General features: G+C 35.7%; 78 protein-coding genes and 2 pseudogenes (1 of these 80 running past the window's edge). 63 read left to right on the top strand and 17 right to left on the bottom strand.

Going from position 1 to position 55,580, the window contains the following annotated elements; translation table 11 throughout:
• The 3 genes from FHR85_RS09855 to FHR85_RS09845 form a co-directional block, all read left to right on the top strand.
• Positions 1–1,344 carry the 3' portion of a TrkH family potassium uptake protein gene (locus FHR85_RS09855; protein ID WP_243864219.1) on the top strand. The gene continues 18 nt to the left of window position 1, outside the view, so 1,344 of the gene's 1,362 nt are visible here — the last part of the coding sequence; its start codon lies off the left edge, out of view; the stop codon is at positions 1,342–1,344.
• 46 nt (positions 1,345–1,390) lie between these two features.
• Positions 1,391–1,633: an ATP-binding cassette domain-containing protein gene (locus tag FHR85_RS09850; protein ID WP_208379655.1), complete on the top strand. Its 243-nt coding sequence runs from the start codon at positions 1,391–1,393 to the stop codon at positions 1,631–1,633.
• 282 nt (positions 1,634–1,915) lie between these two features.
• The gene (locus tag FHR85_RS09845) at positions 1,916–2,188 is read left to right on the top strand and encodes a hypothetical protein (RefSeq protein WP_167262731.1); all 273 of its coding nucleotides are present in this window, start codon (positions 1,916–1,918) and stop codon (positions 2,186–2,188) included.
• Between the two features lie 64 nt (positions 2,189–2,252).
• Here the strand turns inward: FHR85_RS09845 and FHR85_RS09840 are convergent, their stop codons facing one another.
• Entirely contained in the window at positions 2,253–2,567 is a 315-nt protein-coding gene (locus tag FHR85_RS09840) for a hypothetical protein (protein ID WP_167262729.1), read from the bottom strand.
• 62 nt (positions 2,568–2,629) lie between these two features.
• Between FHR85_RS09840 and FHR85_RS09835 the strand changes: the two genes are divergently transcribed.
• Both FHR85_RS09835 and FHR85_RS09830 read left to right on the top strand, forming a co-directional pair.
• Positions 2,630–3,031 carry a hypothetical protein gene (locus FHR85_RS09835; RefSeq protein WP_167262727.1) on the top strand — a complete coding sequence of 134 codons (402 nt, stop codon included), beginning with the start codon at positions 2,630–2,632 and terminating at the stop codon, positions 3,029–3,031.
• A 130-nt stretch (positions 3,032–3,161) separates the two neighbouring features.
• Positions 3,162–3,404 carry a hypothetical protein gene (locus FHR85_RS09830; protein ID WP_167262725.1) on the top strand — a complete coding sequence of 81 codons (243 nt, stop codon included), beginning with the start codon at positions 3,162–3,164 and terminating at the stop codon, positions 3,402–3,404.
• A gap of 56 nt (positions 3,405–3,460) precedes the next feature.
• Here FHR85_RS09830 and FHR85_RS09825 read toward each other — a convergent pair whose 3' ends face one another.
• From FHR85_RS09825 to FHR85_RS09800, 6 genes are all read right to left on the bottom strand, one after another.
• The gene (locus FHR85_RS09825) at positions 3,461–4,015 is read right to left on the bottom strand and encodes a redoxin domain-containing protein (RefSeq protein WP_167262723.1); all 555 of its coding nucleotides are present in this window, start codon (positions 4,013–4,015) and stop codon (positions 3,461–3,463) included.
• Between the two features lie 609 nt (positions 4,016–4,624).
• Complete coding sequence (locus FHR85_RS09820; RefSeq protein WP_167262721.1) at positions 4,625–5,125, bottom strand: GNAT family N-acetyltransferase; 501 nt, start codon at positions 5,123–5,125, stop codon at positions 4,625–4,627.
• Positions 5,126–5,137: 12 nt separating this feature from the next.
• Positions 5,138–5,443 carry a hypothetical protein gene (locus FHR85_RS09815; RefSeq protein WP_167262719.1) on the bottom strand — a complete coding sequence of 102 codons (306 nt, stop codon included), beginning with the start codon at positions 5,441–5,443 and terminating at the stop codon, positions 5,138–5,140.
• A 100-nt stretch (positions 5,444–5,543) separates the two neighbouring features.
• Positions 5,544–5,795, bottom strand: coding sequence for a hypothetical protein (locus FHR85_RS09810; RefSeq protein ID WP_167262717.1), 252 nt, complete (start codon positions 5,793–5,795; stop codon positions 5,544–5,546).
• A 258-nt stretch (positions 5,796–6,053) separates the two neighbouring features.
• A complete protein-coding gene (locus tag FHR85_RS09805) occupies positions 6,054–6,266 on the bottom strand; it encodes a DUF6366 family protein (protein WP_167262715.1) in 213 nt (70 codons plus the stop codon).
• A gap of 52 nt (positions 6,267–6,318) precedes the next feature.
• Positions 6,319–6,696, bottom strand: a complete 378-nt coding sequence (locus tag FHR85_RS09800) for a hypothetical protein (RefSeq protein WP_167262713.1) — start codon at positions 6,694–6,696, stop codon at positions 6,319–6,321.
• A gap of 160 nt (positions 6,697–6,856) precedes the next feature.
• On the opposite strand from FHR85_RS09800, the gene FHR85_RS09795 reads away from it, so the two are divergent.
• The 5 genes from FHR85_RS09795 to FHR85_RS09775 all read left to right on the top strand — a co-directional run bounded on the left by FHR85_RS09795 (position 6,857) and on the right by FHR85_RS09775 (position 12,337).
• Positions 6,857–7,180, top strand: a complete 324-nt coding sequence (locus FHR85_RS09795; protein ID WP_167262712.1) for a thioredoxin family protein — start codon at positions 6,857–6,859, stop codon at positions 7,178–7,180.
• A gap of 60 nt (positions 7,181–7,240) precedes the next feature.
• Positions 7,241–7,543 (top strand): metal-sensing transcriptional repressor, encoded by a 303-nt coding sequence (locus tag FHR85_RS09790; RefSeq protein WP_167262711.1) that lies wholly within the window; start codon positions 7,241–7,243, stop codon positions 7,541–7,543.
• Between the two features lie 12 nt (positions 7,544–7,555).
• Positions 7,556–9,940 carry a heavy metal translocating P-type ATPase gene (locus FHR85_RS09785; protein WP_167262710.1) on the top strand — a complete coding sequence of 795 codons (2,385 nt, stop codon included), beginning with the start codon at positions 7,556–7,558 and terminating at the stop codon, positions 9,938–9,940.
• A 219-nt stretch (positions 9,941–10,159) separates the two neighbouring features.
• Positions 10,160–11,557, top strand: a complete 1,398-nt coding sequence (locus tag FHR85_RS09780; protein ID WP_167262709.1) for a M20 family metallopeptidase — start codon at positions 10,160–10,162, stop codon at positions 11,555–11,557.
• A 300-nt stretch (positions 11,558–11,857) separates the two neighbouring features.
• The gene (locus FHR85_RS09775) at positions 11,858–12,337 is read left to right on the top strand and encodes a competence protein ComK (protein WP_167262708.1); all 480 of its coding nucleotides are present in this window, start codon (positions 11,858–11,860) and stop codon (positions 12,335–12,337) included.
• 62 nt (positions 12,338–12,399) lie between these two features.
• Here the strand turns inward: FHR85_RS09775 and FHR85_RS09770 are convergent, their stop codons facing one another.
• Positions 12,400–13,002 (bottom strand): TetR/AcrR family transcriptional regulator, encoded by a 603-nt coding sequence (locus FHR85_RS09770; RefSeq protein ID WP_167262707.1) that lies wholly within the window; start codon positions 13,000–13,002, stop codon positions 12,400–12,402.
• A gap of 82 nt (positions 13,003–13,084) precedes the next feature.
• Here FHR85_RS09770 and FHR85_RS09765 point away from each other — a divergent pair, with 82 nt between their 5' ends.
• Together FHR85_RS09765 and FHR85_RS09760 are read left to right on the top strand one after the other, a co-directional pair.
• Positions 13,085–13,564, top strand: a complete 480-nt coding sequence (locus FHR85_RS09765) for a small multi-drug export protein (protein ID WP_167262706.1) — start codon at positions 13,085–13,087, stop codon at positions 13,562–13,564.
• 241 nt (positions 13,565–13,805) lie between these two features.
• Positions 13,806–14,051 carry a hypothetical protein gene (locus tag FHR85_RS09760; RefSeq protein ID WP_167262705.1) on the top strand — a complete coding sequence of 82 codons (246 nt, stop codon included), beginning with the start codon at positions 13,806–13,808 and terminating at the stop codon, positions 14,049–14,051.
• 212 nt (positions 14,052–14,263) lie between these two features.
• Here FHR85_RS09760 and FHR85_RS09755 read toward each other — a convergent pair.
• Positions 14,264–14,650, bottom strand: a pseudogene (locus tag FHR85_RS09755) (zinc-binding dehydrogenase); the annotation flags it as partial.
• A 234-nt stretch (positions 14,651–14,884) separates the two neighbouring features.
• On the bottom strand, positions 14,885–15,424 hold the full coding sequence (locus FHR85_RS09750; protein WP_167262703.1) for a DUF1572 family protein: 540 nt from the start codon (positions 15,422–15,424) through the stop codon (positions 14,885–14,887).
• 379 nt (positions 15,425–15,803) lie between these two features.
• Between FHR85_RS09750 and FHR85_RS09745 the strand changes: the two genes are divergently transcribed.
• From FHR85_RS09745 to FHR85_RS09600, 30 genes and pseudogenes are all read left to right on the top strand, one after another.
• On the top strand, positions 15,804–16,550 hold the full coding sequence (locus FHR85_RS09745) for a GNAT family N-acetyltransferase (protein WP_167262702.1): 747 nt from the start codon (positions 15,804–15,806) through the stop codon (positions 16,548–16,550).
• Positions 16,550–16,738 (top strand): DUF6366 family protein, encoded by a 189-nt coding sequence (locus FHR85_RS09740; RefSeq protein WP_167262701.1) that lies wholly within the window; start codon positions 16,550–16,552, stop codon positions 16,736–16,738. The genes FHR85_RS09745 and FHR85_RS09740 overlap by 1 nt, the downstream gene beginning before the upstream one ends.
• 56 nt (positions 16,739–16,794) lie before the next feature.
• The gene (locus FHR85_RS09735) at positions 16,795–17,034 is read left to right on the top strand and encodes a hypothetical protein (RefSeq protein WP_167262700.1); all 240 of its coding nucleotides are present in this window, start codon (positions 16,795–16,797) and stop codon (positions 17,032–17,034) included.
• 17 nt (positions 17,035–17,051) lie between these two features.
• Positions 17,052–17,525, top strand: coding sequence for a GNAT family N-acetyltransferase (locus FHR85_RS09730; RefSeq protein ID WP_243864218.1), 474 nt, complete (start codon positions 17,052–17,054; stop codon positions 17,523–17,525).
• A 22-nt stretch (positions 17,526–17,547) separates the two neighbouring features.
• Positions 17,548–18,036 (top strand): GNAT family N-acetyltransferase, encoded by a 489-nt coding sequence (locus FHR85_RS09725; RefSeq protein ID WP_167262699.1) that lies wholly within the window; start codon positions 17,548–17,550, stop codon positions 18,034–18,036.
• 61 nt (positions 18,037–18,097) lie between these two features.
• The gene (locus FHR85_RS09720; protein ID WP_167262698.1) at positions 18,098–18,622 is read left to right on the top strand and encodes a GNAT family N-acetyltransferase; all 525 of its coding nucleotides are present in this window, start codon (positions 18,098–18,100) and stop codon (positions 18,620–18,622) included.
• Between the two features lie 54 nt (positions 18,623–18,676).
• Positions 18,677–19,093, top strand: coding sequence for a hypothetical protein (locus FHR85_RS09715; RefSeq protein WP_167262697.1), 417 nt, complete (start codon positions 18,677–18,679; stop codon positions 19,091–19,093).
• 29 nt (positions 19,094–19,122) lie between these two features.
• Positions 19,123–19,785, top strand: a pseudogene (locus tag FHR85_RS09710) (HAD hydrolase-like protein); the annotation flags it as partial.
• 54 nt (positions 19,786–19,839) lie between these two features.
• Positions 19,840–20,466: a class I SAM-dependent methyltransferase gene (locus FHR85_RS09705; RefSeq protein ID WP_341770956.1), complete on the top strand. Its 627-nt coding sequence runs from the start codon at positions 19,840–19,842 to the stop codon at positions 20,464–20,466.
• A 107-nt stretch (positions 20,467–20,573) separates the two neighbouring features.
• Complete coding sequence (locus FHR85_RS09700; protein ID WP_167262694.1) at positions 20,574–21,452, top strand: GNAT family N-acetyltransferase; 879 nt, start codon at positions 20,574–20,576, stop codon at positions 21,450–21,452.
• A 73-nt stretch (positions 21,453–21,525) separates the two neighbouring features.
• Complete coding sequence (locus FHR85_RS09695; protein ID WP_167262693.1) at positions 21,526–21,987, top strand: GNAT family N-acetyltransferase; 462 nt, start codon at positions 21,526–21,528, stop codon at positions 21,985–21,987.
• A 27-nt stretch (positions 21,988–22,014) separates the two neighbouring features.
• Positions 22,015–23,025 carry a C45 family autoproteolytic acyltransferase/hydrolase gene (locus tag FHR85_RS09690; protein ID WP_167262692.1) on the top strand — a complete coding sequence of 337 codons (1,011 nt, stop codon included), beginning with the start codon at positions 22,015–22,017 and terminating at the stop codon, positions 23,023–23,025.
• Between the two features lie 37 nt (positions 23,026–23,062).
• Positions 23,063–23,605 (top strand): isochorismatase family protein, encoded by a 543-nt coding sequence (locus tag FHR85_RS09685; protein WP_167262691.1) that lies wholly within the window; start codon positions 23,063–23,065, stop codon positions 23,603–23,605.
• Between the two features lie 13 nt (positions 23,606–23,618).
• Positions 23,619–24,365 carry a DUF5694 domain-containing protein gene (locus tag FHR85_RS09680; protein ID WP_167262690.1) on the top strand — a complete coding sequence of 249 codons (747 nt, stop codon included), beginning with the start codon at positions 23,619–23,621 and terminating at the stop codon, positions 24,363–24,365.
• A gap of 46 nt (positions 24,366–24,411) precedes the next feature.
• Positions 24,412–24,690 (top strand): hypothetical protein, encoded by a 279-nt coding sequence (locus FHR85_RS09675; RefSeq protein WP_167262689.1) that lies wholly within the window; start codon positions 24,412–24,414, stop codon positions 24,688–24,690.
• A gap of 54 nt (positions 24,691–24,744) precedes the next feature.
• Positions 24,745–25,242, top strand: a complete 498-nt coding sequence (locus FHR85_RS09670) for a GNAT family N-acetyltransferase (protein WP_167262688.1) — start codon at positions 24,745–24,747, stop codon at positions 25,240–25,242.
• Between the two features lie 119 nt (positions 25,243–25,361).
• Positions 25,362–25,757: an HIT family protein gene (locus FHR85_RS09665; RefSeq protein WP_167262687.1), complete on the top strand. Its 396-nt coding sequence runs from the start codon at positions 25,362–25,364 to the stop codon at positions 25,755–25,757.
• A 107-nt stretch (positions 25,758–25,864) separates the two neighbouring features.
• Positions 25,865–26,227, top strand: a complete 363-nt coding sequence (locus FHR85_RS09660) for a hypothetical protein (RefSeq protein ID WP_167262686.1) — start codon at positions 25,865–25,867, stop codon at positions 26,225–26,227.
• A gap of 86 nt (positions 26,228–26,313) precedes the next feature.
• Positions 26,314–26,586: a hypothetical protein gene (locus FHR85_RS09655; protein WP_167262685.1), complete on the top strand. Its 273-nt coding sequence runs from the start codon at positions 26,314–26,316 to the stop codon at positions 26,584–26,586.
• 27 nt (positions 26,587–26,613) lie between these two features.
• Entirely contained in the window at positions 26,614–27,453 is an 840-nt protein-coding gene (locus FHR85_RS09650; protein ID WP_167262684.1) for a hypothetical protein, read from the top strand.
• A gap of 32 nt (positions 27,454–27,485) precedes the next feature.
• On the top strand, positions 27,486–27,914 hold the full coding sequence (locus FHR85_RS09645) for a DUF4181 domain-containing protein (RefSeq protein ID WP_167262683.1): 429 nt from the start codon (positions 27,486–27,488) through the stop codon (positions 27,912–27,914).
• A 33-nt stretch (positions 27,915–27,947) separates the two neighbouring features.
• Positions 27,948–28,247, top strand: coding sequence for a hypothetical protein (locus FHR85_RS09640; RefSeq protein ID WP_167262682.1), 300 nt, complete (start codon positions 27,948–27,950; stop codon positions 28,245–28,247).
• A 392-nt stretch (positions 28,248–28,639) separates the two neighbouring features.
• A complete protein-coding gene (locus tag FHR85_RS09635; RefSeq protein WP_243864217.1) occupies positions 28,640–29,041 on the top strand; it encodes an RDD family protein in 402 nt (133 codons plus the stop codon).
• Between the two features lie 208 nt (positions 29,042–29,249).
• Positions 29,250–29,750 carry a hypothetical protein gene (locus FHR85_RS09630; RefSeq protein WP_167262680.1) on the top strand — a complete coding sequence of 167 codons (501 nt, stop codon included), beginning with the start codon at positions 29,250–29,252 and terminating at the stop codon, positions 29,748–29,750.
• A gap of 153 nt (positions 29,751–29,903) precedes the next feature.
• Positions 29,904–30,170, top strand: a complete 267-nt coding sequence (locus tag FHR85_RS09625) for a hypothetical protein (RefSeq protein ID WP_167262679.1) — start codon at positions 29,904–29,906, stop codon at positions 30,168–30,170.
• 1,394 nt (positions 30,171–31,564) lie between these two features.
• Entirely contained in the window at positions 31,565–31,903 is a 339-nt protein-coding gene (locus FHR85_RS09620; RefSeq protein WP_167262678.1) for an NIPSNAP family protein, read from the top strand.
• Positions 31,904–32,015: 112 nt separating this feature from the next.
• Positions 32,016–32,471, top strand: a complete 456-nt coding sequence (locus FHR85_RS09615; RefSeq protein ID WP_167262677.1) for a VOC family protein — start codon at positions 32,016–32,018, stop codon at positions 32,469–32,471.
• A 75-nt stretch (positions 32,472–32,546) separates the two neighbouring features.
• Positions 32,547–33,563 (top strand): S66 family peptidase, encoded by a 1,017-nt coding sequence (locus FHR85_RS09610; protein WP_167262676.1) that lies wholly within the window; start codon positions 32,547–32,549, stop codon positions 33,561–33,563.
• Positions 33,564–33,600: 37 nt separating this feature from the next.
• Entirely contained in the window at positions 33,601–33,951 is a 351-nt protein-coding gene (locus tag FHR85_RS09605) for a hypothetical protein (RefSeq protein ID WP_167262675.1), read from the top strand.
• A 67-nt stretch (positions 33,952–34,018) separates the two neighbouring features.
• Complete coding sequence (locus FHR85_RS09600) at positions 34,019–34,264, top strand: hypothetical protein (protein ID WP_167262674.1); 246 nt, start codon at positions 34,019–34,021, stop codon at positions 34,262–34,264.
• Between the two features lie 450 nt (positions 34,265–34,714).
• On the opposite strand, the gene FHR85_RS09595 is transcribed toward FHR85_RS09600, so the two are convergent.
• Positions 34,715–34,933, bottom strand: a complete 219-nt coding sequence (locus FHR85_RS09595; RefSeq protein WP_167262673.1) for a hypothetical protein — start codon at positions 34,931–34,933, stop codon at positions 34,715–34,717.
• A gap of 192 nt (positions 34,934–35,125) precedes the next feature.
• Positions 35,126–35,737 (bottom strand): hypothetical protein, encoded by a 612-nt coding sequence (locus FHR85_RS09590; protein ID WP_167262672.1) that lies wholly within the window; start codon positions 35,735–35,737, stop codon positions 35,126–35,128.
• A 334-nt stretch (positions 35,738–36,071) separates the two neighbouring features.
• Between FHR85_RS09590 and FHR85_RS09585 the strand changes: the two genes are divergently transcribed.
• The gene (locus tag FHR85_RS09585) at positions 36,072–36,236 is read left to right on the top strand and encodes a hypothetical protein (RefSeq protein ID WP_167262671.1); all 165 of its coding nucleotides are present in this window, start codon (positions 36,072–36,074) and stop codon (positions 36,234–36,236) included.
• Between the two features lie 217 nt (positions 36,237–36,453).
• Here FHR85_RS09585 and FHR85_RS09580 read toward each other — a convergent pair whose 3' ends face one another.
• From FHR85_RS09580 to FHR85_RS09565, 4 genes are all read right to left on the bottom strand, one after another.
• Positions 36,454–37,137: an ABC transporter ATP-binding protein gene (locus FHR85_RS09580; protein WP_167262670.1), complete on the bottom strand. Its 684-nt coding sequence runs from the start codon at positions 37,135–37,137 to the stop codon at positions 36,454–36,456.
• Positions 37,138–37,139: 2 nt separating this feature from the next.
• Entirely contained in the window at positions 37,140–38,168 is a 1,029-nt protein-coding gene (locus FHR85_RS09575) for an FtsX-like permease family protein (protein ID WP_167262669.1), read from the bottom strand.
• Between the two features lie 84 nt (positions 38,169–38,252).
• A complete protein-coding gene (locus FHR85_RS09570) occupies positions 38,253–39,626 on the bottom strand; it encodes a sensor histidine kinase (RefSeq protein ID WP_167262668.1) in 1,374 nt (457 codons plus the stop codon).
• Positions 39,626–40,300, bottom strand: a complete 675-nt coding sequence (locus FHR85_RS09565; protein ID WP_167262667.1) for a response regulator transcription factor — start codon at positions 40,298–40,300, stop codon at positions 39,626–39,628. Before FHR85_RS09565 ends, FHR85_RS09570 begins: the two co-directional genes overlap by 1 nt.
• Before the next feature lie 292 nt (positions 40,301–40,592).
• Here FHR85_RS09565 and FHR85_RS09560 point away from each other — a divergent pair, with 292 nt between their 5' ends.
• From FHR85_RS09560 to FHR85_RS09525, 8 genes are all read left to right on the top strand, one after another.
• Positions 40,593–41,156, top strand: coding sequence for a putative glycolipid-binding domain-containing protein (locus tag FHR85_RS09560; RefSeq protein WP_167262666.1), 564 nt, complete (start codon positions 40,593–40,595; stop codon positions 41,154–41,156).
• Between the two features lie 146 nt (positions 41,157–41,302).
• A complete protein-coding gene (locus FHR85_RS09555) occupies positions 41,303–41,725 on the top strand; it encodes a MarR family winged helix-turn-helix transcriptional regulator (protein ID WP_167262665.1) in 423 nt (140 codons plus the stop codon).
• Positions 41,710–42,054 (top strand): DUF3147 family protein, encoded by a 345-nt coding sequence (locus tag FHR85_RS09550; protein WP_167262664.1) that lies wholly within the window; start codon positions 41,710–41,712, stop codon positions 42,052–42,054. The genes FHR85_RS09555 and FHR85_RS09550 overlap by 16 nt, the downstream gene beginning before the upstream one ends.
• Positions 42,055–42,193: 139 nt before the next feature.
• The gene (locus tag FHR85_RS09545; protein ID WP_167262663.1) at positions 42,194–42,736 is read left to right on the top strand and encodes a ribonuclease FAU-1 family protein; all 543 of its coding nucleotides are present in this window, start codon (positions 42,194–42,196) and stop codon (positions 42,734–42,736) included.
• Positions 42,737–43,017: 281 nt separating this feature from the next.
• The gene (locus tag FHR85_RS09540; RefSeq protein WP_167262825.1) at positions 43,018–43,503 is read left to right on the top strand and encodes a hypothetical protein; all 486 of its coding nucleotides are present in this window, start codon (positions 43,018–43,020) and stop codon (positions 43,501–43,503) included.
• Between the two features lie 108 nt (positions 43,504–43,611).
• A complete protein-coding gene (locus FHR85_RS09535) occupies positions 43,612–43,779 on the top strand; it encodes a hypothetical protein (RefSeq protein WP_167262662.1) in 168 nt (55 codons plus the stop codon).
• Between the two features lie 184 nt (positions 43,780–43,963).
• Positions 43,964–44,464 carry a GNAT family N-acetyltransferase gene (locus FHR85_RS09530; protein ID WP_167262661.1) on the top strand — a complete coding sequence of 167 codons (501 nt, stop codon included), beginning with the start codon at positions 43,964–43,966 and terminating at the stop codon, positions 44,462–44,464.
• 37 nt (positions 44,465–44,501) lie between these two features.
• Positions 44,502–44,738 (top strand): AbrB/MazE/SpoVT family DNA-binding domain-containing protein, encoded by a 237-nt coding sequence (locus FHR85_RS09525; RefSeq protein ID WP_167262660.1) that lies wholly within the window; start codon positions 44,502–44,504, stop codon positions 44,736–44,738.
• A 130-nt stretch (positions 44,739–44,868) separates the two neighbouring features.
• Here FHR85_RS09525 and FHR85_RS09520 read toward each other — a convergent pair whose 3' ends face one another.
• Entirely contained in the window at positions 44,869–45,039 is a 171-nt protein-coding gene (locus tag FHR85_RS09520) for a hypothetical protein (protein ID WP_167262659.1), read from the bottom strand.
• A 184-nt stretch (positions 45,040–45,223) separates the two neighbouring features.
• On the opposite strand from FHR85_RS09520, the gene FHR85_RS09515 reads away from it, so the two are divergent.
• The 12 genes from FHR85_RS09515 (at position 45,224) to FHR85_RS09460 (ending at position 54,488) form a co-directional block, all read left to right on the top strand.
• On the top strand, positions 45,224–46,210 hold the full coding sequence (locus FHR85_RS09515; protein WP_167262822.1) for an acrylyl-CoA reductase family protein: 987 nt from the start codon (positions 45,224–45,226) through the stop codon (positions 46,208–46,210).
• A 601-nt stretch (positions 46,211–46,811) separates the two neighbouring features.
• Positions 46,812–47,411: a hypothetical protein gene (locus tag FHR85_RS09510; protein WP_167262658.1), complete on the top strand. Its 600-nt coding sequence runs from the start codon at positions 46,812–46,814 to the stop codon at positions 47,409–47,411.
• An 87-nt stretch (positions 47,412–47,498) separates the two neighbouring features.
• A complete protein-coding gene (locus FHR85_RS09505; protein WP_167262657.1) occupies positions 47,499–47,837 on the top strand; it encodes a hypothetical protein in 339 nt (112 codons plus the stop codon).
• Positions 47,838–47,852: 15 nt separating this feature from the next.
• Positions 47,853–49,094: an MFS transporter gene (locus FHR85_RS09500; RefSeq protein ID WP_167262656.1), complete on the top strand. Its 1,242-nt coding sequence runs from the start codon at positions 47,853–47,855 to the stop codon at positions 49,092–49,094.
• 105 nt (positions 49,095–49,199) lie between these two features.
• Entirely contained in the window at positions 49,200–49,685 is a 486-nt protein-coding gene (locus tag FHR85_RS09495; protein ID WP_167262655.1) for a tetratricopeptide repeat protein, read from the top strand.
• A 149-nt stretch (positions 49,686–49,834) separates the two neighbouring features.
• Positions 49,835–50,404: a GNAT family N-acetyltransferase gene (locus tag FHR85_RS09490; protein ID WP_243864216.1), complete on the top strand. Its 570-nt coding sequence runs from the start codon at positions 49,835–49,837 to the stop codon at positions 50,402–50,404.
• A gap of 163 nt (positions 50,405–50,567) precedes the next feature.
• A complete protein-coding gene (locus FHR85_RS09485) occupies positions 50,568–50,756 on the top strand; it encodes a hypothetical protein (protein ID WP_167262653.1) in 189 nt (62 codons plus the stop codon).
• A gap of 91 nt (positions 50,757–50,847) precedes the next feature.
• The gene (locus FHR85_RS14625; RefSeq protein ID WP_424923984.1) at positions 50,848–51,144 is read left to right on the top strand and encodes a TIGR04104 family putative zinc finger protein; all 297 of its coding nucleotides are present in this window, start codon (positions 50,848–50,850) and stop codon (positions 51,142–51,144) included.
• 575 nt (positions 51,145–51,719) lie between these two features.
• Complete coding sequence (locus tag FHR85_RS09475; protein WP_167262651.1) at positions 51,720–51,911, top strand: hypothetical protein; 192 nt, start codon at positions 51,720–51,722, stop codon at positions 51,909–51,911.
• 66 nt (positions 51,912–51,977) lie between these two features.
• A complete protein-coding gene (locus tag FHR85_RS09470) occupies positions 51,978–52,610 on the top strand; it encodes a hypothetical protein (protein WP_167262650.1) in 633 nt (210 codons plus the stop codon).
• 69 nt (positions 52,611–52,679) lie between these two features.
• On the top strand, positions 52,680–53,162 hold the full coding sequence (locus tag FHR85_RS09465) for an NUDIX hydrolase (RefSeq protein ID WP_167262649.1): 483 nt from the start codon (positions 52,680–52,682) through the stop codon (positions 53,160–53,162).
• A gap of 84 nt (positions 53,163–53,246) precedes the next feature.
• On the top strand, positions 53,247–54,488 hold the full coding sequence (locus tag FHR85_RS09460; RefSeq protein WP_167262648.1) for an MFS transporter: 1,242 nt from the start codon (positions 53,247–53,249) through the stop codon (positions 54,486–54,488).
• Positions 54,489–55,580 lie beyond the last annotated feature (1,092 nt).

The raw sequence follows: 55,580 nt of genomic DNA, 5'->3' as shown, positions 1-55,580 counted from the left end.
AAGATTACCCAACTATCAACTATAAGATTAATCGTTCTATTTTATGGATTTGCAGTGCTATTAGCTATGGCAGTATTAGCGCTCCCCATCTTTCAAAATGAAGGTGTTAATTTAACTTTCATCGATTTACTATTTACGGCAGTTAGTGCTATCAGTGTTACTGGATTAACAGTGGTCTCAACTGCAGAAACCTTTAATGCTGCAGGTAGTATTGCCTTGGCCTTCTTATTACAATTTGGTGGCATTGGAATAATGACACTTAGTACTTTAATTTGGGTCTTGTTTAAAAAGAAAATAGGGATTAAAGGCAGAGAGCTAATCAAGATCGATCAAAATAGAGCCACATTAGGCGGCCTAGTAAATTTACTATTAAATGTGTTCAAAATTATCTTAATAATTGAGCTTATTGGTACAGTTGTATTAGGTACATATTTCTTGCAGTATTTTGATACATGGCAAGAAGCTTTCTTACAAGGTTTTTTTGGATCAGTTAGTGCTACGACTAATGCCGGTTTTGATATCACAGGGTCCTCGCTAATACCATTTGCAAACGATTACTTTGTACAGTTTGTGAATATGTTGTTAATTGTTCTGGGAGCTATAGGTTTTCCTGTCTTAATAGAAGTGCGCGATTTATTATTAAGTAAAAAAGAAGATGTTAATCCAAAATACAACTTTTCGCTATTTACTAAAATAACGACGGCTACTTTTTTAGCTTTAGTCCTAATAGGTTGGGTCTTAATAATATATTTAGAGAGAAATGGGACATTTTTCAGTGATAAAGCTTGGCATGAGGTTCTATTTTATGGTTTGTTTCAAAGTATCACAACAAGAAGTGCCGGACTGTCGACAATGGATGTAAGTGAATTTACCGACTCAACTTTGACGATGATTTCTGCACTCATGTTTATTGGCGCTTCTCCGAGTAGTGTTGGAGGAGGTATTAGAACAACAACATTTGCTCTTATGCTCATAGCTATATTTAATTATGCTAAAGGACGACAATCGATAAAAGTATTCGGTCGGGAAATTGATAATATCGATGTCATGCGCTCATTCGTGGTTATCAATACAGCGGCTATCTTATGTTTGTTTGCTGTTATTACTCTTGCTCAAATTGAAGATTTTTCATTACTACCTATTGTTTTTGAAGTTTCATCTGCTTTTGGAACAACTGGCTTATCAATGGGAATCACTGCAGATTTAAGTACTGCAGGTAAATGCATTATTATCTTCTTAATGTTTGTTGGTAGGATTGGCATATTTTCATTTTTATTTTTACTAAGAGGTAAAGTAACAAAAGACAGATATCATTATCCAAAAGAAAGAATTACGATTGGGTGATAAGTGATTAAGTAATAGTTCATCTAATTAAAGTAATGAAAACAAATTGATTTTACGCTTAATCTACGATTTAGTCGAACGCCATCAACTGACGACCGTCATGGTCACACACCAAATGGAGCAAGCAATCGCATTCGGCAATCGCCTCTGGATGATGGATGAAGGCAAAGTCATATTCGAAGCCAATGACGAGGCGAAACAAGACCTAACAGTAGAAGACCTTCTCGATCAGTTCCAAGCCATTCGAGGCAAGAAAATGGCCAACGATCGTGCATTGTTAACGAAATAAGAAATGTAAACGTCCGGCTAGGGTTAGTCGGGCGTTTTTTGATTTTTTTTTCTTTAAATCGATGTGTTAATGAAGAGAAGGGGGAAGAAGAGGTGTCTTGAGGCCTTTATCATTGGAAATGTATCATAGAATTATCACTAATTATAAATCCTCTTTAGATGCGAGTATTGGGTATAGAATTTAATTTTCGAATAGTGAAAAATTTAAGATTATCAAAAATTGAAAATTATGTTAGGATTTGTTTCAAAGTAATGACTGTTTTAGATGAGAGGGTGAATTAAATTGATTCCAAAAGGCTTAAGAAAAATTGGGTTTTATGTTAGCCCAGCTATAAGTTTAATTGCTATGCTGTTGGGGGTTGCTGTAATAATCGCTTTTGTCTACTTGTATAACACAAGGTCTGACTTAGGAGTTCAATATTATGTGGTATTAATCCTTTTAGAATTTTGGACGATCAATATGTCATTAAAACACTGGGGAGATGGATTTAAAAAGTTAAAAAGATATAAAAGACACGCAAGGCGGGTGAAAGCAGCAAGGGAGCATGGACGTTAAGGTTTGATTAACGTATTTATGAACAGTCACGCTCTATGCCTCTATTAGAAAACTTTCACATAGGTTATGTATCTTTCTCGTTATTTTGCCATTTTACATAATTGTAAATTAAGTCTATTATCACTGCACAAAAGAAAACAATGCCAATAATTAAATATACTTTAGATGCTAAATTAGTTGACCAATATAAAAGAAGTAATAAAATGCAAGCAAAAGGAAGCATCCACAGATTTCGTATAAACCTTCTTCTGTAAGTTAATTTATGATAAATAAAAACAAAACCTTTATCTTGCTTATCCACATCCTTATACATGTGTGACATCACTAAGCTAACAATTAAAGGTACTGAAACAATGGTAATAAAGGTTACAATATTCATACGATTCCCCTTCCATTATAATCATTCGGGTCAAATATTAATTAAACAGGAGGTGTTAAACAATGGGAAAAACTGAAGGAATAGAGAGCAGGCGTGATTTCTTGGTTTTGTCTGTTCTTATTTATTTTATATCTGTTTCAGAACTACTGGGTCATTTTTGGTTACTTCTTATAAGTGGGATAATAGCCATTTATTTAATTGGATATGTTTGGAACCCATTTAATGAAGAAGAAAATACCCATGATTCTATTACTGGATTGATTTCATTGTTCTTATTAATGGCTTCTGCTATTCAGGGCAAATCGTTCTTATTTGTTGCAAGTCTGATCATAACAGTTTTTTTAATTAATTTTGTGTGGAACATATTAAGAAAAGAAAATAAATCTTATAAAATATCATTGAACGGATTGTTAGCGATCCTTTTTATAACTGTTGTTGCAACTATATACAGAGCTTTGGTTTAATAATGAAGATGTTGAAAAGGACCATTGGAAGCAGTTCAGCTTTGGGTTACACTATCATGGTTGATCGTTGTAAAAACTTCCCCTTCGTTTTATAATAGATTTAGAATAAAACGTCGAGGAGTGTCTGATTATGACTGATGAACAAATGAACACCATCATGCAAGCGTTTAAAGAGCTATCTGATGGCCAAAAGGAACTATCTAATAATCAAAATGAATTATTTAAGGGCCAAAAACAACTAATTGATAACCAAAGGGAAATCAATGATCGATTAACACGAATAGAAGAAAAAATGGAATTTATTCAGCACAAGTTAATTGAGCATGATGAACAAATTTATACGTTACGAAAAAAGCATATAACTTCTCAGTAATGAATCTATAAAATAATCCACCAATTATTCAGCATGTTTTATCCAAAGACGCTCGTTTAGTCAGACGGTAATATTTCGTTTACTAATACATGAAGTTGTTCCTCGCTAAGCTCTCCTAAATAGTGACTTTCCATTGAACCATCAGGATTTATAAAATAGGTAGTCGGTAAATTCATAACCATATAATCTTCCATGACTTGTCCATCATTTAATAAAATAGGAAAATCAATCTCAGGAAAACCCTCCAAAAAATCTGTGATTGTATCTTCTGATTCATCTACATTGATGGCGATAACTTCTAAACCATCTTCTTCATATCGTTCATATACTCTTTGAATCGCTGGCATCTCATTTCGGCATGGCTTGCACCAACTAGCCCAAAAGTTCACGATTACGCCTTTACCTTGCAGTTTGTTTAACTCTAGTGAACCATCATCAAGTTTATTTAGCTTAAAATTTGGAGCTGAATCTTCGTCGAATTCAGAGTTAGTGTGACCTTTTGTTATTTCTGCGGGTGATGTTGAATCAAATACTTCGAAATGGTCTATGATGACGATTGCCAAAGCAGAAATGAGTGCTATAGAAATTATAATTTGTAATACCCTCTTCATAATTTGTTCCCCTTATTTTTCAAAATAACAAAGGTAATCTACTATATAAGCATACTGTTTCCGCTCTCATTTGATGAATTTAAAATCAAGATTTCACTAAATCCTCTTGGTTCTCCCGTTGATTCTGTGTCTTTTTAATTTTGATAAAGATCATGATAATAATAATAATCATGATAAAATTGATAACTATGCTGATATTTTCAAATGAAAACAGTGGGTATGGGGTGTTGACTAATCTATAAATGTTGCTAATCAGACTAATAGGGGCCAAGATTAGCGCTATAATGATTGATTTTTCAGTGTAATCTAAAAAACTCATATAAATTCTCCTTTGTGTAGATAATGCATAATTGAAAAAGGCGTCTTAATCCTTAAGCGCAATATAACAGTTAATACTGTTCGTCATTCGATCTAGATACAAAATACAACAATGGTGCAACAAAGACTAATCCTGCAGTAGCTTTACTTAAAAAACTGCAGTGTACGAAAACAATTCAATTTCTCTGCCTAGAATATAGTCTGTTATGATTCGCAAGATAGTGATTATGGTCGGAAGTATAAGGGACGAAAAGAGAATGATTTTCAAACCTCTTGGCATATCATCACTTCCTAAAAAGGTATTTCTCTTGAGTATCGCAGGGACACTTGTTGTTCACCTGACTCGGTTTCTTGGATTCGCTTTTCTTTATAGGTAAATCCTCTTGCTTCATAAAATGGAATCCCTCTATGATTACCTTCTTGGACAGACACCCACTGTTCAGAAATACCTTCTTCGATTTGTTGTTGGGTTAATGTTTCAAGTAGTTTCTTTCCAATCCCGTGATATCTAATTTGATCATCGACATAAAGCATAAATATTTCGCCTGTATTTGTTCCTGTTTTGCCTCCACCAATCACGCCGACAACCTGTGAATCTAGTAATGCTATGTAAGAATAAGATCCTGCTTCTATGTCGCTTTTAACACGTTCTTCATTGTACCAATAGGCCACATTCTTTAACTGATATCTATCACTTAATATGCCTTCAACTGTTTGTTTCCAGCCTATTGAACAAATAGTAGCAATAGCCCCTGTGTGTTTAGTTTCAGGTTTTTCTATGACTATATTCATTGGCTCCACTCCTTAGGTTTCAGTTTTCAATCTCACTGAACTCTGATAATAAAAAATGAACGTTAGAGCTATTGTTACTAATAGTGATCCACCAAAGATATAAACGCCACCCCAATATGGAGACGAGCCTGTTATGACCCAAATTCGATGAGGAATGTGAATGATCATAACGACGATAAGCGTTCCCCATAGCATGGATATGATGTTTTGTTTAGCTTCTTTTAGTACAGAAAATCCGTCAGTATATTTGATTTTAGAAAGTTGCCTCGTTGCGATTAATAATAAAGTGATTGCGGCGATAAGCAATATATAATCCATTTACTAGACTCCCTGTTAAATAGTCATTCATTGCTATATTTTTTGATTCTTAAAAGAGATATGGTTATGTATGTGCAGAAAAAACTTGCTTGACTCCAAATTAAATGTATTTAATTAACATTATAGCTAGCAATATACCCAAAACTGTTAGGCGAGTTATGATTATGAATTTTTTTGAAACATCGTCGTGTTTAGAATCGGCATGCTTAAAATAATGTGTAATAAATACTGTTCCAAACAAAATTAATACAAAAACATCGCTCCCTAATATTTGTTCATTTGTTATAATAGCTGACCCAAGTAACAATAATCCAAAATAACCCATTATTAGATCTAAGTGATTATCAGTCATAGAAACTCCCCCAGAAAAAGCGTTGTCTAACATGCTGCACAAAAGTGTTATACAAGTATGATTTATAGATGTTTTTATAATTCTCAGTTATAGAAACTCAATTAAATTATAGCTAGTGGATCGAAACATTAATATTTCTTCCATGTGTTGATATTATTGTTACCTATGAAAAACTCTGCCTCAATTGGGTATTTAAGAGCTTTTACAAAACCTATTGAACGTCGTCATTACGCTTTATTACGTTAGATCTATTACGTATTAAAAAAATAACCCATACCCTATAACTCCTATTATAAGTATTAAAAGAATAACCAGTGTCACTTTCCAGTTTAAACCACCGACCAAATCTACAAGACTTCCATATTTAGCCCTCTCAGATGAATCTTTCAAATTACCAAGAGGATCACCTTGTCGTTCCTCTTGTCTTACTCGTTCTCTTCTTTCTTCGGGTGTTTCTTTGTTTTCTTTCATTTCGCACACTCCATTCAATTGAGATATAAATTTATACATATGATTCTTCCAATTAATGATTGTTAGAAAAATACTTTCCAAACAGCAATAGATGTAAATATAACAGTGAAGCTATGACACCGAATACAAAAGTATTAATTGTTGTGCTTGAAATCCCTGTAGATGATAAACCAATAAATAGCATGACATTACAAACGATTCCGCCAAACAGATATAAGGTCACTGAGAAGATGTATTGATACGATTGAATACGTTCAATAAGATGGTCTGCAACAATCGAAAAGGGTATGCCGAATATGAGACAAATGGTGGCTGTCACTGAAAAATAGCCCCAAAAATATTCCCAAACATTTCCGAAAGCCGATAATGCGATAGAAAAAATAAAAGCTGTTACTAGACCAACAGAGACTCTTTCTGAGATTTTCACCATTAACACGCCTCTTCTAAAAGTTACCATGATTTTAACATAAAATAACAATTAATAAGTATCATTATTGAACTCTATGCGTTTAAAGATTGCAGAAGAAGCAGTTATGTTTACATACCTACAGGGGGTATGATACTCTTGGTTTAGATAAGGTGGTGACGATATGAGTCAAGCTGAAACATTGCAGTCAATAGAAGAGGTTAGAACGTTTGTCGCGGAAAACGACAATGCGTTGTTATTTATATCGAGCCAAGGGTGTAGCGTGTGTTCAGCGTTATGGCCACGCATACAAGACGAATTAGAGACGTATGACAATATAGCCCTCGGGTATGTCGACGTGGATGAGGTAAAAGAAGTATCAGGCGAATACCTCGTCTTTACGGCCCCGATTACGTTGGTGTTCCAAGATCAAAAAGAAGTGATGCGTGAAGATCGCTTTATGCGAATGGAAGCGTTTAGCGAAAAGATTGACTTGATGTTAACGTAAAAATTTTTAACCATATAAATACTGTACGGGGGTATAGTAAAAAGAAAGGATGTTGATCAAATGAGCGAATATTTACATGACGAACCTGTTGTACCGCGAACGGATGATGAAAAAGAAAAGCTTATGAACCGCCTAAAGCGAATCGAAGGGCAAGTGCGCGGTATTCAAAATATGGTCGAAGAAGATCGCTATTGTGTCGATATATTAGTTCAAATTAGCGCGATTCAATCAGCGCTTAAAAACGTCGGATTTTCTGTCACCGAACGTCATATTAACCATTGCGTGACTGATGCGATTCAAAAAGGGGAAGGTGACGAGACGATTCAAGAGTTAATGGACGTCTTAAAACAGTTTTCGAAGTAAGGAGGGACGAATATGAATGAGAAAGAACATGCAGATTTAACCGTGACAGGGATGACATGTGCGGCTTGTTCGACGCGTGTTGAAAAAGTCCTCAATAAAATGGACGGCGTCGATGCACAAGTAAACTTAACGACGGAAAAAGCAGCGGTCGATTATGACCCTGAACAAACGTCGATGGATGATATTACGAATAAAATCGAAAAAGTCGGCTATGGTGTGTTGAAAGAAGAAGCAGACCTCGATGTGTACGGCATGACGTGTGCGGCATGCTCGAGCCGCATTGAAAAGGTGTTAAATAAACAAAACGGCGTCGAGACCGCGAGTGTGAATTTAACGACAGAATCAGCGTCGATCCAATATAACCCTGGCATCATTGATCCAGATACGTTAATCGAAAAGATCCAAAAGCTCGGCTATGACGCTGCACCGAAAGCGGAAGCTGAGGAGAAAGAATCGTACAAAGAACAAGAACTCAACAAACAGAAGACGAAGTTAATCGTCTCAGCGGCGTTGTCAGCGCCATTACTTCTGACAATGTTTGTCCATTTATTTAACATGTCGATTCCAGCTATTTTCATGAATCCGTGGTTCCAGTTTGCTTTAGCAACACCCGTTCAATTTGTGATTGGCTGGCAGTTTTACGTCGGTGCGTATAAAAACTTACGTAACGGCGGGGCGAACATGGATGTGCTCGTTGCGTTAGGTACGAGTGCGGCTTACTTTTACAGTTTATCAGAAGGGATTCGCACGATCGGCAATCCTGGTTATGATCCGCATTTGTATTATGAAGCGAGCGCGGTCATTATTACACTCATTTTATTCGGTAAATATTTAGAAACGCGGGCGAAAACGCAAACGAAAAACGCATTGTCGTCGTTATTGAACTTGCAGGCGAAAGAAGCACGTGTTTTACGTAACGGCGAAGAAGTGATGACACCAGTAGAAGATGTCGTCGTCGGTGACCATCTGATTGTAAAACCAGGTGAGAAGATACCCGTAGACGGTACGGTCGTCAGCGGCTCGACGTCGATTGACGAGTCAATGATTACAGGTGAATCGATGCCTGTTGAAAAAGAAGCAGATTCGACTGTGATCGGTTCGACGATCAACCAAAACGGTGTGATTGAAATGGAAGCGACGAAGGTTGGTAAAGATACCGCACTTGCGTTGATTGTCAAAGTCGTTGAAGATGCACAAGGGTCAAAAGCGCCGATCCAACGTTTAGCTGACGTCATTTCCGGCTATTTCGTACCGATTGTCGTCGGGATTGCCGTGGTCACGTTTATTACGTGGATCACAGTTGTTCAACCTGGTCAGCTCGAGCCAGCACTCGTGGCGGCGATAGCGGTGTTAGTGATTGCGTGTCCATGTGCACTAGGCCTTGCGACACCGACATCAATTATGGTCGGCACTGGGAAAGCTGCTGAAAATGGTATCCTATTCAAAGGTGGCGAACATTTAGAACGCACACATGAACTAGACACAATCGTACTTGATAAAACAGGTACGATTACGAAAGGGAAGCCTGAAGTCACGACATTTATAGGTGACCGAGAGACGTTACAGTTACTCGCTAGTGCTGAGAAAGGCTCAGAACATCCACTCGCTCAAGCGATTGTGGCATATGCGACAGAAGAAGAGGTCACGTTAAGTGACACTGAACAATTTCAAGCTGTGCCTGGTCATGGGATTGAAGCAACAGTGTCAGACCAAACGATTCTCGTCGGTAATCGTAAACTGATGCAAGATCATGGCGTCGCAATTGGCGATGCAGAACAAACCTTAATCGAGATGGAAGAAGCGGGCGAGACCGCGATGTTGATTGCTGTAGATGGTGAATACCGTGGTATCGTCTCTGTGGCGGACACGATTAAAGAAACGGCACCTGATGCGATTAAAGCATTACAAGACCAAGGCTTAACCGTGATGATGCTGACAGGTGATAACGAGCGTACGGCTCGAGCGATTGCGAAACAAGTTGGCATCGACGACACGATTTCTGAAGTCTTGCCAGAAGATAAAGCAGAAAAAGTGAAAGAACTCCAACTTCAGGGTCACAAAGTTGCGATGGTCGGCGATGGCGTGAACGATGCGCCAGCCCTTGCGATTGCGGATATCGGCATTGCGATCGGTACTGGAACTGAAGTTGCGATTGAAGCGGCTGACATTACGATTTTAGGCGGCGAGTTGCAACTGATTCCGAAAGCGATCAAAGTCAGTCATGCAACGATTCGTAACATTCGGCAAAACCTATTCTGGGCATTTGGCTACAACACAGCAGGTATTCCTGTCGCAGCGATCGGTCTCCTTGCGCCATGGGTCGCAGGCGCTGCGATGGCATTAAGTTCAGTCAGTGTTGTAACGAACTCCCTACGACTTAAACGCGCTAAGATATAAAATGGCTCCCGTTCAGCTGAAGCTGAACGGGTTTCTTTTTGTGATTTGAATTTATGAGATAAATGGACGAATTTATTTCATAAGTTCATGGATTTATTTAATAAATAGCGGTACTAATTTAAAAAGTGAAAGCTGGGCATAGAATAAAAAAGGAATTGAATTTAACTGAAAAGTATGTCATTTTATAATAACAAAAGACACGCACAGGAGGGGATAAGGATGGACCATGCGAAAACAATTGCGTCCTATATCGATGCGAAACAAGACCAGTTCATTCAAATGAGCGATGATTTATGGGAATTTGCGGAAACGGCTTTTGAGGAAGTCGAGTCTGCCCATTATATTACAAGTAGCCTTGAACAAGAAGGATTCACTGTGACACGAGGGATTGCAGGCATGTCGACTGCATTTGTCGCAGAATACGGCTCAGGTGAACCTGTTGTCGCATTTCTAGGCGAATATGACGCGTTAGAAGGGTTAAGCCAAGAACGCGGGGCTACAGAACACCAGCCGATCGTCCAAGGTGGCAGTGGCCATGGCTGTGGTCATAATTTACTCGGAACTGGCTCTTATGCGGCGGCAATTGCGGTTAAAACGTATATGGAAGAACACGGTTTAGAAGGAACTGTCCGTTATTACGGTTGCCCTGCAGAAGAAAGCGGGGACGGAAAAGCATTTATGGTGAAAGCGGGCGTGTTTGATGATGTCGATTTTGCGCTCTGTTGGCATCCAGCACCAGTGAATTCAGTGTTACGCCTTAATGTGCTAGCCGTCCAACAAGTATTTTTCCGTTTTAAGGGTCAATCCGCGCACGCTGCGGCGAGTCCACACTTAGGACGGAGCGCGCTCGATGCCGTTGAACTCATGAACGTTGGCGTCAATTACTTACGCGAACATATCGTCCAGAACGCTCGCCTACATTACGCCGTGACGAATACAGGTGGCAATGCACCGAATGTGGTCCAGTCTGAAGCGGAAGTGCTTTATCTCGTGCGCGCCAGTAACGTCAAAGAAGCACACGAGATTTTCGAACGCGTGAAAAATGTCGCAGAAGGTGCCGCACAAATGACCGAAACCGAGGTTGAAGTCCATTTCGACAGCGGATCGAGTGATCTTGTTCGAAACGACACACTCGATGATGCGATTCAAGCAAGCTTAGACATGATCGAACCACCAACTTACTCAGAAGACGAACGCGCCTTTGCCGAAACGATTCGCAGCACCTTATCAGAAGCCGAACAAAACACATACTGGGCAAATGGCTTAGACGGTCATACCCTTACTGATTTCATTGTCGGTCGCGATCAAATCCATGAACAAACCGGATCAACCGATGTTGCAGATGTCAGCTGGGTTACCCCAACCACCCAATGTCTAACGACTTGCTTCGTCAATGGCACATCACTCCATTCCTGGCAAGCCGTTTCCCAAGGCGGCACATCCATCGGCCACAAAGGTATGCTGTATGCCGGCAAAGTCATGGCCGCAGCTGCGATTGATGTGATGCAAGATCAAGAGAAACTAGAGAAAGCGAAGGAAGAGCTACAACAAAGAACCGCAAAACAAGGCTACATTTCTCCGATTGGTGATGGCGCTAAACCTGGACCAGTAATCTAAAATGAACCGACCTAATGGGAGTTAGGTCGGTTTTGTTATTGTTAAGGTTAATATTAAAACTTATTAGTTTCATTAACTAGGTAATCAACGACACTTTAGGTGATTTTATCTATTAAAGACTTTAACTACTTAACTAGAAATTTTCATTAAATTATAGAAAATGAGCGTTATTGTTTAAACATTAACTAGCTTTACTGAATAAAAGGCTACAATTTAGGTCATTTTTGAACAAATTGCGATTTTACTTTTGAAAGTATTTTAACTAATATAAATATAAATTTATATTAGGGAGAGGTTCATGTGAGAATTGAAGAAGAAGCTCGAGTAAGCACTAAAACGATGGCGGTATTACCTTATGAATTTTCAGAAGGTATTTATGGTTCTTATGTTGTTGATCAAGATGATGAATTTTATAGTTATTCGACACCAAAGCAATTAATAAATGAAGCCTGTCATTACTATTTTTGTAGTTTGAAAGGCCGTCTTGAAGGGACAAGGAAAGTGTTCGGTATCAATAGAAAGCTTCCGATCGTCATTGAACCATCTTGTAATATGTACTTCATGCCGACAACGTCACCGCTTTCGCATGATTGTGCTTGGATTTCGCATGGTTATGTGGAAAGCTTGGAAAGACTATCGACTAAAGAAACGTGTATTAAGTTTAACGGAGGCAAAGCGTTAACCGTTCCATATTCTTATAATTCATTAAATAATCAACTGTTTAGAACTGCTCAGTATCGGCATATGATTACTGATCGTTTGTCAAAACCATCTCTATAAACAGTCAAAAAAGTAACAAAAACCGTGTGATAATCATATAACTGATCTATCACACGGTTTTATTATTTAATCGTAATTCCATCCAAATACCTTCTTACTTCCCCATCAACTTTATCTTCATCATACAGTTCATCATACATCACCGTCTCAAACACTAACCCATGGATAAAGATTGTTAATGTATTTGCGGCTTCATCGATTGATTCGTCCTTACTTAAGTACCCATTCTCACTCAGCATGGTCACAATCTCTTTCGCGAAGCTATAGTTGACTTCGCGGGATTTGTTTTTGGCTTCATGGTAGTCGGGGTTCATGGTGGCCATGATGGAGAATTTCATCCATATATCGTTTTCCATGCGTTCTTCTTCCGTGCTGGCTTGGACGATTTGTTTGATCATGCGGACGGCGTTGTCGAAGACGTTTTCGTCGTTATGGTGTTCGATTTCGTCCATGCGGGCTTTGAACCGACTGTAAATCTCCTCGATTGCATCAATATAAATATCGCCTTGTTTCGGAAAGAAGTGCTGGACAGATCCGAGTGATAGGTCAGCTTCTTTGGCGATTTCTCGTAGTGTTGCTTTCTCGAAGCCAGAGCGGTGTACGATGCGGAACATCGCCTCAATAATATGGTCTTTTCGTTCGGTGTGGTCGATTTTTTTCGGCATTGAAAAACGCTCCTTGCTTTTATAGGTCAGTTGTATTATAATGAATTTAGGTCAGTTGACTTAAATAAAAGGCGGTGATGGTATGGAAAATGTAATCCTTCAAGTGTTGTTTGTGTTCTTTGTTAGTATGGTGCCGTTTTTGGAAGTGGCTTTAACTGTCCCAATGGGGATTATCGTCTTTGATTTTTCGCCGCTCGTAACTCTTACAATCGCTGTACTCGGGAATGCGGTCAGTGTGCTTATCTTTATCTTTTTCGGATCGACCATTAAAGCTGGCTTCCATAAACTCAAACAAAAATGGCGGAAACGCGAAACGACTGCGGCTGCGGTCAATCCTAAAATAAAAGCGACCTTCGAACGTTACGGTGCACTTGGCGTTTGTTTCGTTTCATCACTCCTGTTTAGTAGCCAGGTCGGTGCGAGTACCGTTGCGACATTCGGCATATCGAAACGCAAAATATTCGTCTGGACGAATCTTGGTATGATGACCTTAGCTGTCACTATGGCAACTTTGTCCGTCTTTGCTGAAGAATTCGTCGTAACCATCGTCAACTTATCATAAATTATAGAAGAAAAGCGGATGGAAAACAATGTTCGCCGATGCCAAAACACTCAGAGCGAGTTAACGAGTTCCGTTTTCTTAGAGAAAATTGCAAAACACGTGAACAAACACTAACATCAGTGACCTGATAGGGGTTTTATAACTATCAGGTCTTTTTTGCATGTTTTTTGTTGGAATTTTTCATTTTTATTGCATTTTTTTAGCAGTCTTCATTACAATTATGATGATATAGGAATCTGGAATGGACGAATTAGAAATTAATGTTAAACAAAAGATTTTTAACAAGGGGGAATTGAAGATGATGGGATTAATGCAAATGGTCGCCATTTATTTGATGCCAATACTTTGTATCGCATTCGTTCTGAATACTGTGTTTTTAGCGGAAAAAATAAAAAACGGTGATGAAGATAAGGATAGAAATACCGTTTGGGTTGCCATTACATTTACGCTTATTGTGTATTCGTTTATGAGTGTAATGATACCGTAACTCATTAAGCTAACAGCAGGCATTAGTTGAGGAAGGAATGTCGTCATTAATATCATTCAAATCTTATTACAAACGAGATGCAAAAGCGCCCCAGTTGTAATATGGTCGTTGGTTTATTATATACAAAGATTCAACATGAAATAATCGCTGTGATTTAAACTTTTTCACAAAATAACGGAAACCCTTAAGAATGGAGTCTGAGCATTTTCATATTATAAAGTTTTTTCGTCAGGAAGCAAGACGACTTTGCCGAGTTTGTCTGATTCTTTAAAATAAACTTGAGCATCTTGCGTTTCTTCTAATGGAAATGTTCGATCGATAACAGGTTTGATTAGTCCATCTGAAATTGCTTTAAGCATCCGTGTAATATGTTTCAAATATAGCGTTCGAAAATCTATGTTCGTCGTTTGAACACCAGCAGATTCTGATATACAGAATTTGCCGCCTTTCTTGAGTGCCTCGAGCGATGGTGAGAATAATGGGTCCCCCATTACATCTAAAACCGAATCAATCGGTTCACCATTGCTGTATATAATGTTATCAACAAGGTGATCGGATTGATAAGAAAGAACATGAGTAGCGCCTAACGCCTTCAGGTCGCCAACCTGATGCTGAATCAGCCCCATAAACTCCTTCTCTCATCCAAATTTCCGTATTATTTATTGTTATATCAATTTTTTATTTGACTTATATGTACCATTCACTCAAAAACATTGACGTTCCCTGTGGACTAAACTAAATATTGAAGGACTGCAAATGACATGCAAAGATCAAAGTAATTTCAGATACAAACAAGAGCGTATTTCGTTCGAGAAACACGCTCTTGTTTTAAACTATTTGTCTTGATGCTTTTCTAACATTTCCTTTAGATATTCTTCAGATTTCCCTTTAGGAATGCTGAGGCTATTCCAATTAGTTCCCTTTAGTTGTTTACCAACATAAACAATTTGTCCAACATGATAGGCGTAGTGTGCCATTTGTCTTTCTATAGCCTCTATTACCAAATGCTTTTCACCACGAATGGATATATATTTTAATAAATCTGTCTCACTTAAATCTGTTAGTGTCTGAATTAGGACGTCCCAACCTTTTTCCCAAACCGTAATTAACTCGGCTTTCGTCGTTATATCATCTATGAATTCTTCGTCACGATTTCGGTATTCTTTTTCCCCATCTGAAGTTAAAAAGTCACTCCACCTTGATACCATATTTCCACTTAAATGCTTTACTATTATGGCTACGCTGTTGGACTCATCATTATAATTCCAATGTATTTGTTCATCTGATAATTGGTTTAAAGTCTTATCTCCAAGGTTTTTTACACTAATCAATCTTTCTATTACAACCCTCAAATATTCTTTTCCGATCTCCACTTGAGTAACCTCCTATAAACAAATAATTCTTAAATTATTGTATTTAAGTCCTGATAGATTCTTAGAGTATTCTGTACGGCAGTTGAACAACTCTCTTCCTCTTACTTTACCATAAAAATACTAATAAGTTTTAAATTTCTGTATTTAGCTGTGCAATTTTAATTATAGTTAAATCTACAAATTAGTTCATAATTTAATGTGAAAAAGTAGGTAAATTAAGAGTTCAAATTACAAATTTGTACTTCAAAGCTGTCCTGTTTAGTTAGATATGCATGCCTTTTTATTTTACTTATATATTTTTCTATCCAAAAATATGGTAAAATGTGATTAATTTACTGAATTTTTTAACATATATTGAGTTGCACAAGGAGCTTGAGTGATGTCGACTTTATCTAATCCGAATATCAAGTTAATCGATGGGTCACCTGAGTATGTCGTGGTGGAAGAGCTCGGTGATATTAAGACAGCCGACGCTTTCAAGCAATTGCTTAGGGACCTTGAGACATTCACTACATCTAAGCAAGTGCAGTCTGTATCTGTTGTGTTAAATGAACAAGAAGCTAACAAATCTAAGTTTCCACAAAAACTCAAGGGCTCAGGTTTTCAATTAGTCGACACGCAGTATTTTTACAGACGAGATCTGACTAATCTGCCTAGATATGATGACAACGTTCAGTTTGAATTGAAACCATTAAAACAAACATCACCAGACTTATTTAAACGTGTTTGGCAGGAAGCGAGTGCTGATTCTCTAAACGCTTCATTTGTGTCAGTCGATCGAGAATTTGAAGGGATGAAAAAGGAACTCGGACCTGGATACGTTAACAGTTGTCTCACTGTTTTCATGAATGACGACCCAGTTGGTGTAACCATGCCCCAAATTGAACCAGGCACGACAGACGAAGGAAGACTATTTTATTTTGGCATCATTCCGAAATATCGTGGCCAAAGATGGGGAAGAGCACTGCATCTTCAGTCACTCCACTATTTAAGTAACTTAGGAGCTTCCTATTATATTGGTGCGACTGGTGAATATAACACACCGATGCAACACATTTTCGAAGCGAATGGTTGTCATATGACGGAGAAAAAGTATACATACAAATTGAAGAAAGAAGGGGTTTAATGAGCAACAATAACCAAAGCCCAGAAGAACGTCGAGAACGCATGAGACAAGAAGAGTTAAAACACCCATCCAGCAGTGCGCATGGTAGTAACATGGCTGATTTAGTCGGCGGCATGAGTTGGAAGTTTACGGGTGTGCTGATTTTGATCCTAATCGTTGGATTGATTGTTTATAATGCTTTCTTGTGATGATTTGTCCTGAGGTTGACGGGAGAAGTGATTTAGTTAAAAGGACGGTGTGCCCTGTGAACAAAGAATACGTTAGCGATGTCTTTGAACTAGTTACAAATCTCCTCTACATCCTATATGGGCCATTACTGATGTTCCTAGGTTATTTATATATCGACGAACTTCAAGGAGGAGTTTACTGGTTTATTATTTGTATCTTAGTGGGTTCATTTATCTTTTACCTAGGTCTAAAAGGTACAGCGAGGAGCATTAAAAAATTTGATGAAAAAGAAAAAGGTAAGGTTGATTCCGATTAAGTAAAGGATGAAAAAGGATGTATCAATTAGAGATTATGACGCAGTCACAGGCTGAGGAAATTGCATTTAATTGGCACTATGATGGTGACTATTCATTTTATGATATGGAAGCGGACGAAGAGGACTTAGAAGAATTTATCGATCCAGCTAAGCGGGGGGATTCGAAGTATGCGGTGATGGATCGCGGTGAATTAATAGGTTTCTTCAGTGTGAATCCAGTCGATGATCAAACAGTAGATATAGCCTTAGGCATGCGACCTGATCTAACAGGACATGGTAAGGGATTAGCTTTTCTTGAAGCGGGGATTGAGTTTGTGCAGCGTGAATATGAACCCCAAAGCATTACCTTATCCGTTGAGACCTTTAACCAACGAGCGATCAACGTCTATAGGACATTTGGTTTTAGAGATGTTAAGACATTCATGCAGCATACCAATGGCAGTGTCTATGAATTTTTAAAGATGGAGTATGAGGTTATTCAATCAAACTAAGACAATTAAATCGGAGGACGTTATGACATTACAACAATCATCTATTTCATTAATACAGTACACAGAAGCATACAAGCCTTTTCTAGAGGACTATCATTTACCAGAAGAACAACTAATGTTTACGATGCTGCCGATAGAAAAGATTCATAATCCCAAGGTGACGAGTACTTCTAACCATGTCTTAATTTTAGATGGTGATCGACCAGTGGGTTATTTTGCTTTGGAAGACGGAGCGAAAGTTCAGAAGTATAGTGATAATCCTCGGGCTCGTGTTTTAACATCATTTTCAATTGATTCAACCTTTCAAGGCAAAGGATTAGCTAAAAAGGCCTTACAATTATTACCTTCTTTCGTTAATGAGGAACTCCCAGAGGTAAATGAAATCGTCCTTGGTGTTAATAAGAAGAATGTCGCAGCTCTGAACTTGTATATAAAGATGGGTTTTGTCGATGAAGGTGAAATTGTCGACGGCACTAAAGGACCACAGCATGTATTGCATTTATATTTATAATCTTGTAGAGCTTGCTTTGACTTAAAAGCATAGTTTTTATAAATCTATTGAGGTGTTAACGATGATGATTCGTGAAGCAGAATTTCAAGACGCATATTCGATAGGAATCGTACATGTTGAAAGTTGGAAGACGACTTACAAAAATATTATTCCAGATGACTTTTTAGATAACATGTCTTATGAGAGACGCAGCGATAAATGGAAGGATAATATTGCTCAAAACGATCAGTATGTGTTTGTGGCAGAAAATGATGACGGAGAAATTGTCGGTTTTGCTGATTGTGGGAAAAGAGATGAAAATACGACGGAAAACGCAGGCGATTTAACATCTATTTATCTTCTTGAGGCTTATCAGGGTAGAGGAATTGGCAAGGAATTGTTCAAACAGCTATTTTTTAAGTTTAATGAACTTGGCTACAATCGCGTGTTTGTAGAAGTATTAGAGGGTAATGATGCTTGCCGTTTCTATGAGCATTATGGAGCGAAGCAAATCAAGTCTGAACAGGTGAAGATTGGTGGAGCTGAACTTAATCTATTAACCTATGAGTGGGAAGATGTAGATGACGTGATATCAAAATTGACGTAATTGTTGTGCTTTTTAGTCATCACTTGAGTCAATCACTTATACGAGGAGGACAAAATGTCTATAAAAAATATTTCAAATGTTTATAACTTATTATTGTCGTTAGGAGCTTTTTATTTAGGTGTAACAATGCTTTCAGGAGAAGGAGTTTTTGAGACATTTCCACCAGAATGGGTTGGAAGAATGCCATTTAATAGTTGGGAAAGTTTAGCTATCATGGGCATGGTTATTTTTGGGGTTGGAAATGCCGTGATATCGTTATATGGCTTTATGAAGAAAGATCATAAACTATTCATATTAACATTCACTTGGGGACTATTACTTTTCTTATCTGCCATCATGCCCATTATGTTAATAGGAGAATGGTATTTACCAGCTCTACAAATATGGTTATTAAGTTTAATGCAACTCATCCTTGGTTTTATTGGCATAGTGTCTAAGAGATTTAATAAAAAGAAACAGTTGAAATTCTAGCCCATTAGAACAACACTTAATCGAATTAAAAGGGAGACCAGCCAATGAAACAGGGGATTATTTTTGATATGGACGGGACATTGTTTCAAACGGATCAGATTCTAGAAGGGGCGATTGAAGATACCTTTGACCACTTACGTTCACTGGGCAAATGGGAAGGCGTAACACCTCTTGAGGAATACCGAAAGATTATGGGCGTGCCTCTGCCAGTGGTATGGGAAACATTATTACCCAACCACTCAGAAGCCGACAGAGCACAAGTTGATACGTATTTTTTAGAAAGATTGATTGAGCAAATTAATCAAGGAAGGGGAGCTTTATATCCTCGCGTCGAAGCGACTTTTCAAGATTTGAAGGCCAAAGGTTACGACCTATTCATCGCGAGTAATGGTTTAGTTGATTATTTAAATGCGATTGTGCGTTATTATCAATTAAATCGATGGGTGACAGAAACCTTTAGTATTCAACAAATCGATTCGGACGATAAAGCGGATTTAGTTCGAACTATTTTAGATCAATACACTATCGCGGATGGTGCTGTTGTGGGCGATCGTTCATCGGACGTCCGCGCTGCAAAAGGCAATGGGCTAACTGCGATTGGCTGCCAGTTTGACTTTGCACGTGATGGTGAATTAGCACAGGCTGATCGAGTGGTTGATGATTTAGGAGTGTTGCAGAAGATCTTTACATAATTCGGATTGATGTAAGGATGATCAAACATTTTAAAAGTAATGGAGGCAAACGTTGTGTTAAGTAAAAATAGCTTTGATTTATGGGCAGATGATTATGACAAAACGGTCCAAGTAAGTGAAGAAAATAATCAGTACCCTTTTGCAGGATATAAACAAATATTAAATACCATCTTTAATAAAGTCATGAAAAAGCAAGAATCAAAAGTTTTGGATATTGGGTTTGGAACAGGGGTGTTGACTCACAAACTATATGAACATGGTCACCAAATAGATGGTTTGGATTTTTCAACGAAAATGCAGGAAATTGCGCAATCCAAGATGCCCACTGCTAATTTAATTGAGTGGGATATCACGAATGGTTTGCCTCCTGAGATCGTGGAGAAAACATATGACTTTATTGTTAGTACGTATACATTGCATCATTTAACGGATGAAGAGAAGATCCCGTTTATCGAGCAGCTCGTATCCCTTCTTGAAGAGGATGGTCAACTCCTTATAGGTGATATTGCTTTTGAAACACGAGAAGAACTGAATGCTTGTCGATTAGAAAACTTAGATGTTTGGGACGAGGATGAATTTTATCTGGTTTATGATGAAATTAAGTTATCATTATCCAACGCGCTTCAATGTGAATTCTACCCGATTTCACATTGTGGTGGTGTGATCGTTATTTCGAAGTAGCGTTTTAATAAAAAACGTAATAAGGTAACTGCATCCATAATCATGCAGTAATAAAAAGTATGATTATTGTTGTTAATTTATTGAATATCAAGTAAATGGAGGTTCTAATGAAACATAGATTTGCGAATAAGGAAGATGAAAAATTTGTAGATGAGCTTTGCCGTTTGAGTTATGAGAGTAAGGAACAGTGGATTGGTTATCCACGGGTGAACGATTTAAATGAGTTGATGGCTGAGATCAAGGAATATGAGAATACGTTTGAAGACTCGATTATAATGCTTGAGAAAGATTCGCGAATAATCGGATTTACAGGCTTCTTATATGAACCTGGAGATGATGAAGCATTCGTGATCGGTCCTGTATTTATCAAAGAAGAACATACTGTTGAAAATGTCACTCTCGCGCTTGCGACACTTACCAAATTATCAAAATTTGATGATTTAATAATAGGGGTTCCTGAAGAAAATCAAACGACTAATCTAGTACTTAAAGAAGAAGATTGGCATATTACAAACGAACAGTATGAAATGGTGTATGACTCAACAGCTCTAGATAACTTGAACGTTGAAAACTCAATTTATTCATTATCTAGTAGTGAGGATCCTGATTTTCACTCAGTAGCTAAACTGTTTGAAGATGCGTTTGATTGGCAAAACCCTGAGAGCAGGCTCGGCCATTATTTAGATGAATTCGGGATGGAAGCAGGATATATTCAAGAAGAACAAGATGTTTTAGGCGCTGTGCTTTGGGATGATGTTGAAGACACTGATTTCCTTAGATTAGAAGATGTTGCGGTTCATCCAGATGCTAGACGGAAAGGGATTGCTTCGGATTTGATTGCCCATGTACTAAACACCTTTGCTAAAACTGAGAAGAAGGAAATATTTCTAGCTGTTGATCAAGATAATTTAAATGCAAAACGATTATATGAGAAATTAGGCTTTAAACAAACGATGATGGTTCGTACTTTTAAGTATGACGGTTAAAGGTGTTAAAGAAGATTTTACTTAATTTGAAGTGGTGTCTAGTATCATCATCAGAATCAAGGAGGGTTTAAGTTTGAAGATAAGACTCGCAGAACCCATGGATATCAAACAACTAATTAAGATGCGCTGGGATTTTACGATAGAGGATGACGAAAGCAAAAGTAACGAATCATTCGACGAGTTCGCGATTGAATGTGAGTCATTTCTAGAGCAGGCGATGATTAGTGGCAGGTGGTTTATCTGGGTGGCTGAGGATCAAGGAAACATCGTGTCGCATTGTTACCTAGAGTTAGTTCATAAGGTGCCACGTCCTGGTAGAGTGACGAAGCCCTTTGCATTTATGACGAATGTCTATACGCGTCCAGACTATCGCAATCAAGGTGTTGGGAGTCAGTTACTCGAAACCATTAATCAGTGGGTTGAAGATAATCAATATGAGTTTGTCATTGTGTGGCCAAGTGATGAGTCGATTAATCATTACAAGAAGAACGGTTATGTTCATTGTACCGAGCCTATGGAGTATGTTTATAGGTAAAAAATGATCTAATAAGGTGGAAAACTAATGGGGAACTTTAAAATATCTTTAGAGCAATACCGCGGTGCTTCATATGATATTGGTTATGGTCAAGGCTTACAAATTGATCGATCGTTGTTGACAATGTTTTCAAATGTTGTGAGTGAAGAGGATATAGATCTCGATGAGTTAAAAAAAGTATATTCACTGCATGCTCCACATCTACTACATGAATTGGCAGGAATAGCTGACTCGATGAATATTTCGTTATGCCAGGCTGCGATTTTTAGTGGTTTTAGTGCGCCCGAAATTCAAGGTATGGGATATTCCTCTGTTGTTAACGCCAATATGCTGGTGAGAAATTATGATTTTTCACCAGAAATATATGATGGGCGATTGGTTTTGGTGCAACCTGACGAAGGATTTGCGAGCGTGGGGCATAGTTTACACGTCACGGGTCGAACAGAAGGTGTAAATGAGCATGGACTTGCGGTAGCTTTACATTTCGTTAACAGCGAGGATACCCAAACTGGGTTCACTGCAGCAAGTGTTATTAGAATAATCCTTGATACATGTAAAAATACCGAAGAAGCCGTTGATGTAATTAAACAACTTCCTCATTCCTGGAGTTACAATTATTCGATAGGTGATTCTGAAGGCAATGTCGTTGTGGTTGAAGAATCCCCTTTTGATATTAAAACTCGAAAAGATCAACATACGTTATGTTGTACAAATCATTTTCAAAGAGAAGATATGACTCAACTTAACAGAGATCATGTAGAAGATTCAGAGGAACGATTGGATTATTTACATCGGGATGATTTTAAAAGAATGGATGGTCTGGAGGTTTTTAATAAGTTCAGAAGTGAAGGGACGCATCTGTACAACGAAGACTACCTTGAATATTTTGGGACACTTCATACATTCGCTTATCTGTTTGACGAGAAAAAAGTGTATACAGCGATTCCTGGTGGAGAAGCGCTTGAAATAGATTTTAGTGAATGGGTAAAAGGTGAAGATTTGGAACAAACAGAATTGACTGGTCATCTGAATATCTAATAACAATTAGTTTTTGAATTAAATTGGAGGAATTAAAATGAAAGCACTATTAGTCATCGACGTACAAAATGGCATTGTTAACGCTGGAAATTTTGAAGAAGAATTATCGCTTATGGAAAAGGTGATTAAGGATTTTAAAGCGAAAGAATTACCGGTTATTTTCATGAAGCACTTCGATAAAGCTGAAGAAAAACCGTTACACAAAGATTCAGAAGGCTCTGACTTACATCCATCATTAAAGGATTATGCTGATGTTGTTATTGAAAAGAAAACGCCTAATTCTTTCTATGAAACGGACCTGCAAACTCAATTGGACAGTTTAGGTGTGGATCACCTGTTCATTACTGGTTTTAATACTGAGTTCTGTTGTATGTTCACAGCTATAACAGGATTTGATCGTGGCTATAAGGTGACGTTTATTGAAGACGCAACAGGAACTGTCAATACAGATGAAACTTATGAGATGCCAGAGTTAGATATACGAGATTTTGTCGGGACTGTTCTGCATTGGTCTAACGTCATTGAAGTAGTCGATGTTGATGAATATGGTGAGTACTACGATTCCGAAGTAAACGATTAATAGGTGGAATCTTATGTCACGTTCAAAACCGACTGTTGTTGTATTAGGTACAAACCATTTTAATAGTCCTGATAATGGTGATTTATTTCAACCTGAAACACAGGATATATTAACCCAGAATAAACAGCAAGAAATTGCCGAAGTGATTGAGTGTCTTGTGCACTATAATCCGACGAAAATTGTGCTAGAAGTTTTAAGCGATCAACAAGAGAAATTGGATGAAAGTTACCAAGCTTTTTTACAAGGAAAATATTCCTTGAAGGCAAATGAACGCCATCAGATCGGATTTAAGTTGGGACGTGCAATGAACCACGAAAAACTTTATGCCGTTGACTGGAATGATCAAGTCGACGGCATTCCTGATTTAGAAGAATGGGCAGATACACATGGTTCTCCAGTGTTTGAAGAAGTGAAGGAAAAAGGGGCATCCCTAACTAAAGAAATAGAAACATATTTTAATAATCATTCGGTGCGAGAATTCTTGCGTTGGTTAAATACCTCATCGAACTTGAATGCCAGCCATGAGATTCATATGTTATTAGCTTTAATTGGGGATCATGATCAACCAGTTGGAGCAATGTGGACGGCGCAATATTGGTATTATCGCAATCTGATTATTTATAAAAACATTGTTGACCTAGCAACAAGTAGCAATGATCGCCTTTTCGTTTTGTACGGTATGGGGCATGTTCATTTGCTTACTCAGTTTTTACAAGAGAGTGGACGGTTCAATGTTGAATTGGTGTCTGATTATCTTTAGTTGAGTGATCAATGATGGTGTGATTTTTAGAAAAGGAGTTTTAATGATGGATGAAGGACTTACTCGTAGCGAAAAAATCATTCGGGTGAGCTATGGGGTGACGGTCACAGTCATGATGTTATTGGCTGTGGGGTATTTGTTTGGTGATGACAGTCATGGATCTGATATTTATGGTATCTTTTGGATTACAGGTGCAGTATTGGTTATGAATGCTTATGATTTTTATAAAGATCTTAAAGCAGGTAAGAAAGGCTGGCTGGCAATTGACATATTAATTATGGTTTTAGCTATTGTTTTAATAGTAAGGATTATTAATTCGATGTAGTTTATAGCCTCGATCATTTAAAGGGTTAAGTTTCTGGTGGTAGGGGGAGAGGTCGTGAAAATAAGAGAAGCGGAGACTTTTGATGCCGATAAATTAGCAAATCTTATCCAGCGTGTTGATGAAAGTGCTCAGTATATGCTCTGGGAAGCTGGAGAGAGGGATATTCAACCGGAAAACCAAATGAGTATGATCGAAAGTTTTAAAAAGGCATCCAATTCAGCCATATTCGTAGCAGAGAGCGATTATGAGCTAGTCGGCTATTTGATAGCAATCGGCGGAAATGCAAAACGGAATCAACATTCTGCTTACCTTGTGATAGGAGTTTTAGAAGGTTTCAGGAGGATGGGGGTAGGAACAAAACTGTTCGAAAAGTTGGAAACATGGGCTGGGGTTAAAAACATCAGTAGGTTAGAGCTATCAGTCGTAACTAAGAATGAAAGTGCTTTGTCTCTGTACAAAAAAGCAGGGTTTGAAATTGAAGGGATAAAAAGAAATGCTTTGTTTATAAATAATGAAATGGTAGATGAATACTATATGGCGAAACTACTATAGTAATCCCGTTTTCCTAACGAACACGTTGTTTTTTATGGCAATAAATTAAGATGATGTCGTTTTACATAATAGATGAGCAAGGTTTGTGCAGACGGAGAAGGTGAGGAGCGGATTAAGTTTTGGATAATTGTGTATTTTGTTATCCATGGTTAGAACAAAAACAAAAAGTTATTTTAAGTAATGAGTACTGTATGTTTTTGCAGCTAGATGAAGCTCAATTAAAGGGTGCTCAACTTGAAGGTGCAGGGTTAATCGTACCACGAGAACATAGAGAAACCGTATTTGATTTAACAATAGAAGAGTGGAACGCAACTTATAGTCTCCTGCAAGAAACAAAAAGTTACATAGACGAAAAACATCAGCCAAATGGGTATAACATTGGTTGGAATTGCTACGAGTTAGGTGGGCAGCATATTTATCATTCTCATCTTCATGTTATACCAAGGTATTCAGATGAACCATTAGCTGGTAAGGGAATTCGATATTTATTTAAAAGCACCGAAAATAGAAGGTGAGGCATTAGTCGAGGAGCTTAATACCAATAATTTATAATGAATAAGCTACCTCAGGAGGGTTTACTATTTACAAGAAAGTTTTAAGTGTTTTTTCACTGATCTTAGGCATGATTATTCTACTATACTTGATGATTGACAATTACTATGACCTTGAAACCGCATTACAGAGGGCAACAGAAGACATAATCTTACTGAGTATTACTATGTCTTTATGGGCGTTCCTATTTGGCATATTGATGGAATGGAATGGTTTAAGAAGTCTATTCAAAGGAGAATTTAACGTCAATTGGCAGCTTCTTATACCAACTGTTGTCCTTACTATACTTGTCTTTATACCAAATGTGTATTGGTTAACGTGGTTCGGGCAAACGCAAGACTTCTTCCCAAATGTATTTTTTACTAGGGAATTGAATCTCGTTTTATCTGTTTTAGCTGGGACTATGTTAGTTCGTTCATTTGTGAAGAAATAAATGATAAGTGTTAATGAGCAAATAACACTTAACAAGAAATCTATTAATCTAGCATCATGCCGAGTGTTTTAGAAGGAGAGTGAACAATGGATGGAGAGCTGACACGCGGAGAGAAAGTCATACGGGTTAGCTATTATGTGATCATTACGATTATGACGTTATTAGCAGTAGGATATTTATTTGGTGATGACCGGCCTTTCACTGATACTTACGGTTTCTTATGGCTTACAGGGGCATTGTTGGTGAGAAGTGTTTACGATTTTTATCACCATGTTAAGAAAGGTCATAAGAATTGGGTCATATTTGATGTATCTTTCATGATTCTGATTGTTGCTGTGATGGTATGGACTGTATGGTAACGAAATTGGTTTAAAGGAGTGATTGACTTGGATCAAATTGAAACGGTTAATCTAGTCCCGAAGTTTCTAGAGTTTTATCAAAAGGCAGACCGTGAAGCGGTTGATGCTGAAGAACGTTGGGCGTTGTGGCAAGAATATTATGGCTTTGCAGCTGTACCACCTGGAGATGAAGGACAGCAAATGGCGAGACAATTGCTCGATGACAATTGGGAGCATTATCAAGAAAATATTGAGGCTATAAGAAATTGGACGCCTAACCATGAACAGATTGAACAACATCTTTCAGACATCAAACAGTTGTTAGGTTATGAACAACCCATTCATTTAGTTGTCATATATTTTGTCGGTGGCTTTGAGGGTAACCCATTTGTTGCGCCGTATGATGAGGAAAGACATGCACTATGTTTGCCGATTGAAACGGAATTATCCAGCATCACACTGTATCATGAGTTGACTCATATCGTTCATAGTAAGACAGCTAACTTTTCACTAACGTGGGAGCGTCCAATCGCTTCAACTATTATGCAGGAAGGTTTAGCAACACGTGTCAGTCAATACATGGTGCCAGGCCTGCTTGATGAAGATTATATTGAGATTGAAGATGGATGGCTCAAAACGTGTGAATCGAAGCGGGCGGACATTCTGGAAGGGATTTATCCGTATTTAGACGATGCGTCATCAGAGGTCTTAATGAAATTCTTATTTGGTAAAGGGACAACGAATACTGAGCGAGAAGCATATTATGCAGGTTGGGAAATTGTTAATACGCTATTAGCGCAAGGCAAGACGTTTAAAGATATTGCATCTGTTCAAGAGTCAGATTTATCACGATACATACGGGATGTTTATCCTGCGTTGAAACAGTGATTTTATAGGAGATTTAATATTAGGAGGATTTGATGAGTGGGATTGCTTTATATGAATACTTTTTGCAAGTGATCGTAATTACATTTGTAATTGGACTTGTTTTATTGATTGGGTTTAATGCACTCGTGAGTAAATGGTTCGGTGTGGAAAGAAAAAGTATATTTTCTATCAACTATGTGACTGATCAACATAAAAAGATCGATCGAGTGATCAGAGGGATTACTTTAATCAGTCTACTTGTTGGTTATACCATCAATGTTAATACAGGGACTTGGTATTGGTTTTTACAACCTTGGTTTATACTGTTGTTTTTAATTTTTCCTTCTTTTATCGTAACCATCGTTATGGAACGAAAATATGCGTCGAACCCAAATGCTTACAAAGTGACACTCAGTGAGATGGGATTTGTGATTGTCCTAATCCTGTCGTTATATCTGACTTATGTATGGGTAATAGGGTAGTTTTTTATTTAGATATTGAGGGAGAGAGATTAAATGATGAAATTTTTGTTGAAGATGTTCTTATTGATTGGTGTATTGTACCTTATTAGTTATGGTGTTGATACTTTATTAAACTTTGGTTTTGTGAATAGTGTCTTTGTTATTGGCTTTCTTGCTTGTTTCTTCACTTATGGTGGTAGAGCATCGTCACTAGGGGATGGTTATGCATCAGTTGGGAGCATGGGCCAACATGTTCCGAAGTCAAAAGTAAATCAATACGTTAGTTCGCTAAGCCCATTTTTTATCGGCTCTGTTTTAACGTTTTTGTCTGCGTTCGGGTTGTTATTTATATAAGCTGGTTTGATGGAAATGATCGTTTTAACTAATAAATAGCTAGGAAAACTGTTGAAACCCTGCTAACGCAAGAAGAAAAGAACTAAGCGTTACTATGTGATAAAACCTCATTTAGAGATGGTTCTTAGCTAGTTCATGGAAGGGGTGAAGTGATGAGCATAATTTCATTATTCATAGGTGTTGGTGTTGTTCTGTTTGTTGTTGTGTCGTTTGCGTTAATATCGTCCAAAAAGTGAAGGTTATTACTCGAGTGAGTGAAACAAGAGTTTATATTCAAACATGCCGTTAAGTAGTTGCTATAAAAATTATTGGAAAAGTAGCTTGATTGTTTTTAATGAAGAAGTCTTAAGCTAAATGATATTTGAGGTCATTCTATTAATAATTTAATTTATATGCGACAAAGAGTTTTGGCGAGGGTTTATGATTATTTGATTCTAAACTTAATCGTATTGATCTGTTTGTATCTATTTAATGTGAATAGCGATTTTCCACTTGAGAGAAATGGTTATTGGAGTGTGTATTACGTTTCTTATTATGTCTTGATTCCATTACTATGGAGTGGATACGTCATTGGGAAAAAGTTCTCGAATATTCGATTGACACACACAGGTGGAGAGGAACCCATGTTTAAGCATACATTTTTACGAGAATTTGTCGGCTTTTACTTGCTTGGTATTCTTACGCTAGGAGGATCACTTATAGCATCGATGATCATGATGGCTGTTAGAGAAGATGGGCGAGGGATTCATGATTTTATTGGAGGAACTCGAGTTGTTAATACGGAGGGTCATTAATCTGAAATACTTTGATGAACCTGAGGTTACATTAGAATTCAGAAAAACACTAAATTCGCAATTTAGAAATGTTCAAAGTAGTTTCGAGAGTAGCTTTATGGTTTTTAAAACATTTTATGAAAGATCTAAAGATAATTAGTGGTCAATGGAATAACCAGGTTGTTAGTTTCGAATGTAATAGTTTATGGAGAAAAAGTGGGTGCATAAGGTGAGATGGTCAATATATCAATTACTAACATTTTCGTTAATCGTCTTATTCATGTGGTTTTTAGAATACATCAATCAGAATGGAACTAATCCACATTCATCAGGGGAGTGGACAGCTGTAAATTCTACGTACATGACTTTTATCACTGTTTCCTTAGCCATTACGCTCTTTTATCTGATATTTTTATTTGAAGCTAAAAAGGACAACAGTTTATTGGATCGATCACTATGGAAAGTGATGCCGACAATTTGTATTGTCGCAGGTATCGTATCGGTTATCCTCTTTTTAATAGGCGGAATTTTTGGTCCGATTATGGAATGGGTCGAGCAGTGGCGTTCTCTTTTATATGTATTTATGATTTATTTCCTGTTTTTAATTTTCCTATTTATATTTTCAATCGAACATAAAAATAATAGATTCAAACAACGAAATGAAAAAACGGTCCATATTGCTTTTATCTGGACAATAGTATTGTTCATTGTGTTGTATTTCTTGTTTTAAAGACGGGCTTAATAATGATTGAAGATTCTATAATTGATCTGGTGATTTAATAAAATGGCAACCATCTAGAATTACATAATTTAATCGGTTACTATTCTACATTCGAACGTTAAGTTATAGAATTTTGTAGGAAAGAATTGTGAGGGATTTGAAATGGATGAGCAACAGAAAAAATACTTTCATTTATTCATTGGTTATTTTGGACTTTTACTTATAGGTTTAGCGATATTGAGACACTTAGCAATTTTACAGGATACAGTCGGATATGCTCTGACTATGTTTGGCTACATAAGTCTTTGTATCTACGTTCAATATGCGGATAATAAGATAGGCGCTTCTACTAAAGAAAAAATATTCTTTCGTGTAGGTTTTTTAGCTGTTCTGACGGTGGTTGCGATTGATTTATATGGGTTGGAGTGATCATACTGCTAAAAGAGAAACCTAAATAGTTATTGTTTTTTAGTGGTGCCATTAAAGGGGAGATAATTTTGTTTAATCAGCGAAACTCAATCATTATGAGTATCGTATTATTTATTGCTGGTATCCTACACTTTACACTGAGTCCTAATTTGATTGGCCCTGGTTTGCTTTGGTTGACGTTAACTGGAACACTAATGCTTTGTGCCATTTTGTTATTTTTGCGCTTTTTAAAGTTAAAATATGACTTTAGCACATTTGATTTAATATATTTTTCCTTCTTAATTGCAATTTCAATATTTTTATTATTAGCCCTCATTTTGTGGAGTTTAGTCATGATGAATTTGAATTAGGAAGATACATAGTTTTAAGTACATACAACGAATAGAATAGCTGAAAGTAGTTTAAGAAATGGTACGATAAATTCGAATTTGGCTACCCAACATCAAGGTTAAAATCACTAGATCATCTAGGAGCTGTAACTAATCCTGGTATAAAACCTGATGTCTATATTCCTTGGACACCAGATCATATCAATAAGGATGTTGATATGAAAGAAGCTATACGTATCTTAATACGTGATAAGTCATAAGGCAGAAATGTTAATAAAGAAGTTTTGTAATGGTTTCGTTTAAATTGAAGAGATAATTATCTTTTTAATAGATCAGGAATTAACACAGTCAACTACCATCATAAGAGAGAATGAATTGCGGTAAGTTTCGAGTAATTTTTTCATTCGAAAGGCGCTTGTTATGAACAAAGAAAACAATAAGAATGCAGATATTTTCGGCTGGGTTATAACAGTATTATTAGTTTTCGCGGTTTTTGTATTATTTATATCTGTCCCAATTGCATTAACTTTTGGGGTTATTTTTACCTTATCAATATTCCCAATCGTAGAGTTTAAATTCTTTTCTGACTTCTGGTCTAATTCTTGGTATTTCCTAGGGTTCACTACGTTAAATGTTGTGGTCCTAATAGTAAGCGAAGTATTAATGACTTTAGATAGAAAGAAGGGAGTCGATAAAAAATCAGAATTTGGACCTAAAACCATTATAGAGTGGGCTGTACATATTTTAATTTTCACTGTCTATATTAATGTTTTCGACATCTACTCCGAAAGATTAAACGCTAGCATTGTAGGGTCGATGGTCGTTTCTATTAGTATAATCTTGTTATTCAGTGTTATTGAATGGGTTTTAAGCAAATTCCAAAATTAATTAGAAACAGTTAAAGCTTTAGGTGTAATGAAGTAATAGACAAAATTTCTTTTATCCTATGTTACTAAAAAGGAAATACGAATGTTGATTGAATTGGTGGTTGGGTGATAATCCTATCTTCTATCTGAAAATTGATTAATAAGAGATAATTGCTTTTGAACAAAAGGAGGAGAGAGATTGTTTTATCGAAGAAAATCATACGTTGTTAAGAGTAGCTTTGTAGAAACATTTAACGATCATTTTAATCGAACCAACTTGCCCAACCAATTGAAACATGGTGCTCGGTTAGTGGGTCGCTGGATGAAAGCGAATGAAGATGACACGGTCGAGGTGTTTGCGATTTGGGAATATGATAGTTATGACGACTATTTGGCAATAGAAGATAAAGTGAGAAGTGACCGTGACCATGCTAAGCGTGTGAATGACTGGTATGAGCAACATGGTGGTAGAGAGTTTGTCCTTAGTGAGTATATTTTGGAAGCTAAAAATGAAGCGTTGGAGTCAACTGTGAATTGAATGATAGATTAAGTGGTTTACAAATTAAGCGTGAAGGCGTTTTATCAATTCATTAAGTAATAATTGATTTAAACAAACAATAATATCTATCAAACAAAGCGGAGGTCTACATATGATCAAAGGAATTTATGAAGCACATTTACCAGTAAGTGATATAGCTGAATCAATTAAGTTTTATCAAAGTTTAGGGCTGGAATTAGCTCATCAAGGAGAAGCGGTCACATTTTTTTGGATCGAAAAGGGTAAGAGCTGGCTTGGTTTATGGGAATCATCTCAAGTCGAAACGCCTTATCATCCATCGCTTAGACATATTGCTTTTCATGTAGAATTGGATGACCTGTTAAAGGCTAAAGACTGGTTGGAAGAACGTGGCGCTACGCTTCGCAAAGCTTTTGGTTTCGAGCCGGAGCAACAGCCTATTGTGCTACCAAATAACCCACAAACTCATGCCGCTCTGTACTTTAATGATCCCGATGGTAATTCATTAGAATTGATCACGCCACTGACTATTGATAAGGATATTGATTTTGACATGATGTCGTATGAGGATTGGATTAATGGAAAATAGGTTGGAGTATGATTTTTGCGTGAATGTTCAAAACGAAATAAACTATCAAGCTAACATCCAAACGGAGGGTTACATATGATCCAATATCCATTTTTAGAAAAAGGTATGACGATTGGCGTGACGGCACCATCATCAGGGGTGCCGAATGAATTGCACGGGTTGCTTCATTCAGCTTTTAAACGTATGGAAGAGAAGGGGTATAGCATTAAATCAGGTGACACGCCATGGACTCAAGATCAGGCAAAGTCTGCACCTGCTAAGAAACGGGCGGAAGAATTTAATGCGATGATGCTTGATAACGATGTCGATCTCATTATTCCGCCGTGGGGTGGAGAATTGCTTGCTGAGACGTTAGGGTATATCGATTTTAACCGTATCCAGAACAAATGGATCTTAGGCTATTCTGATATTAGTTTGTTATTGTTAGCTGTAACGCTAAACACAGGTATCGCAACGGCTCATGGAACAAATCTAGTTGATTTACGAGGGGATTGTTCTGACGAGACAACGGCTATGTGGGAATCTGTTTTGTCTACCGAAAAAGGAGAATCAGTTCTCCAGCATTCATCGGAAAAATATCAAAAAGAATGGGATTTTGAGAACCCGACACCACATATATTTAATTTGACAGAGGACACTTACTGGAAGTCTACGACTAAGGGAAGTGTTAAGATTCAAGGACGCCTACTAGGTGGGTGTGTTGATACGATCAGACATTTAATCGGGACGCCATATGGAGATGTGAAGCAGTTTAAGGAACAACATATTCCAGGAGAATCTGTTATTTGGTTCTTTGAAAACTGTGATTTGCCGACGACTGATTTACGTCGGACGCTGATACAGATGAAATTAGCTGGGTGGTTTGATGATTGTGAGTGTATTATGTTTGGCCGAAGTGCAGCGAATACACCTGTCACTAATTATACAGTTGAAGATATTTACCAAGAGCTTGCTGATGAACTGCGAATTCCGATTATTTACGATATTGATTGTGGCCATCTACCACCACAAATCACATTTGTTAATGGGGCATATGCTGAAATAGATGTTCGTGATGGGAAAGGGCAAGTGGTGCAGACGTTTAAATCTTGAAGGGTTGGGTTGTAATGGATGCTTTAATGTTAGAAGGATGGACACCCATATTGCTGGTCAGTGTTGTTGTGGCTATAATTATGAAGAGGACGCCTCAAAAGAGCTAACGAAATCACAGTCAAGACGAGTCGCTGAACAGATTTCACAAGAGATTCCTAAAAGGCCATCTAATCCTTACTGGAATTATTTTAAATATCGGGTGTCCAATAACTATACCCATCAGTTAGAACTATTTGATCAAGATGGGAAGCTATTATATCGTTACCAAATTAATTTAGAACAAAAAGCGCGGTTTGCTGTTTTGGAAGAAGGAAGTGTTAATTTTTGGGAAGAGAACCCTTTTCCGTTAACTGATTTTAGATTTAAAGAGATTTTAAACACAAACTAATCCTATAATGTGTTTCCTGCAAATGAATTGAACATGACTGTGCTGCGAGAGGGGAAAGAGTATTCCTATGAAGGGGAAAATGGCTTATCATATTTTCTATTGGCTGTTGTATATCGGCGGATTGGCTTCCTATTATTACGTTTTTATTGATTATGGATTTGGGGTTACTGTGATGGTAACGTTCGTTTGTGGTTTGAGCACTATTTTGATTGCCAATGCGCTTGAGAAGCGGTTGTTAATTGTGTTGGGTGTTTTGCTGTGTTTTAGTTCGCTTATTTTTATTGGAGTCAAGACTTTGATCGAAATAATTTAATAGCATTGATAGTATATTATCAAGAAAATGAGTATAAAGAATTTTCCAACAAGGGATGAGAGTAATGTTAATGTACATTATATTAATATTCGTAGTGTTTCCGACAATTTCATTATTAGCAGGGACCCTAGTCTATTTAAAAAGTAAGATATGGTGGTTAACTCCTATAATCACTATGCTCACTAGCTTCGTTTGCTATTTTATATACTATTGGTATGTATATGAAGGTATTAGTTTTTTTGATGCCGTAGAAGCAACGTTTGGTTTTGTTACTTTACCTTTTTGTCTGTTTTTAACTTTAACAGTGTTTGTTCATGCTAAATCGGACTTAGCTAATGAATGAATATCTGTTGTTAGGTGATTGAATGTACGATGTAAGCTTTTTAAAATAGATAGTGAAAGTAGAATGATATGATGCCCTATCTCATTTTAAATCCTTGCATTTTTACATTATATAAGTACAGTTGCAACTAGAAAAAACACAGCAATTCCAATCATGGAGTAGCCATAGAAGCGATGATTGTCTTTTATAAATTTGAATCCAAAACCGAAGACCATTACCCCTAATATAAAGTACATAAATTCCTCTGATAAATATTTAGAACTATTCCATGATATGAAGGCAAATATAACTATAAAGATGATTCCTGCTAACCCTTTCCAGATCATACTCATCTCCTTATTCTTCCAAATTCGTTAATAACCAATATAAAGCTAGAAAATGATGGTGTCAACCAAGTATAAGATTCATTATTGAACAGTGTCGGACAGTTGATTTTGAACCAAATGTATATGACATTGACGAAACTGTCTAACTAAGAGGAATAGGTTCAAAAGAATCAACCACTAGCTAAATAAAGGTTAACTTTGTTTTTCATTTCTTGCTAAAAAGACGTAGTAATAGCTAATCAAAAATATAACTTCTACTAATAATAAGGCAACCATAATAGTAGTTGAAAACATTGAACTGAAATTTAAGATAGCACTTATACAAGCTAAGATAAATAGAAACATCATAATACTTACTAAATTATATGAAAGCTTATTTTTACCAGTTAAACCGTCCATCAACTCGAAAATAATAATAAATATCATAAACATACCCGCAAAAATTAAAATAGCCCCACTCCAGGCTATAAAAGTCTCAAGGGGAGTTGACATTCCCATCGTTAATGGAGAATGACCAGTAATATTCAACAAGAAAAAGATAATACTATGAGCCATCATAACAATGACATAGGGTTTGAGCTTTAAAAGTCTTTGATTTGTTTTCTCCAATTCTTGTACTCCAACATATATCGATACATATCCAATTAAATTAGTTATGTAATAAGTCATTCCGACATCTAAAAAACTCAAATTTGTTTTGAAGAAGACGAAGATAAATCCTATGAAGATATTAATCATAAATAACACACCTCCATTGTAGGTAGACATGATTCGAATATAATTATTATACTCTTTAACTAGCAATGTTGATTCCTCCAACATTGCTAGATAAACCCGTAGATAATCTCTATCCTATACAATGGATATAATAATCGTTTTAAATTTTCAGGCTCTATAATAGGCACAAGATTTTATCCGCATTAAAGAGTTCTATTCCTAAATTCTTAGCCAAAGAATAAGGTCGGAAATCTTTGGTATAAACTTTGAAAAATATAGCAAGGCATTTTGAACTCTATCTATATGTTTATTCAAAAGTAACTGTAAAGCTAGTATAATAGGGATAGGCAACCGAAAACGGAGCAAGGTAGTGGGTTGAACCTCGATGCGCTTTTCTAAGGCGCAGGAAGGGGGGATACCTATGGGAGTTCATATGTCAGTGGGGTTAGTCTTTGTGCTAATCACCATAAACATTGATGCTCACATTACCATTATTCCTTTGATGATCATCAAAGGCGATGGTAAAGAAAAACTACCTTGCTCTGCCAAGCAAGGTAGTCAGAATAACAACACCATAGATAGATAACAACCTACACCTTGTGACGTTTCGGTTGCTCAGCAGGATGTTCGTAGCATCCTGCTTTTTTTAGTTTATGCGTGTCTAGAACGTTGTATACGTATTTTCTTATCTAATTAAAATATACTGTTTCTTTGTATAGTTGTCAATATATTATATATGGAAAGAACCCTTTGATAATGAGTCGAAGATAACTTCACGATGAAAATAATCAAAAATTGTTTAATTAGTTAACCGTTATTATTTCTCCATCGCTCATTTTTACCACTCTGTCTGTATACTCTAACATCTCTTCTTCATGTGTAACGATTAATGTCATCATCTCTAAAGAGTGTGTTAATTCTTGAATTAATTGCATGATATCGTTTGATTTTTTGGAATCTAGACTTGCAGTCGGTTCATCCGCAAAAAGTACTTTTGGTCTATGAATGATAGCACGAGCCACAGCTATTCGTTGTTTCTCACCACCTGATAGTGAAGCAGGGTAGGCGCTTTGACGATGAGTCATTTCAACTTTTTCTAATACATTTTTTATTTCAATTTGTTTATCGTATTTACTTCCTTTTACTTCGGCTATATCTAACATTAAAGAAAGTTGTTCTTCGACGGTTAAAAAAGGAACAAGATGAGATTGTTGAAAAACAAAACCGTATTGCTGAGCTCTAATTTTTCTTATTTGTTCAGGCTTTAATTCTACTAAGTTTTGATGGTCGAATATGATGCGTCCTTTTGATAAGGGTTGAAGGCTTGCTGCTATTGAAAGGATTGTACTTTTTCCTGAGCCAGAAGAACCTATCAGTGCCGTTACTTCTCCTTTGTTGAGTGTTAAGTTAACCCCTTTTAATACTTCTTCTTCTACTTCCCCGTTCATAAATGATTTTCTCACTTGTTCTAATTGTAATTGACTCATAGTTAAGCCTCCCCTTGTTGTATTGCTTGTAATGGATCAATTCTTTTAATTTGAATTCCTGATAGAGTAGCTCCCATAAATCCTACGACAATGAATAAGATTGATAGTTGTATAGTTGAAGTTAGTGGTAAACTATATGGCATAGAAGTAGGTGCTATGGATTGAAATACTTGGCTCAATAATGCAGAACTAATAAGTGCACTCACTGTAATTATCCCCATCTGAGTCCATATCATGGTATATAGAGTATTTGTGCGAATACCTAAGGCTTTAAGAATTCCATACATTCCCAATTTCTGGACATTCATCATATAAAAGAATATAGCAAATAACATGCCACTAATAATTATTAAAAACCATACAATCATATTAAGAGTCATTTGCTCTGCTTGGTAGCTCGGTATAGTGTTTAAAAATTCACTATTACTGTATGCATTTAAACCATCAATGTCTTTATTAAAGATAGGACTAAAGACGATCTGAAATGCTTGGGTTCTAAACAGGTTATTAAAATCGTTTTGGTTGATTAATACGACTGGCGAATGATTAAATCTCGCATCATCTACAAAACCGGCGACTTCAAAACTGTTTTCAGACTGTCGGAAGGATAACTGGTCTCCAGCCTTTATCCCTTCCTTTTTTAATGAGTGGTCGAGAACAATCTCTCCATTATCTATATTTTGATAATACTTGTTATCAGTATAAGTCATGAGTGAAACGTTTTTTTGTTTATTTGAATCAATCTTTAAATTTCCCATTTGAAGCGAAAATGCGAATGAGTATTCTCCATTTTCTAACAACTGCATCTGTTTCTTTTCATCTATACGCGATTGTGCGTAGGAATTATTAGAATCCTCGGCCATATAAAACGTTCCATCCGGGAAATTTTTTATCAAAGACATGTTATCCTGAGATAGCCCATTCGCTAAACCCGATATGATAAATGTCAATAAACTAATAAGTAATATAATAGACCCTACTATAGAAAACTTCGCTTTATTGTTCTTTATTTCTTTCCAAGCTAAAATCACTATGATCATCCCTCTCAAAAAAACCTTTTGTTTTACTTACTGATTATGATAAATCAGCTAAGTGAACAAAAGGTTAATAAAATATTACAATCGTGGAAAGATGATTTTAAATGTTGTGCCTTTCTCTAATTGACTATATACATAGATATTTCCTTCATGTAGTTCGATAACTTCTTTAACTATGGATAAACCTAATCCTGTACCTTGGTTTGTCCTAGTTCTGGCTGAGTCACCTCGGTAGAAACGGTCAAAGATTTGACTTTGCTCATTTGACTTAATCCCTACTCCTGAATCAGTAAATTCAATTGCTAACTGATTGTTTGTTTTTTCCGCCTTAATTTCAATAGATCCACCAGGTTCATTATATTTGATGGCATTAGTCAATAAGTTTTCCCAAACCGTATATAACAGATCAGGGTTTCCTTTTACTGTTATATCTTCAAGAGAGTAGGTCAAGGACAATTCATTCTCATTTATAAGCCAATAGTATTTATGAAGAAGACTTTGTATTTGTTCAGAAATATTAATCTCCTTTATAGAATACGTGTGACTGTTTGGTTCAAGTGAAGATAATGTCAATAACTGTTTAGATAATATGGACATTCTTTCTGTTTCCTCTTGAATCACTTCTAAATATGAGTTTTTCTCCTCATCAGACAATGTACTATTTTTCAAGAGACGACTGTATCCTTGAATGTTTAATAATGGGGTTTGAATATCATGTGAAACATTGGATACAAATGATTTTCTAACTTCATCTAAGTCTTCGAGTCTTGAAGTCATGTCCTTGAAGTTTTGTGCTAATTGGCCAATCTCATCACTTCTATGAATATCTAGGTTAACATTAAATCCATTTTCGCCTATTTCATTTGTTGCATGAGATAATTGACGCACAGGACGTATAAGAATGGCTGCCCAAATTAAAACAGCTAACAAGCTAAGTATGAATATAGCTAGAGCCATCCAACCTAACAAAATATGGAGTTCATTAAATAAAAGTTTAATGTTGGGTCTCAAGAAAAGTGCGTATTGTGTACCATTATGACGAAAAGGTACTCCTACAGAGTTTTGTAAATCGTTTGCGAAAAACCCTGTAACAAAAGTTCCTTTAGGAAAATCTCTCATTCCATGATAAGAATCACCATTGAGTACTTTTTCTATTGCTTTTGTTGGTAAATTCTTTTCATCAAATTGTCCGCCATAAAATTCTTTGTCCCCTTGTTGGTTCACGACTAGCAATTGATAACCAGTTGAAGCAGTGTGTGTAAAAAACTGGTTAAGATCATCTTGAGTCTCAGCGTAATTTGCTATACCAGTGACAATCTCCATGTTCTTTGAATCGTTCTCAGGCTTTAAGTTATTTTGGTAATAACTATTCGCAATGAAAAATCCTATAAGTGAACTAGCAATCATGATAAGCAGAGTGATAAATAAAAATTTAGTATATAAAGATTTCATCATGAAGCCACCTCTAATTTATAACCAACCCCACGAACTGTTATGATTTCTATGGTTGATGTAACCTTTTCTAATCTTTGTCTGATTCTTTTTATATGAACATTTACAGTTCTTTCGTCACCTTCAAACTCAAGCCCCCAAATATTTTCAATTAAGTAATCTCGATTAAATACTTGGTTAGGTCGTGAAGCTAATAATGCTAATAACTCAAATTCCTTTAAAGGCATGATCATACGTTGATTACCAATTTGTACTTCATAGTTTCTTTTATCAATTTTTACATCATTTATTTGGATCACATCATTACTAAGGTTATTGTATCTTCTTAGAACTGCTTGAACCCGAAATACGAGTTCTTTTGGTTCAAATGGTTTGACGACATAATCATCTGTACCAGAAATGTATCCTTTTTCCTTGTCGTGTAATTCTCCCTTTGCTGTGAGTAATATGATAGGAATATGATACATATTTTTGATTTTTTGAGTCAGTGTGAACCCATCCATTTTTGGCATCATCACATCTACTATCGCAAGGTCTATGGGAGTTTGTTCAAAAATATCTAATGCTTCAAAACCGTCTATTGCTTTGTAGGTAAAAAAACCAGAATCTTTTAAAGTCACCTCTACAAGGTTCAGTATATAAGGATCATCGTCAATAATTAAGATATTAGTCATCATAATCACCCTTTCTATTCCAAATTAAATATAGGTTCTATTAGACTATCTTACAACCTAAAAGTGAACAGAAGATTAATTAGAAAGTAAAAATTATCACAGTAAATGATTAAATCTTACCAAAAATATGGCTCTTCACTATTAATTGTAGTTTTTTCTCACTCTAACGACAAATTACTTTAAAACAACTGACATTGATGAACTTTTATCGACAAACAAACCTGCATAGAGAGAGTGATAGTATAACGGAATACTCATTTAATTGATATTTTTTGAACGGAGGTTTAATAAATTGATACATAAAATAGTGTGGGAGCATTTAGAAGACTTTGGTTGCGAGTTTTTAGGAATAGGGAATGAGAATAATGGAATAATTACGACAGGAATAATCATTACTTCAGAACAACATAAACCTTACAAAATCAATTATACAGTTCGGTTGGATCAATCTTGGAAAACTAAAAAATTAATTTTGAACGTTGACAACAAAGAGAATCTAGAAATCATCTCTGACGGTTTTGGGAATTGGTATACGGGTGACGGTAAGAAAATCAACGAGTTGAGTGGAGCTATTGATATCGACATATCTGCAACACCATTCTCTAATACGTTACCGATTAATAGGTTTGAATGGGAGACTAATCAGAAAAGAGACTTTGAAATGGTATATATATCTGTCTCGAGTTTAGAAACCTTTAAAGTAAAACAAAGTTATACTTATCTACAGCGTAATGGAAACATTAGAGAGTTCCTGTATCAAAGTTACGGCTTTGAATCAATTATTTACGTGGATGATAATGGATTTGTTACGTTTTATCCTGAATTATTTGAACGCAGATTTAATCTTGAAACGTAATTTTTCCATCTTATTTATCAGATCATGTTTTATATGAAAAATGACAAACAGGATTGTTTAAATTCAGTTGAAACTGTTTGTTTTTTCATTTATAATACATCGTAAATAACGATATAATCTTTATATACGATTGAAAGGGTTAGATTATGGAAAATGAAGTAAAAAAAATGAACCAACACTGGACGGATATTTATTACCACCTACATTATCCACATGATGAGAAGATAACGCACCAAGTGATTCGTATTCTTCAGCATGTGCAAAAACAGCCTAATGTAGGAGTTAATGACATAGCAGATTATATTAATGTGTCACAGAATACCGCCTCAGAACATGTTAAACGAATGATCGATAAAGCCCTTTTGAAGAAAAGCAGAAGTCAATCGGACGAACGAAAAGTGATTCTCTGTTTAACTGAGAAGGGAGAAGAAGTTTTGTTTAGAAATACGAGTTTAGACGAAGAGAAATTGAATCATATTTTTAAGTCATTAAACACTGAAGAGAAGGAATTGATTACAGAAGCATTTGAAATTTTAGGGGAGAGATCAAAGCAATGTTTGTCGCCATGAAGATATTAGTATCTGCTATAGCAATTGGAATTGTTTCAGAGATTGCAAGAAAGTTTCCTGTATATGGTGGCATTATTGCTGCTTTACCATTAGTCAGTTTGTTAAGTATTTTTTGGCTCTACTTACAAGGAGAAGGGAATACAACACTTGGTAAATTTGCCTTAGGTGTACTTTGGGGTTTTCCTGCAACCGCAGTTTTATTATTAATTCTCTATTTGTCTTTAAAGCAATCATTACCACTTGCTGTATCTTTTGGGCTAGGTGTAGCAGGGTGGGGAATCTTTTTACTTATTCAAGATGTTGTGATTAAAAATTGGAATGTGTTTTAAGTGAGAATATTAATAATCAATTCACTGGTAGTTAATGTTAATGTGTTCACCACAACTTGTAGCGATAAACCAATATATAAAGACACATTATCATCAATTTGATGGTATAATTTAGAAAAATTCAGATAGGGTCATGATAATGATAAAAAGGAAGTTCGGAAATCGTTCAGAGTGGAAAAGAATTATTAAAAGTAAATATTCACAGTCTTATCTTAATACTAAAGAATTCAAGGGTTACATAACTTTATTAAATACGATAAAAGTAACAGAGTCGTTATCGGTAAACAATGGAATAAAAAGGGTGAAAATAGTTGATGATGGCTATATGTGGCTTCAGCAATTCCCCTTAGAGAAACACCATGCTGTAACTACCATGTTTAATGCTAATGGAGAAATTGTTCAATGGTATATTGATATATGCCTAGGTAATGGCATAGAAAATGAAGTTCCATTTATGGATGATCTATTCTTAGATATTATTCTATTACCCTCTGGTGAGATTATTGATAAGGATGCTGATGAACTTGAGGATGCGTTATCAAAAGGTATTATTGATAAAAATCTTTATGATTTAGCTTGGAATGAAACGTGTGCCATTAAAAGTTTAATCAGAACAGGTGAATTTGACTTGATAAAATTGTCGAACAGTCACAAGGACTTCTTATTTAGTACTTTAAAATAGCTATTATTCGGTTTAAGAATAAACTAGTGAAGTAGAGGAGTTTTTCGGAGAACCTATTGGTGAGTATATTCGCAAATTTAATTATCTACTGATATAGATAGTGATTTATAAGGTTTAAAAGCTAATTTAGTAGTAGTATACAATAGAAATAATATGGATTTTAGGATGGAGTTGAAAAAATCTTATCGAAAATCAAACTATTTTGTGAAGTCATTAAGCCAACTTCCTCCTCAGAAAAATGAGTTTAATATTAAAAGAAAATTTAAGGTGATTGGTAATTGATGGTGTTGAAAAGTCGAAAATATTTTTTGTTAAGTGCGTTATTAGTAACCTTTTTACTTTCAAGCTGTAGTGGCAATGAGAAAACGGTTGATAATTATTATTTGTCATTATCCGGAGAAAGTGAAAACTGGAAAGTAGATGCTTATGAAATTATGAGTACATCAGAAGCGTTTAAAGTAGGTAATGGTAATTTAATTATGAAGAAAAATAATGAATATAGTAGCGATTTTTTTAGTGTTGAAGTTAATGCTGTTATAGAGGGTGAAGAAACAACTATTCAGAAGAGGTCCGTATCAGGAAGTGAAACAGATATAACACAGACATCCATCGGTACAGTAGAAGGAAGTGCTTTGCATGACGAGAATGGAGAAATTATTTCACCCGAAAATATTAGTGATATCTATATGATCATCAAATGGCGAGAAGATAGTGATACAAGGAAAGAAAGTATAGATTTATTAAATAAAGATGGATTTTTGGAGTAATGAATTGAATTAATGATGTGCTTTATTAAGAAAGAATGGCCTTTTGGGAAACGTAGTTCTGTGACGTATTAAATTGTTCGTAAGTTATTATATTGGGGAGGGCAAATTTTGGATTTATTTATTTGGTTGATTATAATTGTTGTCATAGTTAGCTTGGTCATGGGTGTTTATTCTACTAATAAACATTTTAAAATGAAGGAACAAGAAATCAAACTGGAACAAGAAAGAATAGAGTTGGAACGAAAAAGGTTAGAATTAGAGGAGAAAAAAGTTTAGAAAAATATTGTACTAAGACAAAGAGGTTAATATCGTCACTCTAAACAACACAGAAAATTTCAACAAAAGGGTTATATAGCCCACTTAATCTTTAGTAATTATTAACTAGCAATTTGTTCAACAAGAATTAATTAAATTACTTTATATTAAAAACATTGCTTCTGTAATGAATGGAGATTTGATTATGGAAATAAGAGAATTATATTCAAATGATCCTGAAGAGTACCTGTCTATAAGGCTCGAAGCATTAAAAAATAACCCGAGCGCTTTTGCATCAAGTTATGAAGAGGAAAAGAATGTTTCTGCTGAAAAGTACAAAAATAGTTTTAGTAACAAATCAAGCGCGATTACTTTTGGTGCTTATGAAGAATCACAACTTGTTGGTGTTGTGACATTAGTAAAGGAGCAACCATTGAAGTTGAGTCATAGAGCAAATTTAGTGGCGATATATATTAAACCAGAAAAACGAGGCTATGGAATTGGAAAAGCACTTGTTTTAAGTGTGATTGAACAAGCAAAAAACATAGGTGGTATTGAACAAATTTATCTAACAGTTGTAACAACGAATGTTCAAGCTGAAAAAATGTACACTTCTTGTGGATTCGAAGTGATTGGAAGAGATAAAAAAGCATTAAAGGTTGATCATACATATTATGATGAGGAACATATGGTATTGTATTTATAAAGATGTTATTCAACATTAAAACAGAGGGGATTTTAAAGTGAATAAGACAATCACAAAGTGGGGAAATAGTTTAGCGGTTCATATACCTCATGATATTGCAGACCAACATAGCTTAACAAACGGTTCAAATGTAACGATAAGCTCTACTGAAACGGGAATTCTCATAGAGCCTGTAGACAAAGACCTATCACTAGAAGATGTGTTAAGCCAAATTAATGAATCTAATCGTCACGATGAAATTGATTTTGGTAATCAAGGGAAGGAATTATTATAAACATAGAAGCTCCAAGAGAAGGTGATCTTATTTATATAAAATTTCAATCCACAATCTGGGACAAGACCAACCATTGTATAATCAGCAAGATCGTTCAGCAAAGAAACTGGTTTTGCCATTGTCTGTCCAATTACAAATCAACTTTACCTGGGTTGTCTTGAATTAAAAATGACTCATCTTGAATCTCTACAATTTCTCCAGTAACCCCTTCAAGGTACTTTGTTTCCTCATCAGATGAACAACCAATAACAATAAATAAAATCATAAAAGAAATTACACTTAGAAGTATTCTAGACTGCATAAAATTCTCCTTTGCTAATCTAGTAGAATGATTTTTTGAAAAAATAGTACATTACAAAAACCACCATTTGAGATGAAGGTGATAATTCTTCAATTTATTTGACACTCAATAGATCATATAATACTTTGCATAGACAAATGAAGATGTAATGACATTAAACAATAAGAAGGGATATGATGCAAAAATGAATACTTTTCAAGCATTAGTATTGGATAAAGTGAATGATCAAATGGAATTAGATATTAAACAATTAAGTATGGATGATTTACCAGAAGGAGAAGTAACCATCCGTGTAGCTTATTCTAGCGTAAATTTTAAGGATGGTATAGTAGCTTATCAAGGTCAGCTTGTAGAGTCCTATCCTTTAGTACCAGGGATCGATTTAGCTGGTACAGTCATTGATTCAACAGATAACCGATATGAAAAAGGTGATGAAGTCATCGTAACTAGCTATAAATTAGGAACAGGGCATTCTGGCGGATTTAGCGAGATAGCTCGTGTACCTGCAGATTGGGTTGTTCCTCTCCCGGAAGGTTTGACTTCAAGAGAAGCTATGATCCTTGGAACAGCTGGGTTTACCGCAGCTTTATCTGTTCAAAGTCTTGAAGACAATGGATTAGAACCTAGTCAGGGACCTGTTTTGGTGGCTGGTGCTACTGGTGGTGTTGGTAGTATTGCCGTCAATATGTTAGCTAACAAGAGCTATGATGTTGTAGCTAGTACAGGAAAGTCTAATGAAGAAGCATATTTAAAAAGATTAGGGGCTAAACAGATTATTGATCGTAATGAAATTGTAGATACTGAACAAAGCCCAATGCGTGAAGAAAAATGGGCTGGGGCTATTGATCCAGTAGGTGGAAAAACACTTCAGTATATACTAAGTACATTAAAATATGGAGGTTCTGTAGCTACAAGTGGTTTGACAGGTGGGGTAGAAGTTTCCACAGCTGTTATTCCTTTTATTTCAAGAGGGATCAATTGGCTTGGTATTGATTCTGTTGAATGTCCAATGAATAAGAGATTAGAAGTTTGGGATCGTCTGAGTGATGATTTAAAACCAACAAACTTGAATGAAGAAATGGTCAACGAAATATCATTACAAGAACTGCCAGAAGTATTAGGGGATATTTTAGAAGGAAAAGTACGTGGAAGAACGCTTGTGAAACTATAATGTGCGCACAATAAAGAGATACAAGGTTTTGATTTGATAAACATATATAAGCATTTGAAAGGACTACTCAAATTGAGTGGTCCTTTTTTATTAGCAAAGGTTTTGTATCTCGAAAAAAGATTAATACTTTTAACCTATTTTTACCATAGGTGTTTATTATTATGATATTATGAGCTTGAATGTATGAATATTTGTAAAAGACTGTTAATTTAGGTTGGTTATGAAAAGAAATAAAATATCCAAATTAGGGGTCAAAATGAACGATCAGTGGAGTGGTGAGAAGTTAAAGTAACTATGAGTGTATTATGGGCTTGCAGAAAGGTTTGTCTGAGGGCATTTTTACACAAGCTCATCTTGGCAATTAATATATAGAACCTGTCTAAATATAACTATTTTTATATTTTCTAAGATAATCTAAGAAAATAGGAGTATATATCACCTAATTTCTTTAAATGACGTTTCATTGGAAACACAAAAGGTTAAATGTCTATGGTACCGTGAATGCGTCATAGAATAATGTACACGTTTATTATTAGATGAATGGTTATTCAGTTATTTAATCACACTTATAGATAATTGTAATGTAGGAGGTCAATTGAATTTGCGATTGCGTATAAAGTTTCTGTTGATTGCTAGTATTATAAGTAGTTTGATGATCTTAATGCTTAAGTTTTTCCATTGGACACTGAATGAAATGTTGAGTTCATTTCAATTTTTCGTCTTCTCAACATTTGCTTATAGTGCATTTTTAATTGTGGCTGCAATAGCGTTAGTCGTTTTATTCGTTCATAAGGATTGGAAACACATGGTTATTCAAGGGGTTGCCGTGATGTTATTTTTTCTAATTCCCTTTGATCAGGTCGTGTTAGAGGCTGATTATCACTCCACTGAGGAACAACGTGCTGCCGTTGTTGATATGGTTTTAAGTGAGGAATTGGCGCCTACGAATTCTGGACATGTCGGATCTATTATTGAATTGCCAGATCAATATAAACATCTGTCGGTTGATGGAGAGGTTTATGTCGAGGCTGAAGAAGACCGAACTTCTTTATTATTTCTGTCTGATGGTGGATTTCTAGACTCGTTTGCGGGGATTGTTTATTCCTCAACGAATGAAGAACCTCAAACAGGTGATTTTAACGGCCATTATCGAGCGGTGAATAAGGTAGAGGATAATTGGTTTTCGGTGAGCGCAGGGTGATGGGATCAGTAGAAGGTTGATTTATGAGGTTAAATTTAGGGAAAACTTTAAGTGTTACAATTTATTTTAAATAAAGGAGTTTTAAAGATGACTCGTCGATTATTGATCATTATGTCCATTCTCGTTATATCTCTGATGGCAGGTTGCACAGGTGGAGCAGAAGCACCTGAACACTTTTTATCGGAAGAAGAAGGGAAGTATAGCATAGTGTCAGTTCAGGACTCTATTTCAACACCTGCTTTTAAAGAATCTTTCACGGATGACAACATATATTTATCCCAAACCTATTTCTCAGAATCTCACAGTGATTTGGATGATTTGGATGTTGGTGGTGAAGAACTGCCTGTATTCTTCGTTTTTGATCATGAGGAAATGGTATTGAAAACGAGTGATGAAGCGGAAGTAGTTGAGGTATTGAAGTCTTAGGGTAGGGGTGATGGTGTGAGAATTTTACTCAGCAATATAAATTTTCTCAATATGTGGCTTTCGAATTTTGTGACCATATTGAACGGTCGGTTTCGTGAGCTGATCATACCTCTTATTGTTTTAGGATTAACTAATTCTCCACTAATCAGAGGTCTTGTAGCATTATCCCAAAGATTAGGAACTGTTTTATTTGCTATACCGATAGGAACTTGGGTAGAAAACAAGGATAAAATAAAGTTAAGTGGGATATGTCATTTGTTATTTGCTTTAGGACTAGCCTTTTTGGCATTTTCTATATCCATTAATATCTTTAATGAATATATGATAGCTTTGATTTTATTTTTGCTAGGAATATTATCTATTATTTTAAGGACGTCATTTAATGTATTGATACCCAAAGTAAGTGGTAGAGACAAACTTTTAGAAGCGCATACAAGTGTTGAAGGTGCTGATGCGATATCAACTCTTATAGGCCCTGCATTAGCTGGGCTAGTGTTAGCTCAGTTTGGGGAGAGTATTACTCTTGGGATATGTGCTATTTTATCTGTCATTTCTATGATATTTGTCTTTAGAGTATATGTTGATCAACCAGAGAGTAATCATAATACTAGTGAAAAGCCTAATCAAAAATTAAGTGACTTCATGAAGCGATCTAAAGAAGGTGTGAAATATCTTATTTCAAATTCTTCACAAATTGTATGTGCTGTTGCTATTTGTTCGCTTGGCTTTTCGACAGTGTTTATTGTTTTATCCGTCATTATGCATGCCAAAATAACGTTAAACTTCTCTGAAACGTTGATAGGTGTATTATTATCTTTTGCTGGCTTAGGCAACATTATTGGTGTTTTGATTATGAACAAGTTCAAAAATGTAAATTGGTTATTCTTCCTTAGTATACTAATGATCATATCAGGTCTAGGTGTTTTGTTATTACTAACGAACCATCTTATCTTAATGTGCTTGGGAATGGTGTTATTTGATGGTGCACTTTCTATGGCTTTTGTTGTCCAAGGTGCAGTCCATCAAGGTGTTACACCTGATGCATTTTTAGCTCGAGTGAAGAGTGCTACATATGTTATAAGTGGTATTTTCACCATGATTGGAACGTTTCTTGCAGGTTTTATCCCGGAATTCTTTTCAACATCCCTGTCATTAATTATAGGAATAATAGTTCTAGTTCTGCCAGCCATTATATTAATTCAGTTTAAGTATATTGGTACTAATTTTAATGATATTAAACCTATTTATGTGGAATAAGTTAGCACTGACTACGGAAAATAAATTATTTGAATATGTATCAGAAACAAAAAGATTAGTGAAAAGACCACTAAAGAAACAGATGTGGTATTGGAGGTGTAATTAATGAATCAAAGATTGGATAAAGCTATTGATTTGCGTCAAAAGGGAAATCATAACGATTCAAACGAATTACTCGTTAGACTTATAGAGGATTTCCCTGAAAATGCTTCAATTAACTACCAATGTGCCTGGAGTTTTGACATCTTAGGAGAAGAGGCAAAAGCAGTGCCTTTTTATGAAAAAGCCATCAAACTAGGGCTGCCTGAAAAAGAATTGGAAGATGCATTACTAGGGTTAGGCAGTACATACAGAACATTGGGAGAATACGAAAAGTCAAATGGCACTTTTGAAAAAGGGATGGAGTTATTTCCTAATAACCGAGCAATGCAAACGTTTTATTCGATGACGCTATATAATTTGAATGAACATAGTAAAGCTATGGAGCTATTACTACAATGTTTAATAGAAACAACGAACGACCCTGAAATTTTGAGTTATAAAAAAGCGATTGAATTCTATTCCGATAAATTAGACGAAATTTGGAAGTAGTTTTTAAAAAGATGTACTTGTTAATTGGCTGAAATAAAATAGTTTGCTCCGAAATCGACACGTTAGAAATTCATGAAAGGTGTGATGCGATATGACATTTAAACGATCAGGTGATGTTTTTAATAGTCTATACAAAAGGGAATTCACATTTGAAAACGGAGAATGAATTATTTGAATATGGATCAGGAACAGAAAGATTAGTATTAAGACCACTTAAGAATGATGATTACAAGAATTGGTTAAATGAATTTAATAGACGTTATCCATCGCAGCATCGACATGATACGGGTCGAACAGATATGAGTGATTGTACAGAGGAATGGTTTAATAATCTTATAGATAAACATCAAAACTTAGCTTTAACGGACACTGCATACATTTTTGGTGTGTTTAGACAGGAAGATGGTACACATTTAGGAATGGTTGACTTATCAACTATAGAGAGAGGGGATTTCCAATGGGGACGAATAGGATATTCGTTCCATAATCAGTATTGGGGAAAAGGGTATGGCAGGGAAGCCGTAAACGAAGCCCTTCATATGGCTTTCAAGTATTTGAACTTTCATCGTATTGAAGCTCATATCAATATTGATAATCCCGCTTCAATCAAACTAGCAGAAAATGTTGGTATGGAATATGAATGTACAAGAAAAGGATTTATCTTCGAGTTTGGAGATTGGACAGATAATCTGATTTATTTTAAAAACTTGGTGGAATAAGTTTTTACGACATAAAGAACTGTTCTGAGGGACAGTTCTTTTTTACAAACTTCAATTGGGATTGTGATATTAGTCCTCATTAGACTGAAAAGTAATGTTACATAAAAGCGTTTGGGATATACGTAGGGTGCAGTGCAACTGGATCAGGCAAGGAGGGAGCTTAATGGGAGTTGGATTTATAGGATTTATATCTATTATAGTATTTATTTTGTGTTTTTCTTATACCCTTCATTTTATAGAGAGCTTGCAAAAGGGTGATGAACGTATTGCTAAACAATCCAAAAAAGTAGCGATAATATCTTTGAGTTTGGCGCTTGTGATCCCGTTTGTGTATAGTTTGATTGTGTTTTGATATAGGATCAGAGAAATTTTTTCGTTGTTATTTTTGAATGGCAAGCTAACAAAATATGAAGTTATTATTTAACTAGGTAATAAGTATTGAGGTGACTATATTGCAAAAATGTGAGAATTGTCATGCACAATTTAGTTGGAGTAAAATTTATAAATCGATCTTGGCTAATTATCGCCCTATTAAATGCAACGAATGCTGTACCAAGCATGAGATAACATTTCTTAGTAGAACCATTGTTGCTATTCTTACAATTCTTCCGCTGTTTACTCTCCTTATATTTCTGTCACCTACTAATGATGCTACTTTGATATTTGGAATAGCTACCGTGGGTATAATATTGGTTTCCTTAATTGTTCCGTTTTTAGTTTCTTATAAAAATTGTTTGTGAATTAAGGCGCACAAGAAGTTGATATTTTAAAAGGGATTTAAAAGCTTCATTACGCAGCGAAGGATCATTTCGTTGGTATTTTAATCAAAAAATATAAAATACCAACGAAAAGAATTTATAATAAAAAACCTTAAATTTAGGGAAATTAATTCCAAAAATTGAAACACATGATATACTTGTGTGAATAAAATTCTAAATTTTTAGATTTCGTTGATGATTTGGAGGAATAAGATGAGTAAAAATAAATTTTGCTATTTATGATTTTGGGGATACTCTCTGGTGTTTTCTTAACTGGGGTTTTAGAGTGGTTTAATTTAAATATATCCTTGGATAACATTTTTCAAGTTGTTCCCGGTGAACCTAATTCAATCTCAGTTATTATTGTATTAGTAATCACTTTACTGTTTTCGTATTTTGTAATAAGCAGTCTTTATAAAAAATTTGTAAAGTCATAAGTTGGGAGTGGTTTTTAAAAGCCTTTAGTGAAGAATCTAAAGCTGAAATCTATATCAAATTTTAGCTAAGTAGTATAAATGTGTCGATTCTGTTAGGACGTTTTCATTGGAGGTTGAGACATGCATATTGAGGTGAAGAAATATCAAGATGAAGACGAACCTCAGTTGATAAGGTTATTGAATTTGTGTTTTGAGGATGAAAATTTAATTAACATCGTGAAGTCAAATCAGTTGAATATTTTATACTCAGCTTATTTTGAAAATGATTTAGTTGGGATAATGTTTGTCTGGAAAAGTCGAATTCATCCGTAATGTCTTTATTTTCGTATCCTCATTAATCCTTTTTATCGAAACTTAGATATTGAAGAACGACTGCTTTTGAAGCTTGAAGATATCAAAGAAGAAGGGCTGCCTTTACAAACCTCAGCTTGGGAAACCTCGAATAAACAGATTAATTTGTATTTACATAATGGGGTTAAGGAAATAAGAAGAACATATATATCAACCTTAGCAGTATCTGATGTTATTAATGATAGATTTCTGAAAGGTAAAGGTTATCAAATTCAAACTTTAGAAGAAGTCTTAATGGATAAAGACTTAACAGAGGCACTCATTCATCAAGTGAAAGCGGTTTATGAAGAAACGCATGAGGTTAATCCAGTAGCATATTTAGAAGCAGAGCAGTGGTATGAGTTAATTGTTTCTGATGATGTACTACAAGATGGAAGTTATATTCACATTGATTCTAATGAGAAAAGCATCATTGCCTATTCCTTTCTTCATGAGTCTGATGAAATCAAAACTGTGGAATTAGGATGGTGTGGTGCTAATGTCATGGAACAAAAACAATTGATTCCTGAATTGGTTCATATGCAAGTGTGTTATGCATATCGGCACGGATTCGAATTTATAATCGGAGAATTTGATACAACTGACAGCTATGCTTTGGAGGTCTTGAACCGTTTTCCATTTGCTCCAAGTCCGACTTGGATTACATTTCAGAAAGAATGAAGGGTTTCGAAGTGTTTTATCTCAAGAAGTAATTCTTTTAAATGGGTCTGAGGAGAGGTGTTAGAGTCTATGAGACATTATCATAGAGCTTTTGGAGTATATGGAATATGTATTAGAGATGGAAAACTCTTAGTTATAAATAAAAACGGTGGTCCTTATATAAATAGATATGATCTCCCTGGAGGAAGCCTAGAAGAAGGGGAAGGTTTGTCCGAAGCAATGCGGAGAGAGTTCCTCGAGGAAACGGGTCAAGAAATAGAAATTGAAGAAAACATTGGTGTCATTGACTTTAAGCTTCCTTGGTCGTGGAAAGATTTTACGGATGTGCACCATATAGCAGTATATTATTCAGTTAATGTGATAGGCGGATCATTAAATATTCCAGAACAATTTGAGGGACAGGACTCACTAGGGGCATCTTGGGTATCGGAAAATGATGTTTCGTTGGACAATGCTTCGCCACTTGTTTTAAAAGCTTTTGATTGGTTAAATTCAAAGACTTTAGGGATTGATACAATAACTTATGAAGATTGGAAAGTCTTACAAAACTAGTTTGATGATTTCAACTTGCAGATGTTTAGTAGAATGATTTTTTTATAGGAAGCCGTCATTATGAGATAGAAATGAGTGATCCGAGTGGGGAAGAACAAAAATTTTCATTATCTATTAGTTGCCGTTTTATTTTCAACACTCGGTGATGGGATTACATTAATTGCAATCCCGTGGCTATCGACTAATTTGACCGAAAATGCTTTTATGATTTCTGTCGTTTCTGCATCACTGACTATTCCATGGCTACTATTCAGCTTACATACGGGTTTATTATTGGATAAAGTTGATCGAAAATTGATTATTTGGATCAGTATCTATTTGAGAATTACGACGTTAATTGTATTAACTGTCCTAATCATAACGAATACAATCACTATTCTATTATTAATAATTTGCGGCTTTTTAATCGGTTGTTCGAAGGTGTTGTTTGATAGTTCTGCACAAACCGTTACACCAGATATTGTGCCAAAAGAAAATTTGGAAAAAGCTAATGGCATGATTGTGACTGCAAGATTAACGATGAGTGATGTATTAGGTAGAGCTTGCGGCGGGTTGCTAATCGCAATAAGTATCTGGACGCCTTTTTTATTAGATACGATTTTGCTCTGTTTAGCAAGTCTATTCATTTTCAAGATGAAATTACCTGAGATAGGTAAGGAAGATTTTAAGAAAGTGAAGTTAAAGGAAGGATTCACTTTTATTTTCAAGGATCACTCTTTATTGATGTTAATGGTTGTTATAGGTGCTTTTGTGACTCTGTTGTTTTCTAGTACGCTTTCCACACAAGTGTTATTAGTGAGAGAAGTATTAGAATTAAGTTCATTTGAATTTGGTGTTCTAATTTCTTTCAGCACACTAGGCAGTTTATTAGCTAGTAACACGATTTCGTTATTTTCATCTAAATTCGCGTTAAAAACTCAATTAGTTGTTTCATTGTTTGTAATGGGATTATGCTTTGGAGCTGTTGGACTATTTTATAATAAGTTTATTGTGGCCGGATTATATTTTATAGGAAGCTATTTTATCATCATTTGGAATATTGCTAACTTATCCTACCGGCAGCGTATTACACCTAAACATTTATTAGGAAGAGTTGGCGGCGTTATTCGGTTCTTCTCCTTAGGTTTCACGCCTATAGGAATGATTTTAGGTGGTTCATTGGTTGTTTGGCTAGAACCGTTTATTTCTAGAGTGTGGGCGATAAGATTCCCAAATTTATTGTTGGGTGCCATATTTGTTGGATTGAGTTTAATGATGATTGTGTTATTTAGATTTTATAGCTTTAATGAATCAGGGTCGACTGAATACGTGAATGATGGAAACTAACTTAATAGAAAATGAGAAGTATGAGGAGGATTTATGACTTTTATCTATTTGTTACCCTTACTAGTACCTATGCCATTTTTGTTCCATTACTATGAAACCTCTCAGTATCCAAATGATGCGCCTTATTTATTTATAATGACATTGGTATTTGTGATTGTCACAGGTCTTTTGTCAAAAAAAGTTAAGATTCGCTATATGATTATAGCAAATATCTTCTCTGTGATTGTATCCATTCAATTGGGGGAGATGTACATTATTCCTCCGAATGATATATGGTTTAAGCCGTTTAGAATGAGTTTTGTCATAATGGTTACTGGTATTTTGATTTTCTTGGGGATGTTGATTGTTCGGTCTATTTTTAATAAAAGGATCTTTGAATTGAAGTGAACTAACTAGATAATTCTCAAAACGCATTAAATGATTGATGGTTGTTAAATGATGCTAATATACCTGAAGATACAGTATCTCTAAATAATTAAGCAATAGGTATGACCAATGTAAAATAGTCACTTATGTTGAAGTTTGCTGGTACTCCAAGATTAAATATGGTATAGATGTATCGATTTTTTAGATAAAAGCCATCTTAGTTATTTAGAAAATATTAAGATGATATCAATGGTAGGAATTCTATTATATTCGTATGAAGATTATTAATCTATTTAGGGATGTGATCATATCATTTTTGAGACATTAGCAGCAAAGCTTTCTATTGTCATCACACTTGCTTTTGGAACATTATTAATTGCGCTGTTTCCTATAATAAATAAGGAAAATAAATATTTTGCTTGGTTTAGTCTAGTGATGGGCATTATCGTTTTGGTGCTGTTATTATGGTTCACATTTGGTAATGAAACCATTAGACATCAGATATTAAATTATGGGCTGCAATAAGGGTTGCTAATAAGGTTCTAGCAAAAGCATCAAAACAATCCGTCGAAAGTCAACGTAAGTATTCAGAGCGAATTGATGAGATTATTGAGCAGGAGTTTTTTTAATTCCTCGATTGTAAAATTAAGCGAGACACTATAAAAGGACATGTCATGATATACTCAACCCATAACCTACCAAAGTTAAGGAGAGTGTATCTGACAT

The sequence above is a fragment of the Alkalibacillus almallahensis genome (genome assembly GCF_011761495.1).
In the GTDB taxonomy this organism is placed as follows: Bacteria; Bacillota; Bacilli; order Bacillales; family Alkalibacillaceae; genus Alkalibacillus; species Alkalibacillus almallahensis.
This window is presented reverse-complemented; position numbering and strand designations above follow the sequence as displayed.

What these genes read in the sequence shown, in the direction of transcription:
- FHR85_RS09835 (WP_167262727.1), top strand. Translation starts at nt 2,630, where the DNA reads ATGGGAAAAACTGAAGGAATAGAGAGCAGGCGTGATTTCTTGGTTTTG.
- FHR85_RS09515 (WP_167262822.1), top strand. Translation starts at nt 45,224, where the DNA reads ATGAATACTTTTCAAGCATTAGTATTGGATAAAGTGAATGATCAAATG.
- FHR85_RS09825 (WP_167262723.1), bottom strand. Translation starts at nt 4,015, where the DNA reads ATGAAGAGGGTATTACAAATTATAATTTCTATAGCACTCATTTCTGCT.
- FHR85_RS09655 (WP_167262685.1), top strand. Translation starts at nt 26,314, where the DNA reads ATGGATGGAGAGCTGACACGCGGAGAGAAAGTCATACGGGTTAGCTAT.
- FHR85_RS09475 (WP_167262651.1), top strand. Translation starts at nt 51,720, where the DNA reads ATGCATATTGAGGTGAAGAAATATCAAGATGAAGACGAACCTCAGTTG.
- FHR85_RS09485 (WP_167262653.1), top strand. Translation starts at nt 50,568, where the DNA reads ATGGGAGTTGGATTTATAGGATTTATATCTATTATAGTATTTATTTTG.
- FHR85_RS09635 (WP_243864217.1), top strand. Translation starts at nt 28,640, where the DNA reads ATGCGACAAAGAGTTTTGGCGAGGGTTTATGATTATTTGATTCTAAAC.
- FHR85_RS09540 (WP_167262825.1), top strand. Translation starts at nt 43,018, where the DNA reads ATGGTGTTGAAAAGTCGAAAATATTTTTTGTTAAGTGCGTTATTAGTA.
- FHR85_RS09770 (WP_167262707.1), bottom strand. Translation starts at nt 13,002, where the DNA reads ATGCCGAAAAAAATCGACCACACCGAACGAAAAGACCATATTATTGAG.
- FHR85_RS09800 (WP_167262713.1), bottom strand. Translation starts at nt 6,696, where the DNA reads ATGGTGAAAATCTCAGAAAGAGTCTCTGTTGGTCTAGTAACAGCTTTT.
- FHR85_RS09740 (WP_167262701.1), top strand. Translation starts at nt 16,550, where the DNA reads ATGAGCAACAATAACCAAAGCCCAGAAGAACGTCGAGAACGCATGAGA.
- FHR85_RS09715 (WP_167262697.1), top strand. Translation starts at nt 18,677, where the DNA reads ATGTCTATAAAAAATATTTCAAATGTTTATAACTTATTATTGTCGTTA.
- FHR85_RS09690 (WP_167262692.1), top strand. Translation starts at nt 22,015, where the DNA reads ATGGGGAACTTTAAAATATCTTTAGAGCAATACCGCGGTGCTTCATAT.
- FHR85_RS09530 (WP_167262661.1), top strand. Translation starts at nt 43,964, where the DNA reads ATGGAAATAAGAGAATTATATTCAAATGATCCTGAAGAGTACCTGTCT.
- FHR85_RS09605 (WP_167262675.1), top strand. Translation starts at nt 33,601, where the DNA reads ATGGACACCCATATTGCTGGTCAGTGTTGTTGTGGCTATAATTATGAA.
- FHR85_RS09610 (WP_167262676.1), top strand. Translation starts at nt 32,547, where the DNA reads ATGATCCAATATCCATTTTTAGAAAAAGGTATGACGATTGGCGTGACG.
- FHR85_RS09840 (WP_167262729.1), bottom strand. Translation starts at nt 2,567, where the DNA reads ATGAATATTGTAACCTTTATTACCATTGTTTCAGTACCTTTAATTGTT.
- FHR85_RS09830 (WP_167262725.1), top strand. Translation starts at nt 3,162, where the DNA reads ATGACTGATGAACAAATGAACACCATCATGCAAGCGTTTAAAGAGCTA.
- FHR85_RS09495 (WP_167262655.1), top strand. Translation starts at nt 49,200, where the DNA reads ATGAATCAAAGATTGGATAAAGCTATTGATTTGCGTCAAAAGGGAAAT.
- FHR85_RS09680 (WP_167262690.1), top strand. Translation starts at nt 23,619, where the DNA reads ATGTCACGTTCAAAACCGACTGTTGTTGTATTAGGTACAAACCATTTT.
- FHR85_RS09580 (WP_167262670.1), bottom strand. Translation starts at nt 37,137, where the DNA reads ATGAGTCAATTACAATTAGAACAAGTGAGAAAATCATTTATGAACGGG.
- FHR85_RS09700 (WP_167262694.1), top strand. Translation starts at nt 20,574, where the DNA reads ATGAAACATAGATTTGCGAATAAGGAAGATGAAAAATTTGTAGATGAG.
- FHR85_RS09505 (WP_167262657.1), top strand. Translation starts at nt 47,499, where the DNA reads ATGACTCGTCGATTATTGATCATTATGTCCATTCTCGTTATATCTCTG.
- FHR85_RS09640 (WP_167262682.1), top strand. Translation starts at nt 27,948, where the DNA reads ATGATGAAATTTTTGTTGAAGATGTTCTTATTGATTGGTGTATTGTAC.
- FHR85_RS09780 (WP_167262709.1), top strand. Translation starts at nt 10,160, where the DNA reads ATGGACCATGCGAAAACAATTGCGTCCTATATCGATGCGAAACAAGAC.
- FHR85_RS09760 (WP_167262705.1), top strand. Translation starts at nt 13,806, where the DNA reads ATGGACGAATTAGAAATTAATGTTAAACAAAAGATTTTTAACAAGGGG.
- FHR85_RS09600 (WP_167262674.1), top strand. Translation starts at nt 34,019, where the DNA reads ATGAAGGGGAAAATGGCTTATCATATTTTCTATTGGCTGTTGTATATC.
- FHR85_RS09675 (WP_167262689.1), top strand. Translation starts at nt 24,412, where the DNA reads ATGGATGAAGGACTTACTCGTAGCGAAAAAATCATTCGGGTGAGCTAT.
- FHR85_RS09685 (WP_167262691.1), top strand. Translation starts at nt 23,063, where the DNA reads ATGAAAGCACTATTAGTCATCGACGTACAAAATGGCATTGTTAACGCT.
- FHR85_RS09805 (WP_167262715.1), bottom strand. Translation starts at nt 6,266, where the DNA reads ATGAAAGAAAACAAAGAAACACCCGAAGAAAGAAGAGAACGAGTAAGA.
- FHR85_RS09645 (WP_167262683.1), top strand. Translation starts at nt 27,486, where the DNA reads ATGAGTGGGATTGCTTTATATGAATACTTTTTGCAAGTGATCGTAATT.
- FHR85_RS09520 (WP_167262659.1), bottom strand. Translation starts at nt 45,039, where the DNA reads ATGCAGTCTAGAATACTTCTAAGTGTAATTTCTTTTATGATTTTATTT.
- FHR85_RS09565 (WP_167262667.1), bottom strand. Translation starts at nt 40,300, where the DNA reads ATGACTAATATCTTAATTATTGACGATGATCCTTATATACTGAACCTT.
- FHR85_RS09585 (WP_167262671.1), top strand. Translation starts at nt 36,072, where the DNA reads ATGGGAGTTCATATGTCAGTGGGGTTAGTCTTTGTGCTAATCACCATA.
- FHR85_RS09570 (WP_167262668.1), bottom strand. Translation starts at nt 39,626, where the DNA reads ATGAAATCTTTATATACTAAATTTTTATTTATCACTCTGCTTATCATG.
- FHR85_RS09660 (WP_167262686.1), top strand. Translation starts at nt 25,865, where the DNA reads ATGATTATTCTACTATACTTGATGATTGACAATTACTATGACCTTGAA.
- FHR85_RS09810 (WP_167262717.1), bottom strand. Translation starts at nt 5,795, where the DNA reads ATGACTGATAATCACTTAGATCTAATAATGGGTTATTTTGGATTATTG.
- FHR85_RS09545 (WP_167262663.1), top strand. Translation starts at nt 42,194, where the DNA reads ATGATAAAAAGGAAGTTCGGAAATCGTTCAGAGTGGAAAAGAATTATT.
- FHR85_RS09550 (WP_167262664.1), top strand. Translation starts at nt 41,710, where the DNA reads ATGTTTGTCGCCATGAAGATATTAGTATCTGCTATAGCAATTGGAATT.
- FHR85_RS09820 (WP_167262721.1), bottom strand. Translation starts at nt 5,125, where the DNA reads ATGAATATAGTCATAGAAAAACCTGAAACTAAACACACAGGGGCTATT.
- FHR85_RS09730 (WP_243864218.1), top strand. Translation starts at nt 17,052, where the DNA reads ATGTATCAATTAGAGATTATGACGCAGTCACAGGCTGAGGAAATTGCA.
- FHR85_RS09815 (WP_167262719.1), bottom strand. Translation starts at nt 5,443, where the DNA reads ATGGATTATATATTGCTTATCGCCGCAATCACTTTATTATTAATCGCA.
- FHR85_RS09785 (WP_167262710.1), top strand. Translation starts at nt 7,556, where the DNA reads ATGAATGAGAAAGAACATGCAGATTTAACCGTGACAGGGATGACATGT.
- FHR85_RS09595 (WP_167262673.1), bottom strand. Translation starts at nt 34,933, where the DNA reads ATGATCTGGAAAGGGTTAGCAGGAATCATCTTTATAGTTATATTTGCC.
- FHR85_RS09725 (WP_167262699.1), top strand. Translation starts at nt 17,548, where the DNA reads ATGACATTACAACAATCATCTATTTCATTAATACAGTACACAGAAGCA.
- FHR85_RS09745 (WP_167262702.1), top strand. Translation starts at nt 15,804, where the DNA reads ATGTCGACTTTATCTAATCCGAATATCAAGTTAATCGATGGGTCACCT.
- FHR85_RS09795 (WP_167262712.1), top strand. Translation starts at nt 6,857, where the DNA reads ATGAGTCAAGCTGAAACATTGCAGTCAATAGAAGAGGTTAGAACGTTT.
- FHR85_RS09465 (WP_167262649.1), top strand. Translation starts at nt 52,680, where the DNA reads ATGAGACATTATCATAGAGCTTTTGGAGTATATGGAATATGTATTAGA.
- FHR85_RS09615 (WP_167262677.1), top strand. Translation starts at nt 32,016, where the DNA reads ATGATCAAAGGAATTTATGAAGCACATTTACCAGTAAGTGATATAGCT.
- FHR85_RS09790 (WP_167262711.1), top strand. Translation starts at nt 7,241, where the DNA reads ATGAGCGAATATTTACATGACGAACCTGTTGTACCGCGAACGGATGAT.
- FHR85_RS09555 (WP_167262665.1), top strand. Translation starts at nt 41,303, where the DNA reads ATGGAAAATGAAGTAAAAAAAATGAACCAACACTGGACGGATATTTAT.
- FHR85_RS09720 (WP_167262698.1), top strand. Translation starts at nt 18,098, where the DNA reads ATGATGATTCGTGAAGCAGAATTTCAAGACGCATATTCGATAGGAATC.
- FHR85_RS09625 (WP_167262679.1), top strand. Translation starts at nt 29,904, where the DNA reads ATGGATGAGCAACAGAAAAAATACTTTCATTTATTCATTGGTTATTTT.
- FHR85_RS09765 (WP_167262706.1), top strand. Translation starts at nt 13,085, where the DNA reads ATGGAAAATGTAATCCTTCAAGTGTTGTTTGTGTTCTTTGTTAGTATG.